Here is a 57,671-nt window from a genome sequence, read left to right on the forward strand (position 1 = left end):
GGAGAGTACGCAGCAGGGAACAGCCGCAGCTGCTCGTAGAGCGGGAACAGCCGCAGCTGCTCGTAGAGGGGGACGAAGGCGATGACGGCCGAGCTGGTCCGGGGGCAGAATCACCCCCTCACCCAGACCCGTCTGGAAATACGGGTGTCGGCCGGCAAGCCGGTCGTGGCGGGTGCCACGCTGGGCGACGAGCAGGGCAGGGTGCCGGGCGCGGAATGGGTGGTCCATCCCGGGTCACCGATTCTGCCCGGGCTCGAGGTCTCCAAGCAGGCCGCGGCCGACCACCGCCTCGCGGTGGACCTGGGCGTACTGCCGGAGTCGGTGCACCGGGTCAGTGTCCTGCTCGCGCTGCCCGTGAGCGTCGGGGGCCCAGTCCGGTTCGGAGCCCTCGCGGCCCCCTTCGTGGCGGTCACCGGACTCGACGGCAGCGAGGTCGCCAGCTACACCATCACGGGGCTGGACGCGGAGTCCGCCGTGGTCGCCCTGGAGCTCTACCGTCGGCAGGACGCCTGGAAGGTGCGCGCCATCGGACAGGGGTACGCGGGCGGCCTCGCCGCACTGCTGACCGACCAAGGACTCGGGGAAGCGGCGCAACAGCTCGCACATGCGATCAACGACGCGGTGACGCAGGGCCTCGCCCGCGCGGTTGCGACCCCACCGCCGCGCCCGTCGGGCGAGACACGGGTGCGTACGGCATCACCTGGAGCGGGTGCCACGAGTGCGCAGGCGGGTGCCCAGAACGGACCCGGCACGGCTGCGGCTCCCTCGGGCACTCCGGATGCGGCGCCGTCCACCGGGTCGCCCAGCCCCGTGGATCCGGTAACCGCACCAGCCGGCGCCCAGGCTGCACCGGCGGGCGCGCAGCCCGCACTAGGCGGCGGCAGGGCTCCCTCTTCAGGCGGCCCCATCAACTACACGCATCCGGGCCGCCAGACCGCCACGCCCCCGGCGCCGCCACCGCCCACAGCGCCTCCCCCCGGCCCCGGGCAGCCCGCCCAGCCGGTCGCGGGCGACGCCACGGGCTGGTCCATGGAAGAGCGGCTCTACAACCAGGTGTGGGGCATGTTCGAGGACCTCGCCCGCACGGCCGCGGCCTACCGCAGCGCCGTCGACTTCGCCGACTCCCGCATGGAGCAGGAACTCGACAAGGTCCTCTCCGACCCGCGCAGCCGCATCGGCGGCGCCGGTGACGCAGCGCGGGAGGCAGCCCGCGCCAGACACGCCCGACTCGTGGACCAGGCCCGGCAGGTACTCGACCGCGACCTCGCCCAGCTCCGCGCCGAGGCCGACGTCGTCGAGCCCGCCCTGCCCCCTGCCTACGCCCGCTGGGACAACCCGGTCTGGCATGCCTACCGGGCGCCGACGGAGATACCGATGGCCCTGCGCCTGGGCGATCTCCATCTGCCCGAGCGCGCCGATCTCCGGATCCCGATGCTCCTGCGGCTGCCGCTGGAGCGCGGCCTGTGGATCGACAGCGGCCGGTCCTCTTCGGGCACCGCGTCGTTCACGGACTCCGGGCAGTTGCGCCGCCTCGCCCTGGACGCGGCCGTCGCCCATGCCGCGCGTCTGCTCGCCGCCTATCCGGCGGGCGAGTTCACCGTGCACATCATCGACGCTGCCGGCTCCGGTGCCGGGCCGCTCGCGCCACTCGTGGCGGCCGGTGTGCTGGCCGGGCCGCCGGCCGTCGGTCTAACGGGCGTCTCCGGCGTGCTCGCCCAGCTCACGCAGCGTGTGGACCTCGTACAGATGGCGATACGCAACGGCGCCACGGACGCACTGCCGGCCGGCCTGGACACCGCACAGCAGCTGCTGATCGTCAACGACTTCCCGGGCGCCTTCGACGACCGCGCCGTGACACAGCTGCGCTATCTAGCGGACGAGGGCCCGGCCGTCGGTGTGCACCTGATGCTGGTGGCCGACCGCGAGGACGCCGCGGCGTACGGTCCGTTGCTCGACCCGCTGTGGCGGTCGATGCTGCGCCTGACGCCGGTCCCCGACGACCACCTGGCCGACCCCTGGGTCGGCCACGCATGGACGTACGAACCGCCGCTCGTCCCGCCCGGCAGCCAGGTCCTGCACCATGTGCTGAACCAGGTCGCCGCCGCGCGCGGCCCGTGGAATCCTTGAGGAGCCGGTGAGGGTCCCTGAGGACCCGCTGCAGGCGGCTCCCCGAGTCCGTGGTCGTCCCTGTCGGCGTCAACCCTGCAACCGATCCGACCCCCCAAACGAAGCTAAAGCGCGCCTCTGACCTGCGGATTTGGGGTGTGCTTTACCTCACCCTTTACCTTTCCTTGGTGATTCAAGTAGTGTGGTTCCCGCGGAGGGGAGTACTCCTGCTGCGGCGTTCCCGTCAATACGGACCAGGCCAGGTCCCGGGGCGTCGGCCCGAGGCGAACGCGCGTCATGCGCGACACATGCCTCCTGGGTGGAAGAGACCTCCGGCAGCGACGCGCTGAAAGATGACGTTACGTACTGCCGGAGGCGCAGTGGATGTTTCCCTGACCCTATGGGTCCTCACGATCCTGGGCCTGAGTGCCCTGATCGCGGTCGATTTCTTCATCGGCCGCAAACCCCATGACGTATCGATCAAGGAAGCCGGAATCTGGACGGTCGTCTGGATCGTCCTGGCGGCCCTGTTCGGCGTCGGCCTGTTGATCTTCGGGGGCGGTCAGCCCGCCGGAGAGTTCTTCGCGGGCTTCATCACCGAGAAGTCGCTGAGCGTCGACAACCTCTTCGTCTTCGTCCTGATCATGGCGAAGTTCGCGGTGCCGACGCAGTACCAGCAGCGCGTGCTGCTCATCGGTGTGCTGATCGCCCTGGTCCTGCGCGCGGTGTTCATCGCGGCGGGTGCCGCGATCATCGCGAGCTTCTCGTGGGTCTTCTACATATTCGGCGCCTTCCTGATCTACACCGCCTGGAAGCTGATCCAGGAGGCCAGGGCCGACGAGGAGGACGAGGAGTACGAGGAGAACCGGCTGCTCAAGGCCGCCGAGAAGCGCTTCGGGGTGGCCGACCGCTACCACGGCACCAAGCTGTGGATCCAGCAGAACGGCAAGCGCGTCATGACCCCGATGCTGGTCGTGATGCTGGCGATCGGCACCACGGACGTGCTCTTCGCGCTGGACTCCATCCCTGCGATCTTCGGTCTCACCGAGGACCCGTACATCGTCTTCACCGCCAACGCCTTTGCCCTGATGGGTCTGCGGCAGCTGTACTTCCTCATCGGCGGGCTGCTCAAGAAGCTGGTCCACCTCAGCTACGGGCTGTCGGTCATCCTCGGCTTCATCGGCGTCAAGCTGGTGCTGCACGCGCTGCACGAGTCGGGCCTGCACGTCCCGGAGATCTCCATTCCGGTCTCGCTGGGCGTCATCTGCACCGTCCTGATCGTCACGACGATCACCAGCCTGATGGCGTCCAAGAAGCAGGCCGAGGCTGAGGCGAAGGCCGCGGAGACGGCCGAGGCCGCCGAAGCGGCGGGGGAGACCTCGAAGAACAGCGTCGGCAGCTGACGGCAGCTGCGGTTGACCGCGGGTGCCGGGCGATTGCGCCCGGCACCGTCGGCGGCCGAGGAATCGGCCGCCGACGGTGCCACCGGCCGGGGAAGCGTGAGTGGCCGCGGCGCTATCGCCAGCCGCGGTTCACCGCTCATAGCGCCGTCGGTCGGCGACGGAAAGCGTCCGTTAGGCAGAAAGGCGCCCGGTAGGCAGGAAGGCGCCCGGTAGGCAGGAAGGCGCCCGGTAGGCAGAGAGGCGCTCGACAGGAGGCACTCATCAGCAGGCGCTCGTGAGCAAAGCGCCCGGGGCTCGCCGGGCATGCCTGGAATGCACCATCTGTACTCGTCTGAAAGCATCAACATCATGATCGTACGGCTCCGGGAATTGGCGGCGCACTGGACGACCGTCGTGCCTTTGTTCGCAGTGCTGTTGCTGGTCTCCACCTGGGGACGTTCCGTTCCCGGAGCCGTCGTCGTCCTCCTGACGGTGGTGCTCGCCGCCGCTGTGCTCGCCGCCGTGCACCACGCCGAGGTCGTCGCACACCGGGTCGGCGAACCCTTCGGCTCGCTCGTCCTCGCCGTGGCGGTGACGGTCATCGAAGTCGCGCTGATCGTCGCCCTCATGGCTGACGGCGGCGCCAAGAGCGCCACGCTCGCCCGGGACACCGTCTTCGCCGCCGTAATGATCACGTGCAACGGCATCGTCGGCCTGACCCTGCTGGTGGGTGCACTGCGCCATCGCGTGGCGGTGTTCAACCCGGAGGGCACGGGCGCCGCCCTCGCGACCGTGGCCACGCTGGCCACCCTCAGCCTGGCGCTGCCGACCTTCACGACGAGCAAGCCGGGTCCTGAGTTCTCCACGGCCCAGCTCGTCTTCGCAGCGGTCGCCTCGGTGGTGCTCTACGGGCTGTTCGTGGCCACGCAGACGGTCCGGCACCGCGACTACTTCCTTCCGATGACCCGGAAGGGCGAGGTGATCGACGCGGACCAGCACGCCGAAGCCCCGTCGGCCCGGATCGCCCTCATCAGCCTGCTTCTGCTGGCGTGTGCCCTGGTCGGCGTCGTCGGCCTCGCGAAGGGCGTGTCACCGACCATCGAGTCCGGCGTGGAGGCGGCCGGAATGCCGCACTCCGTGGTCGGCGTCATCATCGCGCTGCTCGTGCTGCTGCCCGAGACCATCGCCGCGTTGCGTGCCGCCCGCCGCGACCGTGTGCAGACCAGTCTGAACCTGGCCCTGGGATCGGCGATGGCCAGCATCGGGCTGACCATTCCCGCCGTGGCGCTCGCATCGATCTGGCTGTCGGGGCCGCTCGTCCTGGGTCTCGGTGCCGTCCACCTGGTGCTGCTCGCCCTCACGATCGGCGTCAGCATCCTCACCGTTGTGCCGGGCCGCGCCACCCCGCTGCAGGGCGGTGTCCACCTGGTGCTGTTCGCTGCGTACTTGGAGCTGGCGATCACTCCGTAGCAAGCGGCGCTCCATCCGAGGGCGGCGGCCTGCGGGCACCGTGATAGACCGGGTCTCGACAGCACCGAACGCAGCCGCCGTACGCAGCCGCAGGCCCCAGGCCGAATGCAGCCGCCGATCCGACAGGAGGCCCCCGTGCCCCGCACCCTCGCCAGCGCCCCCATCATGATCCTCAACGGGCCCAACCTGAACCTCCTCGGCCAGCGGCAGCCGGAGATCTACGGCTCCGACACCCTCGCCGACGTCGAGGCGCTGTGCGCCAAGGCGGCGGCCGCGCACGGCGGCACCGTCGACTTCCGTCAGTCGAACCACGAGGGCGAGTTGGTCGACTGGATCCACGAGGCCCGCCAGAACCACGTCGGCATCGTGATCAACCCGGCCGCCTACTCCCACACCTCCGTGGCGATCCTGGATGCGCTCAACACCTGTGACGGCATGCCGGTGTTGGAGGTCCACATCTCCAACATCCACCAGCGCGAGGAGTTCCGGCACCACTCGTACGTCTCACTGCGTGCGGACGGCGTCATCGCGGGATGCGGCGTCCAGGGGTACGCGTTCGCCGTCGAACGGGTGGCCGCGCTGGTCGGGCAGCGCGAGGCGTAATCACCGCCCGCCGCAGGAGCCGCCATTCCGTGAAGGCCTTGCCTTCGCCTGCGCTCCAAGTCGCAGACTCCTGTTCAAAGCCCGGGACGACGAGCCCGAACGGGAGGGGACCCCGTGAAATACCGCACCATAGGCAGCGATCCGCAGACCCGCCGCGAGGTGAGCGTGCTCGCTCTCGGCGCGATGCTCTTCGGCTCCGTGACCGACGAGAAGACCTCCTTCGCCATCCTGGACCGCTATGTCGAGGCCGGCGGGACGTTCATCGACACCTCCGACAACTACGCCTTCTGGATCGACGGCAGCCAGGGCGGGCAGAGTGAGGAGCTGCTCGGGCGCTGGCGGCGTAGCCGGGGCATCGGCGACGAGATCGTCATCGCCACGAAGCTGGGCGCGCGGCCGCTCGCGCCCGGCACCGGCTATGTCGACAATCCGGAGGGGCTGTCCCGGAAGGTGATCCGGGAGTCCGCAGAGCGTAGCCGGGAGCGGCTCGGGGTCGACCGGATCGATCTCCTCTACGCGCACATCGAGGACCGGAGCGTTCCCCTGCGCGACACGGTCGAAGGCTTCGCCGAGCTGGTGGCCGAGGGGACGGTGGGGCTGCTCGGGGTGAGCAACCACGCGATCTGGCGGGTGGAGCGGGCCCGTGCTCTCGCCGCGTCGGGCGGGTTGCCAGGCTACGAGGTTCTGCAGTACCAGCACAGCCACCTCCGGCCGCGTACCGACGTGCCCGAGCCGCTCTTCCCGGACGGCAGCCTCGGCCATGCCGGAGCGGAGTTGCTGAGCTATCTGCGGTCCGAGCCCGGCCTGACCCTGGTCGCCTACTCGCCCCTGCTCAAGGGCGCCTACACCAAGGAGGACAGGCTGCCGCCGGACTACGAGCACCCGGGGACACCCGCCCGCCTCGCGGTGCTGCGCGAGGTCGCGCAGGAGACCGGCGCGACCGTCAACCAGGTCGTGCTGGCCTGGCAGATCGGCGGCAGCCTGCCGGTGATCCCGCTGGCCGGGGCGTCGTCGGTGGCGCAGCTGGAGGAGAACCTGGCCGCGGTGGACCTGGAGCTGACGGAGGAGCAGCGGGCTCGGCTGGACGCCGTGCGCTAGCGCTTCGCTGGGAGTGCCGCGACCGCGATGTGCCGTCGGTCGTCTGCGGCGCCGTCGTGGCTGGTCGCGCAGTTCCCCGCGCCCCTTCAGGGCGCTGCCGAACCGCAGCAGGCAGGGCCGCAGCCGTACGCGCGCGGGGCAGGTGACGCCCGGTCACCAGCCCCGCGCGCGCCACTCCGACAGATGCGGGCGCTCCGCGCCGAGCGTCGTGTCGTTGCCGTGCCCCGGGTACACCCACGTCTCGTCCGGCAGCGGGTCGAAGATCTTCGTTTCCACGTCGTGGATGAGGCTGGCGAAGGCCTTCGGGTCCTTCCACGTGTTGCCGACGCCGCCCGGGAACAGGCAGTCGCCCGTGAATACGTGCGGGTGCCCGTGCGGGTCGTCGTAGATGAGGGCGATGGAGCCGGGGGTGTGCCCCACCAGGTGGCGGGCCGTGAGCTCGACGCGGCCCACGCGGATCGTGTCGCCGTCCTCGACCAGCACGTCGGTCGGGACGGGGATGCCCTCCGCGTCGTACCGCCCGGCGTAGGTGCGTGCGCCCGTGGCCTCGACCACCTGCGCCAGCGCCTGCCAGTGGTCGCCGTGGCGGTGGGTGGTGACGACGGACGCGATGCCGTCGTCACCGATCAGCGTCAGCAGCGTCTCGGGGTCGTTGGCCGCGTCGATCAGCAGCTGCTCGTCCGTGGCCCGGCAGCGCAGCAGATAGGCGTTGTTGTCCATCGGGCCGACCGCGACCTTGGAGATCATCAGGTCCTGCAACTCGTGCACGTCCGCAGGTCCGCCGACCTTCACCGCTCCGCTGTACGTCATGGCAGTCAGCCTACTCAGCGGATCACAGCGGTGGCAGTACGGGGAGCGGGCCGCCGTCCGTGGTCAGTGAGGATCCGTCGCGGCGCCCGGCCAGCCAGCCGAGCAGATCGGCACGGCGGCCGCTGACCGTGAGGTCGAACCGGGGCTCACGGCCGCGCTCGATCTCTTCCAGGCTGAGGCCCTCGACGGCCCCGGTGCCCAGCGCGCGGCCGTCGTCCTGCTTGATCAACAGCGCGGGTACGCCGGGATGGTGGCGGAACCGATGGGCGAGGAAGTTGATCTCGCGCTGCGTGAACTCCTCCGACAGATCCTCCAGCTCGTACCCGATGCCCAGATCCACGTGGTGCAGCTCGACCTCGATCCACCGCCGGAACGGGACCTGCGACGCGATATCCGTCACGCCGTTCCGCAGCTCCACCGTGCGGGACCAGTCCGCGGGCGCCGCGCACGCCTCCTGGAAGCGGGCGGCACTGTCGCGCACGTCCGTGAGCTGTTCCTCGAGCCCGCGCGGGGCGTCCCGTTCGATGTCGGCCTCACGCTGCTGGGCGTCCGCGTACATCGGACGCCCCTCGAGGACGTTCACGAGCGCGTCCGCGTTGCGGGCGAGGTGGGCGAGGACGTGGCCGCGGGTCCAGCCGGGAAGCCGTGACGGCTCGGCGACGGAAGCGTTGTCCAGTGTGGCGGCTGCGGTCAGCAGCCGGTCGGTCGCGTCACGTACAGACGCCAGGTCGCGCACATGATCGTTCATGGGGCCGACGATAGTCCTGCCACACGTTCGGGTGAAGGTGGTGGAGCGCCGACCAAAATCGAATGCACGTGCTATAGGGTCGAGTGCGTCGTCGGGCATGCTGGAAGGCCCGGGATTGTTACCAACCAGCGAAACCAGTCCGGCGCTGTCGGTGGCTCCCCCTAGTCTGTGAGAGACGGGGGCCCCGCCCCTGTCGCTTCTCTCAAGAAAGGTGCGGACCGGCGTGGCCGACCGTCTCATCGTCCGTGGAGCGCGCGAGCACAACCTGAAGAACGTCTCCCTCGACCTCCCGCGCGACTCCCTCATCGTCTTCACGGGTCTGTCCGGGTCGGGGAAGTCGTCGCTCGCCTTCGACACGATCTTCGCCGAGGGCCAGCGGCGTTACGTCGAGTCGCTCTCCTCATACGCTCGGCAGTTCCTCGGGCAGATGGACAAGCCGGACGTCGACTTCATCGAGGGCCTGTCGCCTGCGGTCTCGATCGACCAGAAGTCGACCTCGCGCAACCCGCGCTCGACGGTCGGCACGATCACCGAGGTCTACGACTACCTGCGCCTGCTCTTCGCGCGCATCGGCAAGCCGCACTGCCCCGAGTGCGGCCGCCCCATCTCCCGGCAGTCGCCGCAGGCGATCGTCGACAAGGTCCTCGAGCTGCCCGAGGGCAGCCGCTTCCAGGTCCTCTCGCCGCTGGTGCGCGAGCGCAAGGGCGAGTTCGTCGACCTGTTCAGCGACCTTCAGACGAAGGGCTACAGCCGCGCGCGCGTCGACGGCGAGACGATTCAGCTGAGCGATCCGCCGACGCTGAAGAAGCAGGAGAAGCACACCATCGAGGTGGTCGTCGACCGCCTCACCGTCAAGGACGGCGCCAAGCGCCGGCTGACCGACTCGGTCGAGACGGCCCTCGGCCTCTCCGGCGGCATGGTCGTGCTCGACTTCGTCGACCTCCCCGAGGACGACCCCGAGCGCGAGCGCATGTACTCGGAGCACCTCTATTGCCCGTACGACGACCTCTCCTTCGAAGAGCTCGAGCCCCGCTCCTTCTCCTTCAACTCGCCCTTCGGCGCCTGCCCGGACTGCACGGGCATCGGTACGCGCATGGAGGTCGACCCCGAGCTGATCGTCCCCGACGAGGAGAAGTCCCTCGACGACGGGGCCATCCACCCCTGGTCGCACGGCCACACCAAGGACTACTTCGGGCGGCTCGTCGGCGCGCTCGCCGACGCCCTCGGGTTCCGCACCGACATCCCGTGGGCAGGGCTGCCGCAGCGCGCCAAGAAGGCCCTGCTGTACGGGCACAAGACGCAGATCGAGGTGCGATACCGCAACCGCTACGGCCGCGAGCGGCGGTACACGACCCCGTTCGAGGGCGCCGTCCCCTTCGTGAAGCGGCGGCACAGCGAGGCCGAGAGCGACGCCAGCCGCGAGCGCTTCGAGGGATACATGCGCGAGGTGCCCTGCCCCACCTGTGAGGGCACGCGCCTCAAGCCGATCGTGCTCGCCGTCACGATCATGGACAAGTCCATCGCCGAGGTCTCGGCCATGTCGATCAGCGACTGCGCGGACTTCCTCGGCGAGCTGAAGCTCAGCGCCCGTGACAAGAAGATCGCCGAGCGGGTCCTGAAGGAGGTCAACGAGCGGCTGCGCTTCCTGGTCGACGTGGGCCTCGACTATCTCTCGCTGAACCGCGCGGCCGGCACGCTCTCCGGCGGCGAGGCCCAGCGCATCCGCCTCGCCACCCAGATCGGCTCCGGCCTCGTCGGCGTGCTCTACGTCCTCGACGAGCCGTCGATCGGCCTGCACCAGCGCGACAACCACCGCCTCATCGAGACCCTGGTCCGGCTGCGCGACATGGGCAACACGCTCATCGTCGTCGAGCACGACGAGGACACCATCAAGGTCGCCGACTGGGTCGTCGACATCGGCCCCGGCGCCGGTGAGCACGGCGGCAAGGTCGTGCACAGCGGCCCGCTCGCCGAGCTGCTGGCCAACAGCGAGTCGATGACCGGCCAGTACCTGTCGGGCAGGAAGTCCATCGTCCTGCCCGACATCCGCCGTCCCGTCGACCCGACCCGGCAGCTCACGGTGCACGGCGCCCGCGAGAACAACCTGCAGGACATCGACGTATCGTTCCCGCTCGGCGTCCTCACGGCCGTCACAGGCGTGTCAGGATCCGGCAAGTCCACGCTGGTCAACGACATCCTGTACACGCACCTCGCGCGTGAGCTGAACGGCGCCCGGAACGTTCCGGGGCGGCACACGCGCGTGGACGGCGACGACCTCGTCGACAAGGTGGTGCACGTCGACCAGTCGCCCATCGGCCGTACACCGCGGTCGAACCCGGCGACGTACACCGGCGTCTTCGACCACGTCCGCAAGCTGTTCGCGGAGACGACCGAGGCGAAGGTCCGCGGCTACCTGCCGGGCCGCTTCTCCTTCAACGTCAAGGGCGGCCGCTGTGAGAACTGCTCCGGCGACGGCACCATCAAGATCGAGATGAACTTCCTGCCGGACGTGTACGTGCCGTGCGAGGTCTGCCACGGCGCGCGCTACAACCGCGAGACCCTGGAGGTTCACTACAAGGGCAAGTCCATCGCCGAGGTGCTGGACATGCCGATCGAGGAGGCCCTCGGCTTCTTCGAGGCCGTGCCCGCGATCGCCCGCCATCTGAAGACGCTCAACGACGTCGGCCTCGGCTACGTCCGGCTCGGCCAGCCCGCGCCCACGCTCTCCGGCGGTGAGGCCCAGCGCGTGAAGCTCGCGAGCGAGCTGCAGAAGCGGTCCACGGGACGGACGGTCTACGTCCTGGACGAGCCGACCACCGGTCTGCACTTCGAGGACATCAGCAAGCTGATCTCGGTGCTGTCGGACCTGGTCGACAAGGGCAACACGGTCATCGTCATCGAGCACAACCTCGACGTGATCAAGACGGCCGACTGGATCGTCGACATGGGACCCGAGGGCGGCAGTGGCGGCGGCCTCGTCGTCGCGGAGGGCACGCCGGAGCAGGTCGCCGGGGTGCCGACGAGCCACACCGGCAAGTTCCTGCGCGAGATCCTCGGCGCCGACCGCATCAGCGACGCGTCGTCGACGAAGGCACCGCGCAAGACGGCGGCCAAGAAGACCGTCGCGGTCAACTCCACGCCGAGGAAGACGGCCACGGCCAAGACCGCGGCCAAGAAGGCGGCGGCGTCCCGGAAGGCCTGAGCGCCCGGAGAGCCGGCGCCGTCGGCGGACGCCCTCGATACGTGCGCTGAGCCGGACAGGCGACCCGGATACGTGCTGTGCCCCACGGGAACTCCCCGTGGGCCACAGCAGGTTGAAGGATGCGTCGCCGTCAGCGCTGGCCTACAGGCCCAGTTCGGTGGCGTACGGCGGCTGCGCTCCCGGGCGGGAGCAGGTGATCGCAGCGGCGCGGGCGGCGAAGCCGAGGATGTCGTGCCAGTCGTCCTCGCCGAGCGCCGCCACAGCCTCCACGGACAGCGCGTCGTGCGCGGCGAGCCGGTGCAGCAGCGCGGCGTTCACCGTGTCACCCGCGCCGATCGTGTCGACGACGTCGACGCGCACGCCCGGCACCGCGAACTCCCCGCCGTCCCTGGTCAGGACCGTGAGGCCGTCCCCACCGCGGGTCAGCACGACCGCGGCGGGGCCCGCCGCCAGCCACTCCTTCGGCGTGCCGCCGAGCCACTCGGCGTCCTCCGCGGACAGCTTCACCAGCCCGGTGTGCGGCAGCCAGGAGCGGAACCGTGCACGATACGCGTCCGCGTCCGGAATCAGCCCCGGCCGGATGTTCGGGTCCAGTGCCGTGAACACTCCCTGCGCGGCGGCGGCCCGCATCAGCTCCTCGTACGCGGTCGCGCCCGGCTCCAGGACCAGCGAACACGTTCCGAAGGACACCGCGCGCGTACCGGGCGGCAGCCGGTCCGGCACGGAGAACAGCCGGTCCGCCGTTCCCTCGACGTAGAAGGAGTACCCGGCCGAACCATCTGCGCCGATCGAGGCGACGGCGAGCGTCGTCGGTTCCGGGCCGCGCTGGACGTACGACACGTCCACACCGGCCGCACGCAGCCCGCCCAGCAGCGCCTCGCCGAACGCGTCGGCCGACACCCGGGAGCAGAAGGCCGTGGGGGAGCCGAGCCGGCCGAGCGCCACAGCGGTGTTGTAGGGCCCGCCGCCCAGGCGCGGGGCGAGGTCCGGCAGCCCGCCGCCGTCGGTCGGTCCCGGCTGCGGGACGAGATCGATCAGGGCCTCACCGGCGACGACGATCACGAGACGGTTCCTTTCTCAGCGCCTCTCATGAGGTGCAGTGATCACTGATCAGGGGTGGTGCGGGCGGGGTCGGTCCTCGGCAGGCACGCCCTACGCGGTTGCGGTGCCCGCGGGAACGTATCCCGTCTGCGCCCGAGCGTAAACGCCCACCTGAATCCCGTACACGCTGCATCGTCTCTTCCATGAGGGTTTGGTGCTGGTCGTTCCCCGGTCGTCCACGCCGGACCGTCCACCCCGTCCGATGGGCGGGAGCTCCGCAGGCACGCCGCGCTGTCGGTCCCCGCCAGTAGGGTGTGAGGCATGGCAGACCCCTCCAGCTACCGCCCCAAGCCGGGACAGATCCCCGACTCGCCGGGGGTCTACAGGTTCCGCGACGAGCACCGGCGTGTGATCTACGTCGGCAAGGCGAAAAGCCTGCGCCAGCGCCTGGCGAACTACTTCCAGGACCTCGCGGGCCTGCACCCGCGCACGCGCACCATGGTCACCACGGCGGCGTCCGTGGAGTGGACGGTGGTGTCGACGGAGGTCGAGGCGCTGCAGCTGGAGTACTCCTGGATCAAGGAGTTCGACCCTCGGTTCAACGTCAAGTACCGCGACGACAAGAGCTATCCGTACCTCGCGGTGACCATGAACGAGGAGTTCCCACGGGTCCAGGTCATGCGCGGACACAAGAAGAAGGGCGTGCGCTACTTCGGGCCGTACGCGCACGCGTGGGCGATCCGCGACACCGTGGACCTCCTGCTGCGCGTCTTCCCCGTACGGACCTGCTCCGCGGGCGTCTTCAAGAACGCGGCCAGGACCGGCCGCCCCTGCCTCCTCGGGTACATCGACAAGTGCTCGGCCCCCTGCGTCGGCCGCGTCTCCGCCGACGAGCACCGCGAACTCGCCGAGGAGTTCTGCGACTTCATGGCCGGACGCACGGGCACGTACATCCGTCGTCTGGAGAAGCAGATGATGGATGCCGCCGAGGAGATGGAGTATGAGAAGGCGGCACGCTTGCGTGACGACATAGGCGCCCTGAAGAAAGCGATGGAGAAGAACGCGGTCGTGCTCGCGGACGCGACCGACGCCGACCTCATGGCGGTCGCCGAGGACGAGCTCGAAGCCGCCGTCCAGATCTTCCACGTGCGCGGCGGCCGGGTGCGCGGCCAGCGGGGCTGGGTCACCGACAAGGTGGAAGCCGTCACGACAGGTGACCTGGTCGAGCACGCGCTGCAGCAGCTGTACGGCGAGGAGACCGGCGACTCTGTCCCGAAGGAAGTGCTGGTCCCGGCGCTGCCCGACCCCGCCGAGCCGGTGCAGGAGTGGCTCACCGGCCGCCGCGGGTCGAACGTCTCGCTGCGCATACCGCAGCGCGGCGACAAGAAGGCGCTCATGGAGACCGTGCAGCGCAACGCCCAGCAGGCGCTCGCCCTGCACAAGACCAAGCGCGCATCGGACCTCACCACGCGCTCGCGCGCCCTTGAAGAGATCGCCGAGGCCCTGGACCTGGACAGCGCCCCCCTGCGGATCGAGTGCTACGACATCTCGCATCTGCAGGGCGACGACGTCGTCGCGTCCATGGTCGTCTTCGAGGACGGTCTGGCCCGCAAGAGCGAGTACCGGCGGTTCCAGATCAAGGGATTCGCGGGACAGGACGACGTCCGGTCCATGCACGAGGTGATCACCCGCCGCTTCAAGCGGTACCTGGCTGAGCAGGAGAAGACGGGGGAGTGGGCCGGGGAAGGCTCGTCCGAGGAACTGCCCGGGGAGGGCTCCTTCGCGGAACTGCCTGGGGAGGGCTCCTCGGCGGGACCGGCTGAGAACGGCATCTCCGCGGGGCCGCCTGAGGACGGCATCTCCGCGGGGCCGCCTGAGGACGGCATCTCCGCGGGACCGGCCGTGGACGGCTCCTTCACGGGCGCCGAGGGCGACGATGCCCGCGCGCGCCTGGTCGACGACATCGGCCGCCCCAAGCGGTTCGCCTACCCCCCGCAGCTCGTCGTCGTCGACGGCGGGCAGCCGCAGGTCGCCGCGGCGAAGAAGGCCCTCGACGAGCTCGGCATCGACGACATCGCCGTGTGCGGCCTCGCCAAGCGACTCGAAGAGGTGTGGGTGCCGGACGAGGGCGACCCGCTGGTCCTGCCGCGCACGAGCGAGGGCCTGTACCTGCTGCAGCGCGTACGCGACGAGGCGCACCGTTTCGCGATCACCTATCAGCGCACCAAGCGGGCCAAGCGCTTCAAAGCGAGCCCCCTGGACGAGGTTCCGGGCCTGGGCGACGCCCGGAAACAGGCACTGATCAAGCACTTCGGTTCGGTGAAGAAGCTGCGGGCGGCGACCGTCGAGCAGATCTGCGAGGTTCCGGGCGTGGGGCGCAAGACGGCCGAGACGATCCTCGGCGCCCTGGCGCGTACGGCGCCTGCCGCACCGGCCGTGAACACGGCCACAGGAGAGATCATTGAGGACGAGGAGCCCGCATCCGCGGGTTCCGGGCAAAAAGCCGAGGCCGCGGGGGCCTCGGACGAAAGACGGGGGCAGGAGACATGAGCGAGCACGGCGCGTACGGACAGGGCGCACACAGTAACGACAGCGACCGTCCGGCGCAGAGCGACCAGCACGCACCGAAGGCAGGCAACGAACCGAGCGCGAGCCCCGCACCCGGCGCGAGCACCGAACCAGCCGCACCGGACCTGGGCAGCGCACCCAACGCACACAGCGCGCCCAGCGCACAACCCGAACATGGAGCACAGGTGAGTACGGGCACGACCACGGAGGGAAACGGAGTCCCCGACTCCGCGATCCCCGAGCTGGTGATCATCTCGGGAATGTCCGGCGCCGGCCGGTCCACGGCGGCCAAGTGTCTGGAGGACCTCGGCTGGTTCGTCGTCGACAACCTGCCGCCCGCGCTGATCCCCACGATGGTGGAGCTCGGCGCCCGCTCGCAGGGCAACGTCGCCAGGATCGCTGTCGTCGTCGACGTCCGCGGCCGCCGCTTCTTCGACAACCTCCGCGAGTCGCTCGCCGACCTGGAGGCCCGGCACGTGACCCGGCGGATCGTTTTCCTGGAGTCATCCGACGAGGCCCTGGTCCGCCGCTTCGAGTCCGTACGCCGGCCCCACCCGCTGCAGGGCGACGGCCGGATCGTCGACGGCATCGCCGCCGAGCGCGACCTGCTGCGTGAGCTGCGCGGCGACGCCGACCTGGTGATCGACACCTCCAGCCTCAACGTCCACGAGCTGCGCGCCAAGATGGACGCCCAGTTCGCAGGCGACGAGGAGCCGGAGCTCCGCGCCACGGTGATGTCCTTCGGCTACAAGTACGGCCTGCCGGTCGACGCCGACCTCGTCGTCGACTGCCGCTTCCTGCCGAACCCGCACTGGGTCCCGGAGCTGCGCCCGTACACCGGCCTCAACGAAGAGGTCTCCGGCTACGTCTTCAACCAACCCGGCGCCAAGGAGTTCCTCAACCAGTACTCGGAGCTGCTCCAGCTCATCGCCGCCGGGTACCGCCGCGAGGGCAAGCGCTATGTGACCATCGCGGTCGGCTGCACCGGCGGCAAGCACCGTTCCGTCGCCATGTCCGAGAAGCTCGCCAAGCGGCTCGCCTCCGAGGGAGTGGAGACCGTCGTCGTCCACCGGGACATGGGGCGCGAGTGAGCGAACCCAATCTCCGGCTGCGGAGGCTCCGCCGGATCACCGGGGGCGCCGGGAGGGTACGCCGCCGCGGCGCCCAGCCCAAGGTCGTGGCGCTCGGCGGCGGCATGGGCCTGTCCGCCTCGCTCGCCGCGCTGCGCCGCATCACGGGCGACCTCACCGCCGTCGTCACGGTCGCCGACGACGGCGGCTCCAGTGGACGGCTGCGCGACGAACTCGGCGTGCTGCCGCCCGGCGATCTGCGCAAGGCCCTCGCGGCGCTGTGCGGCGACGACGAGTGGGGCCAGACCTGGGCCCGCGTCATCCAGCACCGCTTCCAGTCCAAGGGGGACCTGCACGAGCACGCGGTCGGCAATCTGCTGATCGTCGCCCTGTGGGAGCAGCTCGGCGACCATGTCCAGGCCCTCGACCTGGTCGGCAAGCTGCTGGGCGCGCACGGCCGCGTCCTGCCGATGTCCGCGGTGCCGCTGGAACTCCAGGCACTCGTACGCGGCCATGACCCGGAGCGGCCCGACGAGGTCGAGACGGTCCGCGGCCAGGCCACCGTCGCGCTCACCCCGGGCGAGGTGCAGTCGGTGCACCTCGTGCCGAACGACCCGCCCGCCGTCCCCGAGGCCGTCGCCGCCGTCCTCGACGCGGACTGGGTGGTGCTCGGCCCCGGCTCCTGGTTCTCCTCCGTGATCCCGCATCTGCTCGTGCCCGAGCTGCTGGACGCCCTCATGGAGACCAAGGCCCGCCGGGTCCTCTCACTCAACCTGGCCCCGCAGCCCGGCGAAACCTCTGGCTTCTCCCCGCAGCGTCATTTGGAGGTTTTGGGACGACACGCCCCTAAACTCGCCCTGGACGTGGTGCTGGCCGACGAGGCCGCCGTGCCCGACCGCGAGTCGCTGACCGAGGCCGCCAGGCGGTTCGGCGCCGCGGTCGAGCTGGCGCCGGTCGCCCGGACCGACGGCAGTCCCCGGCACGACCCGGAGCTGTTGGCTGCCGCGTACGACCGTATTTTTCGGATGCATGGAAGGATCGGCCCATGGCGATGACGGCAGCGGTGAAGGACGAGATCTCCCGGCTACCCGTCACCCGGACCTGCTGCAGGAAGGCAGAGGTCTCGGCGATCCTGCGGTTCGCGGGCGGGCTGCACCTGGTGAGCGGCCGCATCGTGATCGAGGCGGAGCTGGACACGGCGATGGCGGCGCGCCGGCTGAAGCGGGACATCCTCGAGATCTTCGGGCACAGTTCCGAACTGATCGTGATGGCTCCCGGCGGGCTGCGGCGCGGCTCCCGCTATGTCGTACGCGTGGTCGCAGGCGGCGACCAGCTGGCCCGCCAGACGGGCCTTGTGGACGGCCGCGGCCGCCCCATCCGCGGACTGCCCCCGCAGGTGGTCTCGGGGGCCACCTGTGACGCGGAGGCCGCCTGGCGCGGTGCCTTCCTCGCCCACGGTTCGCTCACCGAGCCCGGCCGCTCCTCCTCGCTCGAGGTGACCTGCCCGGGCCCCGAGGCGGCGCTCGCGCTGGTCGGCGCGGCCCGCCGGCTGTCGATCGCGGCCAAGGCCCGTGAGGTACGGGGCGTGGACCGGGTCGTCGTCCGGGACGGTGACGCGATCGGCGCGCTGTTGACCCGGCTCGGCGCCCATGAGTCGGTGCTGGCCTGGGAGGAGCGGCGGATGCGCCGCGAGGTCCGTGCCACCGCCAACCGCCTCGCCAACTTCGACGACGCCAACCTGCGCCGCTCGGCCCGCGCCGCAGTGGCCGCCGGCGCCCGCGTCCAGCGCGCCCTGGAGATCCTCGGCGAGGAGGTGCCCGAACACCTCGCGGCCGCCGGCCGGCTGCGCATGGAGCACAAGCAGGCGTCCCTGGAGGAGCTCGGCGCGCTCGCCGACCCGCCGCTGACCAAGGACGCCGTCGCCGGCCGCATCCGCCGCCTGCTGGCCATGGCCGACAAGCGAGCCCAGGACCTGGGCATCCCGGGGACGGAGTCCAACCTCTCGGAGGAGATGGCGGACAACCTCGCGGGCTGAGGGCCGGCCCTCGGACGCGGAACCCAACGCCCCGGCTTCTGCCCCCACTTCGGAAGCGGGCGCCGTAGGTCACCCGTCACACGTGGGCGCCGTTGACGCGCGGCGCCGTATCCGGTAGCGCGGCCGACGGCCAGACCCAGACGCTTCGGCCGCGAGTGCCGATCAGACCCGGCGGCGGGTGCCGTCAAGGTGCTCCGGGGCGCGGTCGCCGAGGAGCCGAACCAGTGCCGGTCCCGCTCATCGGAGCGGGCCGACTCTCGGCCGTCAGCCCTTGAAACAGCGGGCAATGCCCCTACTGGCTGGTACGCGTCGTACGTGTCGCGTCGGGGCCCTCTCGATGTCACTTCGGGGCCCCTGGAGAGGTAGGGTCATAGGCGGTCGGGGACATCCCTATACAACTCGCCGGCGTCGAAAACCGGCGTACCTAACGAGGAGATCGGTTCGTGACGATCCGCGTAGGCATCAACGGCTTTGGCCGCATCGGTCGTAACTACTTCCGCGCGCTGCTGGAGCAGGGTGCAGACATCGAGATCGTGGCTGTCAACGACCTGGGTGACACCGCGACCACCGCTCACCTGCTGAAGTACGACACCATCCTGGGACGCCTCAAGGCCGAGGTGTCGCACACCGCCGACACGATCACCGTCGACGGCCACACGATCAAGGTGCTGTCCGAGCGCAACCCCGCCGACATCCCGTGGGGCGAGCTGGGCGTCGACATCGTCGTCGAGTCGACCGGCATCTTCACCAACCGCGACGACGCCGCCAAGCACCTCGCCGGCGGCGCCAAGAAGGTCCTCATCTCGGCCCCGGCCAAGAACGAGGACATCACCATCGTGATGGGCGTCAACCAGGACAAGTACGACCCGGCGAACCACCACGTCATCTCCAACGCCTCCTGCACCACCAACTGTGTGGCGCCGATGGCGAAGGTCCTCGACGAGAACTTCGGCATCGTCAAGGGTCTGATGACCACGGTGCACGCGTACACGAACGACCAGCGCATCCTGGACTTCCCGCACAAGGACCTGCGCCGCGCCCGTGCCGCCGCCGAGAACATCATCCCGACCACCACGGGTGCCGCGAAGGCCACCGCGCTGGTCCTGCCGCAGCTCAAGGGCAAGCTCGACGGCATCGCGATGCGCGTCCCGGTCCCGACCGGCTCGGTCACCGACCTGGTCGTCGAGCTCGGCCGCGAGGTCACCAAGGAAGAGGTCAACGCCGCCTTCCAGAAGGCCGCCGAGGGCGAGCTCAAGGGCCTCCTCGACTACACCGAGGACCAGATCGTGTCCTCCGACATCGTCAACGCCCCGGCGTCCTGCACCTTCGACTCCTCCCTGACCATGGTCCAGGAGGGCAAGAACGTGAAGGTCATCGGCTGGTACGACAACGAATGGGGCTACTCCAACCGCCTCGTCGACCTCACGGTCTTCGTCGGCGGCCAGCTCTGATCCGTATCTGACACGGCAGGCACTCCGATGTGAGCACCAGGGCTCGGGCAGCGCAACGCCGCGCTACCCGGGCCCTGTTGTACGAGTCCAGAGCTTTCCCTTAGGAGTCACTCCATGAAGACGATCGACGAACTTCTCGCCGAAGGCGTCGACGGCAAGCGGGTCTTCGTCCGCGCCGACCTCAACGTGCCGCTGGCCGAGGGCCGGATCACCGACGACGGCCGTATCCGCGCGGTCCTGCCGACCGTGAAGGCCCTCGCCGACGCGGGCGCCAAGGTCGTCGTCGCCTCCCACCTGGGCCGCCCCAAGGGCGCCCCGGACCCGGCGTTCTCGCTGCTGCCCGCCGCCGAGCGGCTCGGCGAACTGCTCGGCAAGCCCGTCGCCTTCGCCGAGGACACCGTCGGCCCCGCCGCGCACGACGCGGTGAACGGCCTCGAGCCCGGCCAGGTCGCGGTGATCGAGAACCTGCGCTTCAACGTCGGCGAGACCAGCAAGGACGACGCCGAGCGCGGCGAGTTCGCCGACCGGCTCGCCGCCCTCGCCGACGTCTACGTGGGCGACGGATTCGGCGCCGTGCACCGTAAGCACGCCTCGGTCTACGACCTCCCGGCGCGCCTGCCGCACTACGCGGGCTACCTCATCGCCACCGAGGTCGGTGTCCTGAAGAAGCTGACCGAGGACGTGAAGCGCCCGTACGTCGTCGTGCTCGGCGGCGCCAAGGTCTCCGACAAGCTCGCCGTCATCGACCAGCTGCTCGGCAAGGCCGACCGTCTGCTGATCGGCGGCGGCATGGTGTACACCTTCCTGAAGGCCAAGGGGTACGAGATCGGCACGTCCCTCCTCCAGGAGGACCAGATCCCGGCCGTCATCGAGTACATCGAGCGCGCGGAGAAGACCGGCGTCGAGCTGGTCCTGCCCGTCGACGCCCTGGTCGCGACGGAGTTCCCAGACCTGAAGACCAAGGCCCCGGCCAACCCCACCGCGGTCGCAGCCGACGCCATCCCCGCCGACGGGATGGGCCTCGACATCGGCCCGGAGACCTGCAACCTCTACGCCTCGAAGCTCGCCGACGCGGCCACCGTCTTCTGGAACGGCCCGATGGGCGTCTTCGAGCACCCCGACTACGCCGAGGGCACCAAGGCGGTCGCCCAGGCCCTCCTCGACTCCAAGGCCTTCACGGTCGTCGGCGGCGGTGACTCCGCTGCGGCCGTCCGCATCCTGGGATTCGACGAGAACGCATTCGGCCACATCTCGACCGGCGGCGGCGCCTCCCTCGAATACCTCGAGGGCAAGACGCTCCCCGGCCTCGCCGCACTGGAGGACTGAACACCCGTGAGCTCCCGCACCCCGCTGATGGCGGGCAACTGGAAGATGAACCTCAACCACCTCGAGGCCATCGCGCACGTCCAGAAGCTCGCCTTCGCCCTGGCCGACAAGGACTACGAGGCCTGTGAGGTCGCCGTCCTGCCCCCCTTCACCGACCTGCGCTCCGTCCAGACCCTGGTCGACGGCGACAAGCTGAAGATCAAGTACGGCGCCCAGGACATCTCGGCGCAGGACTCCGGCGCCTACACCGGCGAGATCTCCGGCTCGATGCTGGCCAAGCTGAAGTGCACATACGTGGCGATCGGCCACTCCGAGCGCCGGCAGTACCACAACGAGACCGACGAGCTCGTGAACGCCAAGGTCAAGGCCGCCTACAAGCACGGCCTGACCCCGATCCTCTGCGTCGGCGAGGGCCTGGACATCCGCAAGGCGGGCAACCAGGTCTCCTACACGCTCGCGCAGGTCGACGGCGCTTTCAAGGACGTCCCGGCCGAGCAGGCCGAGTCCATCGTGATCGCGTACGAGCCGGTCTGGGCGATCGGCACCGGCGAGGTCGCCACGCCCGAGGACGCCCAGGAGGTCTGCGGGGCGATCCGCGGCCGCCTCGCCGAGCTGTACTCGCAGGAGCTGGCCGACAAGGTCCGTATCCAGTACGGCGGCTCCGTGAAGGCCGGGAACGTCGCCGCGATCATGGCGCAGCCCGATGTCGACGGCGCCCTGGTCGGCGGCGCCTCGCTGGATGCCGACGAGTTCGTCAAGATCGTCCGCTTCCGCGACCAGTGAGCCACGCGGCGGACGGGAACCGACAGGCCGCGAGTAGGCGGTAGCGGCGATCCGTCGTACCCTTGCGGGGGCCGGGGCTGTCTCGTACGAGTGCCGCCGCGGCCCCCGCGTCGTTCATCAAGATCCGAGGGAAACCCCGGGAGAGGGAGTCCAGCTGTGGTTTTGGGGTTCTCGATCGCCCTGATCGTCTTCAGCCTGCTGCTGATGCTGCTGGTGCTGATGCACAAGGGGAAGGGCGGCGGCCTCTCCGACATGTTCGGTGGCGGCATGCAGTCGTCCGTCGGCGGCTCCTCGGTCGCCGAGCGCAACCTGGACCGGATCACCGTCGTGGTCGGTCTGCTGTGGTTCGCGTGCATTGTCGTACTCGGCCTGCTGATGAAGGTCAACAGCTGACGCCGCCACGGCGGTACGACGGCACATCGACAACTGAACACAGCTCACGTAAGGCCCCATGCTCGGTACGCGTTGTTTATGCGCGGCTTATCATGGGGCTTGCGTCTTGGACGGGGTGTAACTCCGGTCACTGGACGCGCGTTGGGCCTTACGTAGACTGAGGCGCCCGCAGCGAAGCGACAGGCCATGTGCTTCGCGGCACCATCACGCAGGGAGTTACGACCGTGGCAAGTGGCAACGCGATCCGAGGAAGCCGGGTCGGGGCGGGGCCGATGGGCGAGGCCGAGCGCGGTGAGTCCGCGCCGCGGCTGCGCGTCTCCTTCTGGTGCTCGAACGGGCACGAGACGCAGCCGAGCTTCGCAAGCGACGCGCAGGTTCCCGACACCTGGGACTGTCCCCGCTGCGGCTTCCCAGCAGGACAGGACCGGGACAACCCGCCGGACCCGCCGCGCACCGAGCCGTACAAGACGCATCTCGCGTACGTACGGGAGCGGCGCAGCGATGCGGACGGCGAGGCGATCCTCGCCGAGGCGCTCGCCAAACTCCGGGGCGAGATCTAGGAGTTGAAGTCCCCCAAGCTCTCGGCTCAGCTCGAGCAGGGGGGACCCACAGCCGGGCACGCACGTGCGGTGTCCGGCCGCAATCGTCTTCCTGCGTCGGATCCAGCCATCGCCTCGCATGCGATGCCGCCGAGTAAGCCGGGCGGGTCCTCCGATCCGCCCTCGCTCGCGGCCGATTGTCAGTGGCGGCCTCTACGGTTCTGAAGTACTGGACCGGGAGGGGACGTTGTGACGACGACCGAAGCCGTGGCTGCCTCCGTGCCCACGTGGCGCGGGGGATTCGGGCGCCTGTGGACGGCTGCCGTGCTGTCGAGATTCGGCGATGCGCTGCGGACTGCGGCCTTACCGCTGCTTGCCGCCTCGCTGACGGACGAGCCGATGCTGATCGCGTCCGTGACGGCCTGCGGCTATCTGCCATGGATCGTCTTCGGGCTGCTCGGCGGGGCCGTGGCAGACCGGATCGACCAGCGGCGCGCCATGTGGAGTGTGGACGTGGTGCGGGGTCTGCTGGTAGCCGGCTTCGCAACCGCCGTGGCGCTGGGGCACGCGACGATAGGACTGCTCATCGCCCTCGCCTTCGCGCTCACCACCCTCCAGACGCTCTTCGACAACGCCGCCACGGCGCTGCTTCCCACCCTGGTGGACGAGAAGGCACTGGGCAGCGCGAACGCACGTCTGCTCACGGGCCAGCAGATCGCAGGCGGTCTGCTCGCGGCGCCCGCGGTACCCCTGCTGATCCTCGCCGGAATGGCCGTCCCCTTCGCGGCAGACGCCCTGACCTATCTGGTGGCGGCGGTGCTCGTCGCATCGCTGCGTACGTCCGCTCCTCAGCGCGACCCCAGACCGGCGGGAAGCACCTTGCGCGGGGACATCGCCGCCGGGCTGAGGGCACTGTGGCGCGACCGTGCGCTCCGAGGGCTGTGCCTGGCGACGGCCCTGTGCAACATCGGCGTGGGGGCACTGATCGCCACGATGGTGCTCCTCGTGACGGGCTGGCTCGACGCGGGCACCGGCGGATACGCGGCCGCGATGACGGCGTACGCGGTCGGCAGCCTGACCGGGGGATGGGTCCAGGGCCGACTCGCGGCCAGGGTGGGCCGTATACGCAGCGTCGTCCTCGCGGGCTCGGCGCAGATAGTCGCCCTGGTGGCGATGGGCACCGTGCGCAGCCTGGCCGCGGTGGTCGTGAGTCTGGCGGTGTTCGGTCTCATGGGCATGGTGTGGAACGTCAGCACGACGACGCTGATGCAGCAGCGGGCGCCCGCGGAGATGCTCGGCCGCATCAGTTCGGCCTTCCGCACCCTGGCGGTCGCGGGGGCGCCGTTGGGTGCGCTGCTGGGCGGTGCCGTGGCCACGGCCTGGGGCCTGAACACGCCGGTGCTGTGTGCGGCCGCGCTGTTCGGCCTGTCCGTCACCGTCCTGTTGCCTGCTCTTCAACCCGCCAACGGCGGTCAGAGCGCTCGTGCCGATGCCTGATCAATTAGGTTGGGGAGTGCAGCGGGGCAAGGTACGCAGGACGTACGCAGGTACAAGAGAAGGCTGAAGTCCGAGATGAATGCAGCAACCCGTACCAGGCTCAACCAGATGCCGGAGTGGACCGCGCTGGCCAAGCACCGGGAGCAGTTGGGGGAGGTGCAGCTGCGCGAGCTGTTCGCGGCGAATCCGGGGCGAGGCGCGGAGTACACGCTCCAGGTCGGCGATCTGTACGTCGACTTCTCCAAGCACCTGGTCACGGACGAGACGCTGGACCTGCTGCGCGACCTGGCCGCCGCGACGGACGTGTTCGGGCTGCGGGACGCCATGTTCCGGGGCCAGAAGATCAACACCACTGAGGACCGCGCGGTGCTCCATGTCGCGCTGCGCGCCCCGGGTGACGAGATCATCGAGGTCGACGGGAAGAACGTCGTACCGGGCGTCCACGCCGTCCTCGACAAGATGAGCGCCTTCGCCGAGCGGATCCGCTCCGGCGAGTGGACCGGCCACACCGGCAAGCGCATCAAGAACGTCGTCAACGTCGGCATCGGCGGCTCCGACCTCGGCCCGGCCATGGCGTACGAGGCGCTGCGCGCCTTCACCGACCGCGACCTGACGGTGCGCTTCGTCTCGAACGTCGACGGCGCCGACCTGCACGAGGCCGTGCGGGACCTGGACGCGGCCGAGACGCTGTTCATCATCGCGTCGAAGACCTTCACCACCATCGAGACCGTCACCAACGCGACCTCCGCACGCACCTGGCTGCTGGGCGAGCTGGGGGCCGGTCAGGAGGCCGTCGCCAAGCACTTCGTGGCGCTGTCCACGAATGCCGAGAAGGTGGCCGAGTTCGGCATCGACACAGCCAACATGTTCGAGTTCTGGGACTGGGTCGGCGGCCGCTACTCGTACGATTCGGCGATCGGCCTGTCCCTGATGATCGCCATCGGCCCGGACCGCTTCCGGGAGATGCTCGACGGCTTCCACCTGGTCGACGTGCACTTCCGCGCCGCGCCGCCCGAGCACAACGTGCCGCTGCTGCTCGGCCTGCTGGGCATCTGGTACGGCAACTTCCACGGCGCGCAGTCGCATGCGGTGCTGCCCTACTCGCACTACCTGTCCAAGTTCACCGCGTATCTGCAGCAGCTGGACATGGAGTCCAACGGCAAGTACGTGGACCGCGACGGCCGGCCGGTGGACTGGCAGACCGGCCCGGTCGTCTGGGGCACTCCGGGCACCAACGGCCAGCATGCGTACTTCCAGTTGATCCACCAGGGCACGGAGCTGATCCCGGCCGACTTCATCGGCTTCGCCAACCCGGTCGCCGACCTGCAGCCGGGCCTGGTCCCCCAGCACGACCTGCTGATGGCCAACTTCTTCGCGCAGACCCAGGCGCTGGCATTCGGCAAGACGCCGGAGGAGGTGCGGGCCGAGGGCGTGCCGGAGGAGCTGGTGCCGCACAAGACGTTCAAGGGCAACCACCCGACGACCACGATCCTGGCCCGCGAGCTCACGCCCTCCGTGCTCGGTCAGCTCGTCGCGCTCTACGAGCACAAGGTGTTCGTGCAGGGCGCGATCTGGAACATCGACTCCTTCGACCAGTGGGGTGTCGAGCTCGGCAAGGTCCTCGCCAAGCGCGTCGAGCCGGCCCTCAGCGAAGGCGCAGATGTGCCGGGGCTCGACGAGTCCACCAAGGCGCTGGTCGCCAAGTACCGCGAGCTTCGCGGCCGTTAATCGGATGCGGGGGTGCCGTCCGGCGGGTGACACTGCTCCGGCTCGTCACCTGCCGGAAGGACCCCCCAATGGACCAGCTTCTAGCCGCACTCGCCGACCCGGAACGCCTCAGGCTCTACGCCCGCGTCGTGCTGGAGGACCTGACGCCGAGCGAGTCGGAGTCGCCCGAAGCGCGCAAGCACCTCGGGCGCCTGGTCGCCACGGGGCTCGTCGAGCGGTTGCCGGACGGCTCCCTGCGGGCGGATCCCGCGGTGTTCCGGCGTGCACGGCCCGAGGAACCGCGGCCCGATGTCCCGCGCCGCCTGGTGGGATTCTTCGCCGGTGGACGGCTGACCACGATTCCGGTGCGTCCGGCCGTACGCCGTGAGTTGCTCGCCCATCTGACCAGCACGCTGTTCGAGGGCGGGCGCAGCTACAGCGAGCGCGAAGTCAACGACGCCTTCCGCACCGTGCACGACGACACCTCGGCGCTGCGCCGCTACTCCATCGAGAACGGACTGCTGGTGCGGGAACGCGACGGCAGCAGTTATCGGCGCGTGGCCGCCTAAAACGTCAGCCCCAGGTCGACGACCTGGGGCTGACGTGTAGCGGTCGAACTCAGAGCACAGGGCTCAGGGCGAAGCCGGCGGATACAGGTCCCGCGGCAGGCGCGAGGCCGCCGCAGAATCCAGCAGCCACAGGGTGCGGGAGCGGCCGCGGGCGCCCGCTGCCGGGGCCTGGATCTCGCCGGCACCGGAGAGGGCGATCGCGGTGGCCTGCGCCTTGTCCTCGCCGGCCGCGAGCAGCCACACCTCACGGGCGGCCCGGATCGCCGGCAGCGTGAGGGTGATCCGGGTGGGCGGCGGCTTCGGGGCGCCGTGCACGCCGACCACCGTGCGCTCCGTCTCGCGGACCGCCGGCAGCTCGGGGAAGAGCGACGCGACGTGCGTGTCCGGGCCGACGCCGAGCATCAGGACATCGAAGGACGGGACCGGACCGTGGTCCTCCGGGCCGGCCGCGGCGGCGAGTTCGGCCGCGTAGGCCGCCGCTGCCGCATCCGCGTCGTTGCCGTACGGCCCGTCCGAGGCCGGCATAGCGTGGACGCGCTTGGGGTTCAGCGGGACCGCGTCGAGGAGAGCCTCGCGGGCCTGGGTGACGTTGCGGTCCGGGTCGCCCTCGGTCAGGAACCGCTCGTCGCCCCACCACAGGTCGAGGCGGCCCCAGTCGACGGCGTCCCGGGCGGGCGCGGCGGCCAGAGCGGCCAGCAGGCCGTTGCCGTTGCGCCCGCCGGTGAGGACCACCGAGGCGGAGCCGCGGGCGGCCTGGGCGTCCACGATCTTCGTGATCAGCCGGGCCGCCGCGGCCTGTGCCATCAGCTCCTTGTCGCGGTGCACGACGAGCTGCGGTGCCATGGTCACTTCGCGGCCGCCTTCTTCGCCGGGGCCTTGCCCGCTGTCTTCTTGGCCGGGCCCTTGGCGGGCGCCTCGGGCTCGGCGGGTGCCTCCGCGGTGGCGTCCGACTCGGCGGACCCGTTCCCGGCGGCGGCCGGCTCAGGGGCCCCGTTCGCGGCCGACGGGCCGTCCTCGCCCTCCGCGGGCGCCGACGCGGGACCGGCCAGCCGGTCGACGCCGTACTTCAGGGCCGACGCGTACGTGTCGTCCGGGTCCAGCCGGCGCAGCTCCTCCGCGATGAGCTCCGCCGTGTCGCGCCGCTGGAGCGCCACCGCACGGTCGGGCTGACCCTCGATGGACAGCGTCGCGAGCGCGCCGTCCGCGCGGTCAAGGACGATCGGGCCGCAGCTCGTGCCCATCCGCACGGCCGTCAGGCCCGGGCCCGACGACACCGACCGCCGGACCGGGACGTCCAGCCGGTCCGCGAGCCACATGGCGAGCAGCTCGCAGCTCGGATTGAACTCCTCGCCCTCGACCTCGACCGACGTGACCTCGCAGGTCACCTGGTCCAGGGCCGCGGCCAGCATCGAGCGCCAGGGCGTGATGCGGGTCCACGAGAGGTCCGTGTCGCCCGGTGTGTAGGCCGCGGCACGCGCGCTCAGCTCCCTCACGGGCTGCTCCGCGGCGTAGGTGTCGGTGACGCGGCGCTGGGCGAGCGCACCGAGCGGGTCGTTCGCGGGGTCGAGCGGCGCGTTGACCGGCCACCAGACGACCACCGGGGCGTCCGGCAGCAGCAGCGGCAGCACCACGGACTGGGCGTGGTTCACGATCTCGCCGTACAGCCGCAGCACCACCGTCTCGCCGGTGCCCGCGTCCGCGCCGACGCGCACCTCGGCGTCCAGCCGCGAACTCGTGCGGTCGCGGGGCGAGCGCGAGACACGCTTGATCACGACCAGGGTGCGCGAGGGGTGCTCGCGGGAGGCGTCGCTGGCCGCCTTGAGCGCGTCGTAGGCGTTCTCCTCGTCGGTGACGATGACGAGCGTGAGGACCATGCCGACGGCAGGGGTGCCGATCGCGCGGCGGCCCTCGATGAGCGCCTTGTTGATCTTGCTGGCGGTGGTGTTCGTGAGGTCGATGTTCATGGCCGACGCCAGCTCCGTCCGTCTCGTTCGAGCATTTCGTCCGCCTCGACGGGCCCCCACGTGCCCGCCGGGTACTGCGCGGGCTTGCCGTTGTCGTCCCAGTACTCCTCGATCGGATCGAGAATCTTCCAAGACAGCTCGACCTCCTCCGTGCGCGGGAAGAGGTTGGCGTCGCCGAGCAGGACGTCGAGGATCAGCCGCTCGTACGCCTCCGGGCTGGACTCCGTGAAGGACTCGCCGTACGCGAAGTCCATCGACACATCCCGGATCTCCATGGAGGTGCCGGGCACCTTGGAGCCGAAGCGGACCGTGACGCCCTCGTCGGGCTGGACCCGGATGACGACCGCGTTCTGCCCGAGCTCCTCCGTCGCCGTGTGGTCGAACGGGGAGTGCGGCGCGCGCTGGAAGACGACCGCGATCTCGGTGACGCGGCGGCCCAGGCGCTTGCCCGTCCGGAGATAGAAGGGGACGCCCGCCCAGCGGCGGTTGTCGATCCCGAGCTTGATCGCCGCGTACGTGTCGGTCTTCGACTGCGGGTCGATGCCGTCTTCCTGCAGATAGCCGATGACCTTCTCGCCGCCCTGCCAGCCGGCCGAGTACTGGGCGCGCACCGTGTCCTTGCCCAGGTCCTTCGGCAGCCGCACGGCCCCCAGCACCTTCGTCTTCTCGGCCGCGAGCGCGTCCGCGTCGAAGGAGGCGGGCTCCTCCATCGCGGTCAGCGCGAGGAGCTGGAGCAGGTGGTTCTGGATGACGTCACGGGCGGCGCCGATGCCGTCGTAGTAGCCGGCGCGGCCGCCGATGCCGATGTCCTCGGCCATCGTGATCTGCACATGGTCGACGTACGACCGGTTCCAGATCGGCTCGAACAGGGTGTTGGCGAACCGCAGCGCCAGGATGTTCTGGACGGTCTCCTTGCCCAGGTAGTGGTCGATCCGGAAGACCTGCTCCGGGGCGAAGACCTCGTGGACGATCGAGTTGAGCTCCTTGGCGGAGGCCAGATCGTGCCCGAAGGGCTTCTCGATGACCGCGCGGCGCCAGGAGCCGTTCTGCTGGTCGGCCAGTCCGTGCTTCTTCAGCTGCTGGACGACGTTGGGGAAGAACTTGGGGGGTACGGAGAGGTAGAAGGCGAAGTTCCCGCCGGTGCCCTGCGCCTTGTCCAGCTCCTGGATCGTGGCGCGCAGCTGCTCGAAGGCGGCGTCGTCGTCGAAGTCGCCCTGGACGAAGCGCATCCCTTGTATGAGCTGCTGCCACACCTCCTCGCGGAACGGGGTGCGGGAGTGCTGCTTGACCGCGTCGTGGACGACCTGGGCGAAGTCCTCGTCCTGCCACTCGCGGCGGGCGAACCCGACGAGCGAGAACCCCGGCGGCAGCAGACCTCGGTTCGCGAGGTCGTAGACGGCAGGCATCAGTTTTTTGCGTGACAAATCGCCCGTGACACCGAAGATGACCAGGCCCGACGGCCCCGCGATACGCGGGAGCCGTCGGTCTGCGGGGTCACGAAGCGGATTCGCTCCGTGTGCGGTCAAGGCGTCAGCCCTCCGAGGGGGCGAGGCGCTGAAGCTCCGCCTCGGTCGACTTGAGCAGGTCGTTCCAGGACGACTCGAACTTCTCGACGCCCTCGTCCTCGAGGACCTGCACCACGTCGTCGTAGGAGATGCCGAGCCGCTCGACGGCGTCGAGGTCGGCGCGGGCCTGCTCGTAGGTGCCGGCGATGGTGTTGCCGGTGATCTGCCCATGGTCGGCGACCGCCTCGAGCGTGGCCTCCGGCATGGTGTTGACCGTGCCCGGGGCGACCAGGTCGTCGACGTACAGGGTGTCCTTGTACGCCGGGTCCTTCACGCCGGTGGAGGCCCACAGCGGGCGCTGCTTGTTGGCGCCGGCCTTGTCCAGCGCCGCCCAGCGGTCCGAGGAGAAGACCTCCTCGTACGCCTGGAAGGCCAGGCGGGCGTTGGCGAGCGCCGCCTTGCCGCGGGCCTCCTTGGCCTCCGGGGAGCCCAGGGCGTCCAGGCGCTTGTCGATCTCGGTGTCCACGCGGGACACGAAGAACGACGCGACCGAGCGGATCTTGGAGAGGTCGAGGCCCGCGGCCTTGGCCTTCTCCAGGCCCGCCAGGTAGGCGTCCATGACCTCGCGGTAGCGCTCCAGCGAGAAGATCAGCGTGACGTTGACGCTGATGCCCAGGCCGATCACCTCGGTGATGGCCGGGAGGCCCGCCCTGGTGGCCGGGATCTTGATCAGGGTGTTCGGGCGGTCCACCAGCCACGCGAGCTGCTTGGCCTCGGCGATGGTCGCCGCGGTGTTGTGCGCCAGGCGCGGGTCCACCTCGATCGAGACCCGGCCATCCTGGCCGCCGGTCTCCTCGAAGACCGGACGCAGGACGTCGGCGGCGTCCCGCACATCCGCGGTCGTGATCATGCGGATGGCCTCTTCGACGGTGACCTTGCGGGCGGCGAGGTCCGCGAGCTGCTGCTCGTAGCCGTCACCCGACGAGATCGCCTTCTGGAAGATCGACGGGTTGGTCGTCACGCCCACGACGTGCTGCTGGTCGATGAGCTCCGAAAGGTTCCCGGACGTGATCCGCTTGCGGGACAGGTCGTCCAGCCAGATCGCGACGCCTTCGTCGGAGAGGCGCTTGAGTGCGTCTGTCATGGAAAATGCATCTCCTACTTGGTCGTATGTAAGCGTCAGCGCTGGGCGGCGTCGATGGATTCCCGCGCGGCGGCCGCCACGTTCTCGGGAGTGAAGCCGAACTCGCGGAAGAGGACCTTGCCGTCGGCCGACGCGCCGAAGTGCTCCAGCGAAACGATGCGTCCGGCGTCCCCGACGTACTTGTGCCAGGTCAGGCCGATGCCGGCCTCCACGGCGACGCGGGCCTTCAGCGAAGGCGGCAGGACGCTGTCCCGGTACCCCTGGTCCTGCTGCTCGAACCACTCCACGCACGGCATCGACACCACACGGGTCGGGACGCCGGCGGCCTGCAGCTGCTCGCGGGCCTCGACGGCCACGTGCACCTCGGAGCCGGTGGCGATCAGCACGACCTGCGCCGCAGCGCTCTGCCCGTCGGGCCCTTCCGCGTCGAACAGCACGTAACCGCCGCGCGCCGCATCCTCGTTGGGCTCGTATGCCGGCACGCCCTGACGGGTCAGCGCCAGTCCGTGCGGGGCGCCCTTGCCGAACTCCTTCGTCCAGCGGCGCAGGATCTCGCGCCACGCGATGGCGGTCTCGTTGGCGTCGGCGGGACGGACGACGTTCAGGCCCGGGATGGCGCGCAGCGAGGCCAGGTGCTCGACCGGCTGGTGCGTCGGGCCGTCCTCACCGAGGCCGATGGAGTCGTGCGTCCACACGTACGTCACCGGCAGGTGCATCAGCGCGGACAGGCGGACGGCATTGCGCATGTAATCGGAGAACACCAGGAAGGTGCCGCCGTAGATACGGGTGTTGCCGTGCAGCGCGATGCCGTTCATCTCCGCGGCCATGGAGTGCTCGCGGATGCCGAAGTGGATGGTGCGGCCGTACGGATCGGCCTCCGGCAGCGGGTTGTCCGCGGGAAGGAACGAGGAGTTCTTGTCGATGGTGGTGTTGTTGGAGCCGGCGAGGTCGGCCGAGCCGCCCCACAGCTCCGGGATCACCCCGCCGAGTGCCTGCAGCACCTTGCCGGACGCGGCACGGGTGGCGACGGCCTTGCCCTCCTCGAAGACCGGGAGCTTCTCCTCCCAGCCGTCGGGCAGCTCGCCCGCGGCGATGCGGTCGAACTCCGCGGCCCGCGCCGGGTTGGCGCTGCGCCACTCCTGGAACGACTTCTCCCACTTCGCCCGGGCCTCGCGGCCGCGGTCGAGCGCCTGGCGGGTGTGGGCCAGGACCTCGTCGGTGACCTCGAAGGACTTCTCCGGGTCGAAGCCGAGGACGCGCTTGGTGGCGGCGACCTCGTCGTCGCCCAGCGCCGAGCCGTGCGCGGCCTCGGTGTTCTGAGCGTTCGGGGCGGGCCAGGCGATGATCGAGCGCATCGCGATGAAGGACGGCCTGTCCGTCACCTTCTTCGCGGCCTCGATGGCGTTGTAGATGGCGTGCGGGTCGAGGTCGCCGTCCGGCTTCGGGGCGATGCGCTGCACGTGCCAGCCGTACGCCTCGTAGCGCTTGACGGTGTCCTCGGAGACGGCGGTCTCGGTGTCGCCCTCGATCGAGATGTGGTTGTCGTCCCACAGCAGGATCAGGTTGCCGAGCTTCTGGTGCCCGGCCATCGAGGACGCCTCCGCGGCGATGCCCTCCTGAAGGCAGCCGTCACCGGCGATGCAGTAGATGAAGTGGTCGAACGGCGAGGTGCCGGGGGCCGCGTCGGGGTCGAACAGGCCGCGTTCGTAGCGGGCGGCCATCGCCATGCCCACCGCGTTGGCGACACCCTGGCCGAGCGGTCCTGTCGTCGTCTCGACGCCCTTGGTGTGGCCGTACTCGGGGTGGCCGGGGGTCTTGGAGCCCCAGGTGCGGAACGCCTTCAGATCGTCCAGCTCCAGGCCGAAGCCTCCGAGGTACAGCTGGGTGTAGAGGGTCAGGGACGAGTGACCCGCGGACAGCACGAACCGGTCACGGCCCGTCCAGTCGGTGTCCGCCGGGTCGTGCCGCATCACCTTCTGAAAGAGGGTGTACGCGGCGGGGGCCAGGCTCATCGCCGTACCGGGATGGCCGTTGCCGACCTTCTGTACGGCGTCGGCGGCCAGGATGCGGGCGGTGTCGACGGCCCGCTGATCCAACTCGGTCCACTCGAGGTCTGTAGTGGTCGGCTCGGTACTCACCCTGGGTCAGGGCTCCTCTCCACATGTCGAATGCCGGCGTTCTCTGGGCACGCCGGACGGTGTCGAGACTACCGCTGTGAGTAGGCCCTTTTTATCGGGCCTTTCCAGACTGCCGGGCCTCGACGGTATACGCATCGCCAGGGCCGTTTTCCCAATTCAGCAGGTGAATACGGAGCCGCTCATTTGAATGCTCATTCGAGAACATCCGTGCACGTTGCAGCACCCGTGACCAACACGGCCGACCCCCCGCGAAGGCCTGAGACGGGCAACGTCTAAAGTGGCGTGGTACGCGCGAGCCTTTACCCGGCCTTCATGCCGGGGCTCGCTGGGATGTCTCTGTCAGGGGTGTGCGTGACGGCCGTTGAATCCCGTCCTGCGGGAGTAACCGGGACGAGCCCGACTCACCGGCCGTTCGGGGCCCGTGTCAAGGGGTTCGTGGCGCTGACCAAGCCACGGATCATCGAGCTTCTGCTCATCACCACGGTCCCGGTGATGTTCCTCGCCGAGCAGGGTGTGCCGGACCTGTGGCTGGTGCTCGCGACCTGCATCGGCGGCTATCTGTCCGCGGGCGGCGCCAACGCGCTGAACATGTACATCGACCGCGACATCGACGCGCTCATGGACCGCACCGCGCAGCGGCCGCTGGTCACCGGCATGGTCTCCCCGCGCGAGGGCCTCGTCTTCGGCATCACCCTCGCCGTCGTGTCCACGCTCTGGTTCGGCCTGCTCGTCAACTGGCTGTCCGCGTGGCTGTCGCTGGGCGCCCTGCTGTTCTACGTCGTCGTCTACACGATGATCCTGAAGCGGCGTACGGCGCAGAACATCGTGTGGGGCGGCATCGCCGGCTGCATGCCGGTCCTCATCGGCTGGTCGTCGGTCACGAACTCCCTGTCGTACGCCGCCGTCATCCTCTTCCTCGTCATCTTCTTCTGGACGCCGCCGCACTACTGGCCGCTGTCGATGAAGGTGAAGGAGGACTACGCGCGCGTGGGCGTGCCGATGCTTCCGGTCATCGCCTCGAACAAGGTGGTCGCCCGGCAGATCGTCCTCTACAGCTGGGTGATGGTCGGCGCATCGCTGCTGCTGCAGCCGCTCGGCTACACCGGCTGGTTCTACACGGTGGTGGCCCTGGTGACGGGCGGCTGGTGGCTGTGGGAGGCCCACGCGCTGCAGGCGCGCGCCCAGGCCGAGGTCACGGGCGCCAAGCTCAAGGAGATGCGCCTGTTCCACTGGTCCATCACCTATGTGTCGCTGCTGTTCGTGGCGGTCGCGGTGGATCCCTTCCTGAGGTAGCAGGGTCCTCGAAGCTGTTCGTCTGGCGGGCGGGGTGCGTGGTCAAGGCCACGCGCCCCGCCCGTCGCCAGTTGATCTACCCGTGGGTAGCATCGGGCCATGGCAGAGACCCAGCAGGTTGACGAGAGCAGCGAGACCGCCGGCGGCGACCGCAAGAAGGCCGCCCGGGCCGAGCGCAGGACGGCGAAGCTCGCCAAGGAGATCGGCGCCTTCGCCAAGGCGCACGGCGGCGCCGAGGGGCAGATCGCCTACGTCGGGCAGAGGGGCGCCCGTATCGTCCTCGTCGGCGAGGACGGCGGCTGGGGCGACCTCATGGCCCCCACGTACGAGATCGCGGAGCGGGCCGTCGAGAAGTCCGGAATCAGCCGCCACGAGGCCTTCGACGGCGAGTTCGCGGCGAAGGTGAAGACCGGGCCGTACGAGTGGAAGCGCATGGCGGGCATCCAGATCGGCGGCGCGAGCAAGGGCTGACGCGCAGGTCCCGGGGGCGTCCCGGTGTCACGGCGGCGGCCCCGCCGTGATCCTTGACCGCCCGCAGGCCCAAGTCGTCGAGCCGAGGGCAACACCTGACGGCCGGTTCACCCGTTAGGACCGTGTAGGCGCGGTCTATTTCTGGGGGGATCCGGATGATCGAAACGCCGTCGCTGGTGGACCAGTACTGCCATGGCGTGCTGCGTACGGAGCTGGGCCTCGGCACCTTCGAGGCCCAGCTGGGCCGGGGCGAGGGGCCGCCCGCCGCCGGGACCACCTTCTTCGACACCCAGACGGGGTTCGCCGTACGCCGCTGGTGTCCGCCGCTGCTCGGCCTGGAACCGCACTGCGATCCGGCCCGCTATCTCGCGCGGCGGCGCGAGCTGGGCGTGCTCGAGGCGGGGCGCAGGCTGCTGCGGGGCAGCGGCATCACGACGTACCTCGTCGACACGGGGCTGCCGGGCGATCTGAGCGGCCCGCCCGAGATGGCCGCGGCCGGGAACGCCGAGGCGCACGAGATCATTCGTCTGGAGCTGCTCGCCGAGCAGGTCGCGGACACCTCCGGCAGCGTGGCCTCTTTCCTCGCCAATCTCGCCGAGTCGGTGCACGCGGCCGCCGCGCACGCCGTCGCCTTCACCTCGGTCGCGGGCGTACGCGACGGCCTGGCGCTCGCGCCCGAACCGCCCGGCCCGGGAGAGGTGCGGGGCGCCGCCGGCCGCTGGCTCGCCGGCCGCCGGGCGGGCGGCACCCTCACCGACCAAGTACTGCTGCGGCACCTGCTGTGGATAGCCGTCGCCTCGGGCCGTCCGCTGCAGCTGCACGCCGGGCTCGCCGAGCCGGGCCTGCGCGTCGACCGCAGCGACCCGGCCCTGCTGACCGACTTCGTACGGGCCACGGCCGGGCTCGGCAACGACCTGGTGCTGCTGCACGGCTACCCGTACCACCGGCACACGGCCCACCTCGCCGCGGTCTTCCCGCACGTCTACGCCGACCTGGGCGCGGCGCTCGTCCGCACCGGGGCGCGGGCCGCGACCGTCCTCGCCGAGATCCTGGAACTCGCGCCCTTCGGCAAGCTCCTGTTCTCCAGCGGCGCACATGCCCTGCCCGAACTCCATGTGGTGGGAGCACGCCTCTTCCGGGAGGCGCTGAGCAGGGTGCTCGGCGGGTGGGTCGCGGACGGAGCGTGGTCCCTGGCGGATGCGCAGCGCGTGGCGGGGCTCATCGCGGCGGGCAATGCGCGGAGGGTGTACGGGGTGGGGTGAGTTCCGTCGGCCCGGTGATCGAGGACGTGGCCACAACAGCGCAGGGCGGTCGGGGTCAGTCCGGCGGCCTTGTCAGGAGGCGGGCGACCCCACCGCCTGCCGCGGCGCCGGGGCCACCGCCGCCGGCTCCTCGACAGGCCGCTCCCGCAGCGACAGCAGGACACGCAGGACCGCGATCCACGTGACCGCCGAGCCCAGCATGTGCAGCGCCACGAGGACCTCGGGGAGGTCCGTGAAGTACTGGACGTAGCCGATCAGGCCCTGGGCCAGCAGGATCAGGAACAGGTCGCGGGTGCGGGCCAACGGTCCCCGGGGGGCGTCGACCGCCTTGAGGACGAACCACAGGGCGAAGGTGAGGGTCACCACGATCCAGGCCAGCACGGCATGCAGCTTGGTGACGGCCTCCCAGTCGACCGGCATGCGCGGCACGTCGCTCGAGTCGCCCGCGTGCGGGCCCGCGCCGGTGACCACCGTGCCGACCATGATCAGCAGTACGGAGGCGGCGACCAGGATCCACACCATCTGCCGGACCGGCTTGCCCACCAGAGGACGGGGCGCGGCGTCTCCCTCGCGGGTGCGCTGCCACATCACCGTGGCGACCGCGATCAGCGCGGAGGAGAGCAGGAAGTGCGCCGCGACCGTGTACGGGTTGAGGCCCACCAGGACGACGATGCCGCCGAGGATCGCATTGCCCATGACCAGCCAGAACTGCGCCCAGCCGAGCCGCGTGAGACTCCGCCGCCACGGCTTCTGCGAGCGTGCGGCGATGATCGCCCAGCCCACCGCGGCACACAGGACGTACGTCAGCATGCGGTTGCCGAACTCGATGGCGCCGTGCATGCCCATTTCGCTGGTCGCGGTGAGCGAGTCGTCGGTGCACTTGGGCCAGGTCGGGCAGCCGAGGCCCGAACCGGTCAGCCGGACGGCACCGCCGGTGACCACGATGACGACCATCATGATGACGGTGGACAGGGCCGCGCGCTGAACGGTCCGGGGCCCCGGAGTCCAGCGGTCGGCGATGAAGGCCAGCGGGTTGCGCAGGGCCTGGGCGGCGTCGGCTCGGGTCACTTTTGGCACGCGCACCATGCTAGAGCGGAGCTTGTGCATGAATTCACGCGGGTCCAACGCGGGTGGGCATGTCGGGACAGACCGCCTGCGGGCAGCACGAAGCGGGGCCCGGCGCACACCGGACCCCGCCCCGCGCGGAATTCACGCTGCTCGACGGCCCCACAGCCACTCTGCGTAGCTGAGATCGTCCTCGGCGCGATTGCGGAACACCTCGTCACGCAGCAGCGCGGCGACGCCCTCGACGTGCCACATCTCACCCCAGACACGGGCGGTGGACTGCACGCGGGCGGTGCGCGGCGCGCGCTCGGCGGCGTACTCCTCCAGGGCGGACGGCCAGGCGACCGTGCCGTCGGAGGCGGTGTGCCGGGTGGCGGCGGAGGCCAGCGTGGCCGCGTCCTCCAGGGCCTGGCAGGCGCCCTGCGCCAGGTACTGGAGCATGGGGTGGGCGGAGTCGCCGAGCAGGGCGATCCGGTCCTTCGTCCAGCAGGAGATCGGCTCGCGGTCGGCCATCGGCCACCAGCGCTGCCGGCCCAGGCCCGGCAGCGCGCGGCGCACCGGCTCGCACGCGGCCGTGAAGACCTGCTCCATCTCCTCCGGGCCGCCCCACTTCTCCTCGCCGCGGTCGAAGCCGGGGCTGCGGAAGACGGCGACCTGGTTGTAGAGGGCGCCGGAGCGCAGCGGGTACTGCACGAGGTGCAGCTTCGGGCCCATCCACACCAGTACGTCGCGCAGGTTCTCGCCGCCCTGGACGTCCTCGATCGGGATCGTGCCGCGGTACGCGACGTAGCCGGACTGGATCGGCTCGTCGTCGCTGAAGAGGGCGCGGGTGCGCGAGTGCAGACCGTCGGCGGCGACGACCGCGGCGCCTGCGTACTCCGTACCGTCGGCCGTGCGGACCGTGACCGAAGCCGGATGCTGGTCGATGTCCTCGACGCGCTGTCCGGTCAGCAGCTCCACGCCGGCCTCGCCGGCGGCCCGGACCAGGATGTCGAGCAGGTCGCTGCGGTGGACGACGACGTACGGTCCGCCGAAGTGCTCCTCGTACGCGGCGTCCAGGCGGACCCGCGTCAGCTCCTTGCCGTCGACCGCGTTGTGGAAGACCAGGTGCTCGGGCAGCACGCCCGCCTCGATGACCTGGTCGAGTACGCCGAGGTCCCGCAGGACGCGGGTCGCGTTCGGCGCCATCTGCAGGCCCGCTCCGACCTCCGTGAAGGCGGGTGCCTGCTCGAGCACGGTCACCTCGTGGCCCGCGCGACGCGCGGCGAGGGCCGTCGCCACGCCGCCGATGCCGCCGCCGATGACGATGAGCCTGTCTTGGCTGCTCATTGCTTGCTCCTTCTGCAAGATCATGCGAGGGCCCGTCCGCGAGCGTGACGCTCGCCGGCTCTTGGGGGGTGCGGGCCCTCGCTCTTCGGCTCGTTCGCGCGCTCGTTCAGAGCCAGCGGGGCAGTACCGCCTGAGCGGAGCCGCGTGCCGCGCGGGCGCCCGCCGTGTCGCGGCCCAGCAGCCAGGCGCACAGCCCGGCCGCGGGCGCGGTCACGACCTCCGGCTCCGTGCCGTCCGGGCCGAGCCGGTACTCGGCGCCGTCCCGGTCGGTCGGCCGCAGCAGCACCGCCGGGCAGTCGTCCTTGGCGCCGACCGTCGCCGACACCTCGGCGAGCAGCGCGTCGACCAGGTCGGCCGGGAACGCGTCGGTGTCGTCGCCCGCGCCCAGGTCCACCAGGTGCACCCAGATCTCGCGCGTGCGCATCCACGGCACCTCGCTCGCGGGGATGGTGCGGCCCAGCGCGCTGCGGACGATGGACTCCCAGGACTCGGCGGGCAGCGCGTCGATGGTGGCGAGCAGCCGGGCGTCGGCGTCCCGGAAGTCTATGAGGACCACCGAGGCCGGGCGGCGGGCGCCCTGCTCGATGTCGTCCAGACGCGACTCGGGGTTCGGGTACATCGGCGTCTCGACGCCGGTACGGGCCCAGGTGAGCAGGTTGACCAGGGCGTCCGCGTTGCGCGCGAGATGCGTCAGGACGTGGGCCCGGGACCAGCCGGGCAGCAGCGACGGCCCTGCGGCCGCCGCGTCGCCCAGCTCGTCCAGGCGCTTGTGGAAGAGCGCCGAGCCCTCCTGCACCCAGCCGAGCGTGCGCGCGAAACCGCGCTCAGCCATTGATCTTCTCCGCGCGGCACACATTGCGCAGCTCGCCGATGCCGGACACCGAGGTGGTCAGGGTCTGGCCGTCGGCGAGGTACCGCTGCGGCTTGCGGGCGTGGCCCACACCGCCCGGCGTACCGGTGGCGATCACGTCGCCCGGCTTGAGGGTGAGGATCGTCGAGATATACGAGACGAGGGTCGCCGCGTCGAAGACCAGGTCGGAGGTGTCGGCCTGCTGCACGGTCTCGCCGTCGACCGCGCCGGTGAGCGTGAGGCCCGAGGCGGGCTCGGCCTCGTCGGGCGTGACCAGGACCGGGCCGAAGGGCGTGGTGGCCTCGAAGGTCTTGCCCTGCAGCCACATCGGGGAGCGGTACTGCCAGTCGCGGGCGGTCACGTCGTTGAGGACCGAGTAGCCCGCGATCGCGGCGGCCGCGGTCTCCTTGTCGGCGTGGCGGACCGTGGCGCCGATGACGACGGCGAGCTCGGCCTCCCAGTCGATCGCGTCGGACGCGGCAGGCAGCACGACCTCGTCGTACGGGCCGATGAGCGCCTCGGGGTACTTGGCGAACAGCGTCGGGTACTGCGGCAGCTCGCGGCCCATCTCGAGGATGTGATTCCGGTAGTTGAGGCCGACGCAGATGATCTTGCCCGGGTTGGGGACGACCGGCGCGTAGTCGAGCGAGTCGACGGCGTGCGTGGCGCCGGAGGCCGCGGCGGCGGTCTGCTTCCAGTTCGGGTCGGCGAGCAGGGCGCCCAGGTCGGCGTGGCCGGTCTCGACGGCGGCGTCCCCGTCGATGCGTACGGCGGCGGTGGTTCCGGCGGTGCGGATGGTGGCGAGCTTCATCAGTGGGTGGTCCTTTCGGCGACCGAGGCGGGCAGGGTGTGGAAGTGGAGGCGCTCCATGACGGGGGCGTCGCTGAAGCGGAAGAGGTCGAGCTGCTCGCCCGCACCGGCCTCGATGGACACCTCGGCCCAGGACGGGACGGTGACCAGGTCGCCGTGCGTGACGTCGAACCGCTCGCCGTTCACGACGAACGCGCCCTCGCCCTCGAAGACCTGCCACACCGAGGAGGAGACCTCGCGGGACGCGGGGACGGTCGCCCCGGCGCGCAGCCGGTGCATCTCCGTACGGATGGTGGGCAGCGCGTCGGCGCCGGTGGTCGGGTTGGAGAAGCGGATCGCCGCGTGGCCCGGGTGCGCGGTGACGCCCTGGTGGCCCTCGGCCTCCAGCTCCAGCTGGCCGGTCAGCGCGGCGTCGGTGTGCTCCCAGCGGTAGGCGGCGAGCGGCGACTTGGGGATGTCGGCGAGTCCGGAGAGGGGGCGCAGACCCGGGTGGCCCCAGATCCGCTCGGCCTTGGAGCGCTCGGGCGTCGAGCGGTCCTCCAGCGTGTTCGGGCCGAACTCGAAGAACTCGGTGTTCAGCGCGGAGGACAGCGGGATGTCCAGGCCGTCGAGCCACGCCATGGGCTGGTCGGTGGTGTTGTGGTGGCCGTGCCAGGCCCAGCCCGGCGTCAGGAGCAGGTCGCCGCGGCGCATCGCGACCGGGTCGCCGTCGACGATCGTCCACACGCCCTCGCCCTCCAGGACGAAGCGGAACGCGTTCTGCGCGTGGCGGTGGACCGGTGCGACCTCGTTCGGGCCGAGGTACTGGATCGCCGCCCACAGGGTGGGGGTCGCGTGCGGAAGGCCGTGCAGCCCCGGGTTGGAGAGGGAGATCGCACGGCGCTCGCCGCCCCGGCCGACCGGCACCAGCTCGCCCGCCTTGACGGCGGTGGCGTACAGCTCGGCCCAGCGCCAGCGGTGGGGGACCGCGGCCGGCTTGGGGTGCAGCGGCATCAGGTCCTCGCGCTCGGTCCACAGCGGGATCAGCCCGAGCGCGTCGAACTCCTTGTAGAGCTCGGTGAGTCTGGGGTCCTGCGGCTCGGCGGCCGCTTCCTGTCCGGACATGAGGAGCACGTTCCTTTCCCCTACGGGCGCCGCCGATGGCGGACGGCGCTGTCTCGCATGGCGATGACCATAGGGCGAGTTTTCTTCTGCGGAACACGCGGCGGTCTAGAATTCCTCTGTGAGGAACTCTCGGACATCAGCCGACACGACGAACGGCACAAAAGCGGACACAGTCGCAGAGGCGGCAACCGGAGCCGACACCGCCGCGCCCACCCCTTCCGGTGCAGGCCACACCCCCGGCCTGGAATCCGTCGAGAACGCCCTGACGCTGCTGCTCCTGCTTCGCAAGGACGGCCGCCTCCGGCTCAGCGACGCCGCCGACCACCTCGGCGTCGCTCGCTCCACCGCCCACCGGCTGCTCGCCACGCTGCGCGGCCGCGGCTTCGCGGTGCAGGGCGCCGACAAGGCGTACCGGCCGGGGCCCGCGCTCTACCGCCTCGGCATGTCGCAGCGCTCGGACTACGAACTCGTCGAAACCGCGCGGCCACACATGCTGTGGCTCAACAGCAAACTGGGCGAAACCGTGCACCTCGTGGTGCGCTCCGGGGCCGAGGCGCGTTTCCTGCACAGCATCGAAGGCACGCACGCTCTGCGCGTCGGCAGCCGCGCGGGCGCCGTCCTGCCCGCGCATCTCGCCTCGGGCGGCAAGGTGCTGCTGGCCGATCTGAGCGTGGCCGAACTCGCCGAGATCTACGGGGCGAGGGGCGACCACGGCGAGGAGACGGACCCCGAGACGCTGCACCGCCGCCTCTCCGCGGTGCGCCGCCGCGGCTACGCCATCAACATCGGCGACACCGAGCGCGGGGTCTCCGCCGTCGGTGCCGCCGTCCGCGAGCCCGGCGGGCGCGCCGTCGCCGCGCTCACCGTGTCGGCGCCGTCGCTGCGCTTCACCCGTGCGCACCTGGACGAGGCGGCGGCGGTGCTGCTGGAGGCGGTACGGCGGATGGAGGCTGCCCTGTGACGTCTGGTGACGGGGGCGTCTGGTAACGGGCGGCGTGGCGTGCGGGGTGTAGTTCCGCTCTGCGGAACCTATTGACGCAACTGGTTGCTCTCTGCGTAACAGCGCTGATTCCATCCCGGTCACCGACAGGTCGCCCGCGCGCCGCCGGAGGGACACCGGCGCATGCGCACCCGCGGCCTGCCGTGATCCCTGCTTTCCCGCGACAGGACGTGGCCGCATGACCATCGACGCTCAGGCACCCGCCACCAACGCCCCCACCGCTGCGCGCTCACCGGCACTGACCTGGGCGGTCGTCGCCCTGTGCACGGCGGCGATCACCGTGGAGGGGTTCGACCTCATCGTCTACGGCGTGGCGCTGCCCGCGATGCTCGGCGACGACGCACTGGGGCTCGACACATCCCTCGCCGGGACGCTCGGCAGCCTCGCCTACGCGGGCATGCTGATCGGCGCCCTGGTGTGCGGACCGCTCGCCGACCGGCTCGGCAGGCGCCGGCTCCTGCTGGCCGCGGGCACCGTCTTCACCGTATTCACGGTGGCCTGCGCACTCGCCGCGGAGCCCTGGCAGTTCGGCCTGTTCCGGCTGCTCGCGGGGATCGGCATGGGCGGTGTGATGCCGTCGTGCGTGGCGCTGAGCAAGGAGTACGCGCCACGCGGCCGTTCCGCGCTGGTGGCGACCGTGGTGCTGGCCGGCATCCCCGTCGGCGGGGTCCTGGCCGCGCTGACCGCCACGATCTGGGGCGAATCTCTGGGCTGGCGCGGTCTCTTCGGCGTCGGCGGTGTCCTGTCGGTGATCGTGTTCGCCGTCGCGTACTTCCTGCTGCCCGACTCCCGGCCCCTGCCCGCCGCCGCGGCTGCCCGCGAGCCCGAGCGCGAAGCCGCCGACGAGGCGGTCAACGGGGCTGCCCGCGACAGTGAGAAGGCCGGTGTCCGGACAGTGCTCTCCCGCACGTACGCCCGGCACACCATCCTGTTCACACTCGCCAACTTCGCGGTGCTGCTCGCCTGGTACGGCCTGAACACCTGGCTCACCCAGCTGATGCGCGAGATGGACTACCCGCTCGGCTCGGCTCTGCGCTTCACGCTGGTCCTCAACCTCGGTGCCGTCGTCGGATCGTTCGCGCTCGCCGTCCTCGCCGACCGGTTCGGACCGCGACTGGTCACCGCGGGCAGCGCCGTCCTCGCAGCGCTCGCTGTCCTCGCCCTGTCGCAGGGCGGCAGCACGGCCGTGATCCTCGGGGTCACCGCGCTTGCGGGCGTCGGCGCGCAGTCGGCGCTGACGATGCTCAACGATTGGGTCGCGTCCAGCTATCCGGCCTCGGCCCGGGCCACCGCGCTGGGATGCGTGTCCGGGTTCGGGCGGGGTGGCGCGATCGTGGCACCGCTGCTCGGCGGGTGGATCCTGGACGCCGCGATGGGGCCGACCACCGTGTTCTACGTGTTCGCGGCGGCCGCGCTGGTGTGTGCCGTGGCGTTGCTGGCGGTTCCGGGGCGCCGGGGCTGACGGGTTCAACGAACTGCGGATCCCGGGACGGAATCGGAGCCTTTACGCGGTGTTCACCAGCTGATGCCGGCCGCCACCGGCAGGTGGTCGCTGCCGGTGGCGGGCAGCACCCAGGAGCTCTCCGGCTTCACGCCGCGGACCAGGATCTGGTCGATCCGCGCCACCGGGAACTTCGCCGGCCAGGTGAAGCCGAAGCCGTTCCCGGCCTCGCCCTGGGCCGAGCGCAGCTGCGAGGTGATGCCGTCCAACGCGCGGTCGTCCGTGGTGCCGTTCAGGTCGCCGAGCAGCACCACCCGCTCGTTCGGGTCGGCGGCGATGGCCTCGCCCAGCGCCTGCGCGCCGCGGTCCCGGCTGACCGTCCAGAAGCCCCCTCTGGGCATCAGCCGTACGGATCCCAGGTGGGCCACATACACCGCCAGCGGGCCCTGGTCCGTGGCCACCGTGGTGCGCAGCGCCCGGTTGTAGGTCATCTTGACGTCGGCCGGCTTGGTGTCCGCCAGCGGCCCGGCGTCCTGCTTGATGTCGACCGGCCGGGTGTCCGACAGCGGCAGCTTGCTCCACAGCCCGACCGTGCCCTGCACCGTGTGGTACGGGTACGCCTTCGCCAGCCCCTTCTCGTACGTGCCCCGGGCCTGCGGGGTCAGCTCGACCAGGGCCAGCACGTCCGCGCCGGAGGCGGCCAGGTCGCGGGCGGTGCCGGCCGGGTCGGGGTTCCCCGCGCCGACGTTGTGGCTGGCCACGGTGAGGTCGAAGTCGCCGCCCGGGTGGGACTTGTCGCTGAGTAGCCCGCCGAAGAGGTTCAGCCACACCACGACCGGGAGCAGCAGAGCGACCACCGCGGAGGCGGAACGACGCCACAGCGCCCCGATCAGCATTACGGGGATGAACAGGCCGAACCACGGCAGGAAGGTCTCCACCAGGCTGCCGAGGCCCCCGCGGTCCGTGATCTGCGCGTGCAGCAGCAGGATCAGGCCGAGCAGCAGTGCCAGCGCCGCGAGCACCCAGCCGCGCTTCCAGGGGCCCGGCCGGGAGGCGGCGCGTATCGCCCGGCGGATGCGCGCGCGCCAGGTCCCGGCGCCGGTATCCCGGCGGAGGCCCGCGCGTCCGGTGATGGAACCGGTGTCCCGGTGGCCGGCGCCGTCCTGTCCGGTCTCCGCCGCGTCCACCTGCGTCGTCGTCTGTCCTCGCTCACTGCCGGTCACTGCTGGGTCCTCGGGGCCTGGGTGGGGTCGGCGTACATGGTCGGGCAGCCGTCGTGGGCGGCCTCGTCTTCGGGCCCGTACGCGGAGACCGCCGAGGACGGCGGGGCTGGCGAGGAGGCTGCTGATGGTGCGGGGTGATGCATGCCGCCAGTCAAGGCAGCGTGGTGTTGCCAGCGCGTATGTGTTTTTCGATACGCCGACGATATGCGCCGGCTCGTAGCATCACCTGCATGCGTGTGTTGATCGTCGAGGATGAACCCTTTATGGCGGAAGCCATCCGCGATGGCCTGCGCCTGGAAGCGATCGCGGCCGACATCGCAGGTGACGGCGACACCGCGCTGGAACTGCTGAGCAGCAACACCTACGACATCGCCGTCCTCGACCGCGACATCCCCGGACCGTCCGGTGACGAGATCGCCAAACGCATCGTCGCCTCCGGCAGCGGCATGCCGATCCTCATGCTCACCGCAGCCGACCGTCTCGACGACAAGGCCTCCGGGTTCGGACTCGGCGCCGACGACTACCTCACCAAACCTTTCGAACTCCAGGAACTCGCGCTCAGGCTCAGGGCACTCGACCGCAGACGTGCCCACAGCAGGCCGCCCGTGCGGGAGATCGCAGGCCTGCGGCTGGACCCGTTCCGCCGAGAGGTCTACCGGGACGGCCGCTACGTCGCGCTGACCAGGAAGCAGTTCGCCGTGCTCGAAGTCCTCGTTGCTGCCGAAGGCGGTGTCGTCAGCGCCGAAGAACTCCTGGAACGCGCGTGGGACGAGAACGCCGACCCGTTCACCAACGCCGTGCGCATCACCGTCTCGGCACTGCGCAAACGGCTCGGCGAACCCTGGATCATCGCCACCGTGCCAGGCGCTGGCTACCGCATCGACACGCACCCGGATGCCGTACATGAGGGACGACACCGTGGATAGGCAGCCGGGTGTGAGCGTTCGCTTCAAACTCACCCTCAGCTACGCCGGGTTCCTCATGCTGGCCGGCGTCCTGCTGCTCGTGGCGATGTGGGGGACCCTGCTGCGTTACGTGCCCGAGCGTGTGACCAGAACCCCCGACGGGCTGTCTCCCAACCGCGACTTTGTCGTGCACACCTTCGTGCAGGCCGCGGGCCAGGTGCTGCCCTTCCTGCTGGTGTTCGGTCTCCTGGGAGGGTGGATCCTCGCCGGCCGCATGCTCGCCCCCCTGACCCGCATCACGGACGCCACACGCATGGCCACGAACGGATCGCTCTCCCACCGCATCCGGCTACCGGGCCGCAAAGACGAGTTCCGCGAACTCGCCGACGCCTTCGACGCGATGCTCGCACGGCTCGAAACGCACGTCGCCGAACAGCAGAGATTCGCAGCCAACGCCTCTCACGAGCTGCGCACCCCGCTGGCGATCTCGAAGACACTTCTCGACGTGGCCCGCACCGATCCGAACCACGACGCCGGCGAAATCATCGACCGCCTCCACACCGTCAACACCCGGGCGATCGACCTCACGGAGGCACTGCTCCTGCTCAGCCGCGCCGAGCAGCGGTCCTTCACCCGAGAACACGTCGACCTGTCCCTCATAGCGGAAGAAGCCACCGAAACACTCCTCCCCCTCGCGGAAAAGCACGGCGTCACCATCGAGACCGGCGGCGGCATCGCCCCCACGAGCGGGTCGCAGGCGCTCCTGCTGCAGCTGACCATGAACCTCGTACACAACGCGATCGTCCACAACCTGCCTGAACAAGGCGCTGTGTGGGTCAATACCAGCGTCCGCCCCAAGACTGTGGTGCTCACTGTCGAAAACACCGGCGAGAAGCTCACCCCAGAGCTGGTCTCGACACTCACCGAACCATTCCAGCGCGGCACCGAACGCATCCGCACGGACCACGCAGGCGTCGGCCTCGGCCTGGCCATCGTCAAAACCATCGCCCACGCACACGACGGAACCCTCACCCTCACCCCGCGCTCTGCCGGCGGGCTCCGCATCACTGTGGAACTACCCGCGACAGACCCGCACACCGACAGGTGACGCATCAGGGAATTGATGCGCGGAAAGCGCCGGCGCCATGCATGAGGCGGCGGACAACTCCCCCCCTTCAGGGAGGGGAGCGGTCAATCCTGGAGCGGTCAATCCCAGCGGAAGAACTTCCCCGCCGCCCCCAGCCCCACGACCGCCCACACCGCCAGAATCCCGAGGTCGCCCCAGGGCATCCCGGCCCCGTGCTGGAGCACGTCCCGCAGGCCGTCCGACAGGGCCGAGATCGGCAGCAGGCCGAGCACCGACTGCGCCGCCTCCGGGAACTTGTCGAGCGGGACGATCACGCCGCCGCCGACCAGCAGCAGCAGGAAGACCAGGTTGGCGGCGGCCAGGGTCGCCTCCGCCTTCAATGTGCCCGCCATCAGCAGGCCGAGGCCGGAGAAGGCGGCCGTGCCCAGGATCAGCAGGAGGAGTACGGCGAGGGGGTTGCCCTGCGGCGACCAGCCCAGGGCGAAGGCGATCACGGTGAGCAGGACCACCTGCAGCACCTCGGTGACCAGTACGGACAGCGTCTTCGCGGTCATCAGGCCCCAGCGGGGCAGCGGCGACGTGCCGAGCCGCTTCAGGACGCCGTACCGCCGCTCGAAACCGGTCGCGATCGCCTGGCCGGTGAACGCCGTCGACATCACCGCGAGCGCGAGGACGCCGGGGGCCAGGAAGTCCACGGCCTGTCCGCTGCCGGTGTCGACGATGTCGACCGTGCTGAAGAGCACCAGCAGCAGGGTCGGAATGACGACGGTGAGCAGCAACTGCTCACCGTTGCGCAGCAGCATCTTCGTCTCGAGAGCGGCCTGGGCCGCGATCATGCGCGGCAGCGGGGCCGCGCCGGGCCTCGGGGTGTACGTGCCGGCGCTCGTCGGCCGCACTTCCGTTCCGGCGCTCATCCGCGCAGCTCCTTACCGGTCAGCTCCAGAAAAACGTCTTCGAGGGTGTGCCGCTCCACCGAGATCTTCTCCGGCATCACGCCGTGCTGGGCGCACCAGGACGTGACGGTGGCCAGCAGCTGCGGGTCGACCTTGCCGGACACGCGGTACGCACCCGGCGTCAGCTCGGCCGCGGCGCAGTCCGACGGGAGGGCTTTGAGCAGCGAGGCGATGTCGAGGCCGGGGCGCCCGGTGAACCGCAGGGTGTTCTCGGCCCCGCCGCGGCAGAGCTCCTCCGGCGAGCCCTGCGCGATGACCTTCCCGGCGTCGATGATCGCGACGTCGTCGGCGAGCTGCTCGGCCTCGTCCATGTAGTGGGTGGTCAGGATCACCGAGACGCCGTCCGCGCGCAGATCGCGTACGAGGTCCCAGGTGGCCCGGCGGGCCTGCGGGTCGAGGCCCGCGGTCGGCTCATCCAGGAAGACCAGTTCGGGGCGGCCGACGACGGCCATGGCGAGCGCGAGCCGCTGCTGCTGTCCGCCGGACAGCCTCCGGTACGTCGTACGGCCGCAGCTGCCGAGCCCGAGCCGCTCGATGAGCGCGTCCACGTCGAGCGGCTGCCGGTGCAGCTTCGCGACATGGCGCAGCATCTCGTCGGCACGGGCGCCCGAGTACACGCCGCCGGACTGGAGCATCACGCCTATCCGGGGCCGCAGCTCGGCGGCCTGCCGCACGGGGTCGAGGCCGAGCACACGCACGGTGCCGGAGTCCGGCTTCCGGTACCCCTCACATGTTTCGACGGTGGTGGTCTTGCCAGCACCGTTGGGACCGAGGACGGCGGTGATGCCCGGCCGGGCCGCCAGGTCGAGTCCGTCGACCGCGGTCTTCGTGCCGTACCGCTTGATCAGGCCGTGAACCTGGACGACGGGCTCGTTTCGCATGAGGGCCAAGTCTAGGGGCGGCCGGAGACCCCGGATGGGCCGGGCCCCGATGAGGGCGGGCTACCTGCCATTGCCGGCCGGCGGCTCAGGAGCGGGGGGACTCTTTCTTGATCCACTGGTCCCCGGCCGATGCTCGGCCAGCCACACCTCGGCATGCGCGACTGCATCGGCGAGCGAGAACAGCCGGACATCGGCCGCACCGATCCTGCCGCACACGACGGGCCCGGGTCCCCGCTCCTCGAAGTCCGCCCCGAGCTCCTCGAACCGATCCGAGGTGATCGAGACCTCGCGGACCGTCTCCCAGCGGCGGCCCGCGGGCGTCAGCACGGCCCGGGCCGAGTCGACCACCGGCGACGGAATCCGGTACTCGGCCAGATGGAAGGCCGTGCAGGATGCGAAGCCCACACCGAGCAGCAGTACCCGCGCGCCCTGCTCCTCCAGCCGCGCCAGCGGGCTCTGCTCACCGAGCCTGCAGTCGGTGGCGTGCCCATCGGTGACGGCGGCTGCCCGTGACTCGACGGCCGCGAAGGACGTCTGAGGATGAGCGCTGCGCAGCGAACCGGGCCAGGTGCGCACTGTTTCCGCGATCATGCCCATCCCACGCGACGGGGTGGTGCGGGGGTCATATGCGGGTGTGGAATCACGGATCTCGGGCCACCATTCCTCGGGCACCGGCGGATATCGCCACTCCGCCGGATCCGAGTTGTCCGGGGTCTGTGTCGGGACCACCAGCGTCCCTGTCGCGCCCAGGACGTCGAGGAGCGCCTGGACGACCGCGACCGGGCCGCCGCAGACCCAGCCCAGCGAGCTGAGCGACGAGTGCAGCAGCAGGGTCTCGCCGGAGAGCACGCCGAGCTCGCGCAGCTCGGCGGCGAGGGACGCCCGCGTACAGAGTGGGCCGGTCGGAAGTCCTTTTGTCATGCGCAGGAGTGTGCGGAAAAGGCCACTCGAGTACCAGCGATTTGATCGATCAATGATCATTTCCGCAGGTCAGTTTAGGTATGCCTAAGTGATGCACGGCACCGCGAGCGTTCCGGACGCGGCTTGTCAGGCTCTCGGGAATTACGCAACAATGGCGTTGTGAAAAACGGCGCGCGATCGACTGGGCCTCTTCAGGAGGAACTCGCGACCGGGGAGCGGTCCACCCGCAACCGGGTCGCGCGGTCCATCCTGGACCACGGGCCCTCGACCGTCGCCGACCTCGCCGGGCGACTCGGCCTCACCCAGGCGGCGGTGCGCCGCCACCTCGACGCACTCGTTGCGGACGACGTCGTCGAGGCACGCGAGCAGCGGGTCTACGGCACGCGTACGCGCGGCCGGCCGGCCAAGGTGTTCGCACTGACGGACTGCGGCCGGGACGCCTTCGACCAGTCGTACGACAAGCTCGCGGTGGACGCGCTGCGCTGGATCGAGCGGAACGCGGGAGGCAAGGCGGCGGTCGCGGCCTTCGCCCGGGCCAGGCTCGCGGCGCAGGCCGAGACCTACCGCAAGGCGATCGACGCCGCGGCCCCGGAGGAGCGCACCGAGGCTCTGGCCAAGGCCTTGAGCGTCGACGGGTACGCTGCTACGGCGCGGAGCGCACCCGGTCGGGCCAACGGCGAGCAGCTGTGCCAGCACCACTGCCCGGTGGCCCACGTCGCGGAGCAGTACCCGCAGCTGTGCGAGGCGGAGACCGAGGTCTTCTCCCAGCTGCTCGGGACGCACGTCCAGCGGCTGGCCACCATCGCCCACGGTGACGGCGTCTGCACGACGTTCATCCCGCGGAGCGAACCACCAGGACCGCCTACGGCGCAGAGCCCGGGCACCCCACAGACCACGAACAACCCATCTGCAAGCACGGCCGGGAGGAACCCCGCATGACTCTCCCCACGGAGACTGCTCACCCTGAGCTCGAGGGCCTGGGCAATTACGAATTCGGCTGGGCCGACTCCGACGAGGCCGGTGCCTCTGCCAAGCGCGGCCTGAACGAGGACGTCGTCAGGGACATCTCCGCGAAGAAGTCGGAGCCGGAGTGGATGACCAAGCTCCGTCTCAAGGGCCTGCGGCTCTTCGAGAAGAAGCCCATGCCGACCTGGGGCTCGGACCTGTCGGGCATCGACTTCGACAACATCAAGTACTTCGTGCGCTCCACGGAGAAGCAGGCGGAGTCCTGGGAGGACCTGCCCGAGGACATCAAGAACACGTACGACAAGCTCGGCATCCCCGAGGCGGAGAAGCAGCGCCTCGTCGCCGGTGTCGCCGCCCAGTACGAGTCGGAGGTCGTCTACCACCAGATCCGCGAGGACCTGGAGGAGCAGGGCGTCATCTTCCTCGACACCGACACGGCGCTGAAGGAGCACCCGGAGCTCTTCAAGGAGTACTTCGGCACGGTCATCCCGGTCGGCGACAACAAGTTCGCCTCGCTGAACTCGGCCGTGTGGTCCGGTGGCTCGTTCATCTACGTCCCGCCGGGCGTGCACGTGGAGATCCCGCTCCAGGCCTACTTCCGGATCAACACGGAGAACATGGGCCAGTTCGAGCGGACCCTGATCATCGTCGACGAGGGCGCCTACGTGCACTACGTCGAGGGTTGTACGGCCCCGATCTACAAGTCGGACTCGCTGCACTCAGCGGTCGTCGAGATCATCGTCAAGAAGAACGCCCGCTGCCGTTACACGACCATCCAGAACTGGTCGAACAACGTCTACAACCTGGTCACCAAGCGCGCCGTGGCGTACGAGGGCGCGACCATGGAGTGGATCGACGGCAACATCGGCTCCAAGGTCACGATGAAGTACCCGGCCGTCTACCTGATGGGCGAGCACGCCAAGGGCGAGACCCTGTCCATCGCCTTCGCGGGCGAGGGCCAGCATCAGGACGCCGGCTCCAAGATGGTCCACATGGCGCCGAACACCTCGTCCAACATCGTCTCCAAGTCGGTGGCGCGCGGCGGTGGCCGTACCTCGTACCGCGGCCTGGTCGAGATCGGCGAGGGCGCCGCGGGCTCGAAGTCCAACGTGCTGTGTGACGCGCTGCTGGTCGACACGATCTCGCGCTCCGACACCTACCCGTACGTCGACGTCCGCGAGGACGACGTGTCCATGGGCCACGAGGCAACCGTCTCCAAGGTCTCCGAGGACCAGCTCTTCTACCTGATGAGCCGCGGTCTCTCCGAGTTCGAGGCGATGGCGATGATCGTGCGCGGCTTCGTCGAGCCGATCGCCAAGGAGCTGCCCATGGAGTACGCGCTGGAGCTCAACCGGCTGATCGAGCTGCAGATGGAGGGCGCGGTCGGCTGACCCGGCCCCGCTCCCGAAACAGCAGCCTGAAGACTCATTGACGTAGGAAGAGAGCACAACGACAGCCATGGCTGAGGCTCAGAACATTCCGGTGGGGTCCACCACCGCCGGGTCCATCGCGGTGGCCGCCGAGTCGACCGTCGCCACGCGCATGAGCGCGCCGCCGTCCTTCGACGTGGCGGACTTCCCCGTGCCGCACGGCCGCGAGGAGGAGTGGCGCTTCACGCCGCTGGAGCGGCTGCGCGGGCTGCATGACGGCACCGCGGTCGCCACCGGGTCCGGCCTGAAGGTCGAGGTCGAGGCCCCCGAGGGCGTCACCGTCGAGACCGTCGGGCGCGACGACGCCCGGCTCGGCAAGGCGGGCACCCCGGTGGACCGCATCGCCGCCCAGGCGTACTCGGCCTTCGAGAAGGCCTCGGTCGTGACCGTCCCCAAGGAGAAGGTCCTCGAGACCCCGATCCGTATCGCCGTGCACGGCGAGGGCGGGGTCGCCTTCGGCCACCAGGTGATCGAGCTGGGCGCCTTCGCCGAGGCCGTCGTCGTTATCGACCACACCGGTGACGCCGTGCTCGCCGCCAACGTCGACTACATCCTGGGCGACGGCGCCAAGCTGACCGTCGTCTCCATCCAGGACTGGGACGAGAAGTCCGTGCACGTCGCCCAGCACAACGCGCTGGTGGGCCGTGACGCGAGCTTCAAGTCCGTGGTCGTGACCTTCGGCGGCGACCTCGTCCGCCTCCACCCGCGCGTGCAGTACGCGGGCACCGGCGGCGAGGCCGAGCTGTTCGGCCTGTACTTCACCGACAAGGGCCAGCACCAGGAGCACCGCCTCCTGGTCGACCACAACACGCCGCACTGCAAGTCCAACGTCGCCTACAAGGGCGCGCTCCAGGGCGACGACGCGCACGCGGTGTGGATCGGCGACGTCCTCATCGAGGCCAAGGCCGAGGGCACGGACACGTACGAGATGAACCGCAACCTGGTTCTGACCGACGGCGCCCGCGTCGATTCCGTGCCGAACCTGGAGATCGAGACCGGCGAGATCGTCGGCGCCGGCCACGCGAGCGCCACCGGCCGCTTCGACGACGAGCAGCTCTTCTACCTGATGGCCCGCGGCATCCCGGAGCACGAGGCCCGCCGTCTCGTCGTCCGCGGCTTCTTCGCCGAGCTGGTCCAGCAGATCGGTGTCGCCGACATCGAGGAGCGCCTCATCGCGAAGATCGAGGAAGAGCTGGAGGCGGCGGTCGCATGAGCGACGCATTTGTACGCGTCTGCGGACTGAGCGAGCTGGAGGAGGACACCCCGAAGCGGGTGGACATCGACGGCACGCCGGTCTCGGTCGTCCGTACCGAGGGCGAGGTGTTCGCGATCTACGACATCTGCTCGCACGCGAACGTGTCGCTCTCCGAGGGCGAGGTGGAGGACTGCCAGATCGAGTGCTGGCTGCACGGCTCCAGCTTCGACCTCCGTACCGGCAAGCCGTCCGGACTGCCCGCGACGCGCCCTGTCCCCGTATACCCCGTAAAGATCGAAGGGGACGATGTTCTCGTCTCCCTCACCCAGGAGTCCTGAGGCACCCATGGCAACGCTTGAAATCCGAGACCTGCACGTCACCGTCGAGGCCGACAACTCCACCAAGGAGATCCTCAAGGGCGTCGACCTGACCGTGAAGCAGGGCGAGACGCACGCCATCATGGGCCCCAACGGCTCGGGCAAGTCGACCCTCGCCTACTCGCTCGCCGGTCACCCGAAGTACACGATCACCGAGGGCACCGTCACCCTCGACGGCGAGGACGTCCTGGAGATGTCCGTCGACGAGCGCGCCCGCGCCGGCCTGTTCCTCGCCATGCAGTACCCGGTCGAGGTCCCCGGCGTCTCGGTCTCCAACTTCCTGCGCACCTCCGCCACCGCGATCCGCGGCGAGGCCCCCAAGCTGCGCACCTGGGTGAAGGAGGTCAAGGAGGCCATGGAGCGCCTCAACATGGACCCGTCCTTCGCCGAGCGCAACGTCAACGAGGGCTTCTCCGGCGGTGAGAAGAAGCGCCACGAGATCCTTCAGCTCGAGCTGCTCAAGCCGAAGATCGCGATCCTCGACGAGACCGACTCCGGCCTCGACGTCGACGCCCTGCGCGTCGTCTCCGAGGGCGTCAACCGCGTCCGCGAGACCGGCGAGGTCGGCACGCTGCTGATCACGCACTACACGCGGATCCTCCGCTACATCAAGCCCGACCACGTCCACGTCTTCTCCGGCGGCCGCATCGTCGAGTCCGGCGGTGCCGAGCTCGCCGACAAGCTGGAGGAAGAGGGCTACGAGGCATACACGAAGGGTGGCGCATCCGCGTGACACAGCTGCCGGGCCTCCTCGACACCGAGGCGATCCGCAAGGACTTCCCCGTCCTGGACCGCCTGGTCCACGACGGCAAGAAGCTCGTGTACCTGGACAACGCGGCGACCTCGCAGAAGCCGCGCCAGGTGCTGGACGCTCTCAGCGAGTACTACGAGCGCTACAACGCCAACGTCCACCGCGGTGTGCATGTGCTCGCCGAGGAGGCCACGGCGCTGTACGAGGGCGCGCGCGACAAGGTCGCGGAGTTCATCAACGCGCCGAGCCGCGACGAGGTGATCTTCACGAAGAACGCCTCCGAGTCGCTCAACCTCGTGGCGAACATGCTGGGCTGGGCCGACGAGCCCTACCGGGTGGACCGCGAGACCGAGATCGTCATCACCGAGATGGAGCACCACTCCAACATCGTTCCGTGGCAGCTGCTGTCGCAGCGCACCGGCGCGAAGCTGAAGTGGTTCGGCCTCACGGACGACGGCCGTCTCGACCTGTCGAACATCGAAGAGGTCATCACGGAGAAGACGAAGATCGTCTCGTTCGTGCTGGTCTCCAACATCCTGGGCACGGTCAACCCGGTCGAGACGATCATCCGCCGCGCGCAGGAGGTCGGCGCCCTGGTGCTGATCGACGCCTCGCAGGCGGCACCCCACATGCCGCTGGACGTCCAGGCCCTCCAGGCCGACTTCGTGGCCTTCACCGGCCACAAGATGTGCGGCCCGACGGGCATCGGCGTCCTGTGGGGACGGCAGGAGCTCCTGGAGGACCTGCCCCCGTTCCTCGGCGGCGGCGAGATGATCGAGACCGTCTCGATGCACTCGTCGACGTACGCCCCGGCGCCGCACAAGTTCGAGGCGGGCACCCCGCCGATCGCGCAGGCGGTCGGTCTGGGCGCGGCCATCGACTACCTGACCTCCATCGGCATGGAGAACATCGCCGCCCATGAGCACGCGCTCACGGAGTACGCGGTGAAGCGCCTGGGCGAGGTCCCGGACCTCAGGATCATCGGCCCGACCACGGCCGAGGACCGGGGCGCCGCGATCTCCTTCACGCTCGGCGACATACACCCGCACGACGTGGGCCAGGTCCTCGACGAGCAGGGCATCGCGGTCCGGGTCGGCCACCACTGCGCCCGCCCCGTCTGCCTGCGGTACGGAATTCCTGCGACCACGCGAGCGTCGTTCTATCTGTACTCCACGCCGGCCGAGATCGACGCTCTGGTGGACGGCCTGGAGCACGTACGGAACTTCTTCGGCTGAGGGGCTGCTGCCAGTGAAGCTGGATTCGATGTACCAGGACGTCATCCTGGACCACTACAAGCACCCGCACGGGCGGGGCTTGCGGGATGGCGACGCCGAGGTGCACCACGTCAACCCGACCTGCGGCGACGAGATCACGCTGCGCGTCAAGTACGACGGGGAGCGGATCGAGGACATCAGTTACGAGGGCCAGGGCTGCTCGATCAGCCAGGCCTCGGCCTCCGTGCTGAACGACCTGCTCGTCGGCAAGGAGCTGGCCGAGGCGCAGAAGATCCAGGGCGTCTTCCTCGAACTGATGCAGTCCAAGGGCCGCATCGAGCCGGACGACGCGATGGAGGAGATCCTGGAGGACGCCGTCGCGTTCGCCGGAGTCTCGAAGTACCCGGCCCGAGTGAAGTGCGCGCTGCTGAGCTGGATGGCGTGGAAGGACGCGACGGCCCAGGCCTTCGCGGAGGAGGCGAAGACCGCATGAGCGAGACCGTTGAGATGAAGCCCGCCTCGGAGGAGGAGCTCCGCGAGGCCCTGATGGACGTCGTCGACCCCGAGCTGGGCATCGACGTCGTCAACCTCGGCCTGATCTACGGCATCCACATCGACGACGCGAACATCGCCACCGTCGACATGACGCTGACGTCCGCGGCCTGCCCGCTGACCGACGTCATCGAGGACCAGGCGAAGTCGGCGACGGACGGCCTGGTCAGCGAGCTCCGGATCAACTGGGTCTGGATGCCGCCGTGGGGCCCGGACAAGATCACGGACGACGGCCGGGAGCAGCTTCGGGCGCTGGGCTTCAACGTCTGAGGACCCCGCCTGGACATGCTTGCCGAACGGCCCCTGTGCGCACTGCACAGGGGCCGTTCGGCTGCACGGGTCCGCGCGATGGTGGCGGGCGGGGCAGCCGGGGAAGACTGCCGGACATGGCTGTTTCTCTGTACCACCTGGTGGTCGACACGCACGATCTGCCGTCGCTGGCCCGCTTCTGGTGCCAGGTGCTGGACTGGCGCGTGCTCTTCGAGGACGAGGACGAGATCGTCATCGGGGCCGACGAGCACGCGATGCCCGGGATGTGCTTCCTGCCCGTCCCGGAGAGGAAGACCGTCAAGAACCGGCTGCACATCGACCTCACCCCCGACGACCAGGCTGCCGAGGTCGAGCGCATTCTCGCGCTCGGGGCGCGGCGCGTCGACGTCGGCCAGGGTGAGGACGCCACCTGGGTGGTGCTGGCCGACCCCGAGGGCAACGAGTTCTGCGTGCTGCGGCCGAAGAAGTCGCTGATCGACTAGGGCCCGGGTGTGCCGTGCGAGCTACGCCGGCGGGCGTGCGGCCGCGGCGGCCAGTGCGGTGGCCAGGCCCTCCTTGCGGATGCGCTGGTCGACGTAGAGCAGGGTGGTGACCAGCGGGAGGAAGACCGCCGTGAGCAGCTGCACCAGAAGGTTCACCAGCATGGACAGCACCAGATAGACGTCCATGTGAGGCAGAAAGTCCGAGAGTTGCGGTGACGGATCGGCGGGCGAGTACGGGGCGGACGCTGGGGCGGCGAACATCAGGGGCATCTGCACCACGAGCGACGCGACCAGCACCATCAGTACGCCGAGCAGGGTGATCCCGAATATCCGCCACCACGCGCCCCGCACGAGCCGTGCCGAGCGGCGCAGCGCCGTCAGCGGGCCCGCCGACTCCAGTACGGCCGCGGCGGGTGCGAAGCCGAACAGGACGTACAGCCAGATCGCCAGCGGCACGGTCAGCAGGAAGAGCAGGAAGAGGGGGCCGGCCCAGAGGGCCGGGCCGGAGTCCATCGACAGCGCGGCGACGAACAGGCCGATGGTGGCCGCGGCGATCAGGGCCGTCGGCACCAGCACGATCAGGGCCATCAGCAGCATGATGCCGAGGACGGCCGGGGTGCGGGACAGCGCGTGCCGGGCGACGGCGCTGACGGTCGTACGGCGGCCGAGCACCGCCTCGCGGAGCGTGGC

General features: G+C 70.1%; 53 protein-coding genes (1 of these 53 only partly in view). 34 read left to right on the forward strand and 19 right to left on the reverse strand.

The annotated features are described in order from the left end of the window. Positions 1-81: 81 nt before the first annotated feature. The 5 genes from STSP_RS02755 to STSP_RS02775 all read left to right on the forward strand — a co-directional run bounded on the left by STSP_RS02755 (position 82) and on the right by STSP_RS02775 (position 6,659). Positions 82-2,127: a TerD family protein gene (locus STSP_RS02755; RefSeq protein WP_067271449.1), complete on the forward strand. Its 2,046-nt coding sequence runs from the start codon at positions 82-84 to the stop codon at positions 2,125-2,127. A 359-nt stretch (positions 2,128-2,486) separates the two neighbouring features. Beyond that, a complete protein-coding gene (locus STSP_RS02760) occupies positions 2,487-3,509 on the forward strand; it encodes a TerC family protein (RefSeq protein ID WP_067271452.1) in 1,023 nt (340 codons plus the stop codon). Positions 3,510-3,857: 348 nt separating this feature from the next. Beyond that, the gene (locus STSP_RS02765) at positions 3,858-4,958 is read left to right on the forward strand and encodes a calcium:proton antiporter (RefSeq protein ID WP_067271624.1); all 1,101 of its coding nucleotides are present in this window, start codon (positions 3,858-3,860) and stop codon (positions 4,956-4,958) included. Positions 4,959-5,093: 135 nt separating this feature from the next. After that, the gene (gene aroQ, locus STSP_RS02770; protein ID WP_067271453.1) at positions 5,094-5,561 is read left to right on the forward strand and encodes a type II 3-dehydroquinate dehydratase; all 468 of its coding nucleotides are present in this window, start codon (positions 5,094-5,096) and stop codon (positions 5,559-5,561) included. 114 nt (positions 5,562-5,675) lie between these two features. Then, positions 5,676-6,659, forward strand: a complete 984-nt coding sequence (locus STSP_RS02775; RefSeq protein ID WP_067271456.1) for an aldo/keto reductase — start codon at positions 5,676-5,678, stop codon at positions 6,657-6,659. A gap of 153 nt (positions 6,660-6,812) precedes the next feature. Here the strand turns inward: STSP_RS02775 and STSP_RS02780 are convergent, their stop codons facing one another. Both STSP_RS02780 and STSP_RS02785 read right to left on the reverse strand, forming a co-directional pair. Beyond that, positions 6,813-7,469 carry an MBL fold metallo-hydrolase gene (locus tag STSP_RS02780; RefSeq protein WP_067271458.1) on the reverse strand — a complete coding sequence of 219 codons (657 nt, stop codon included), beginning with the start codon at positions 7,467-7,469 and terminating at the stop codon, positions 6,813-6,815. Positions 7,470-7,491: 22 nt separating this feature from the next. After that, positions 7,492-8,217, reverse strand: coding sequence for a maleylpyruvate isomerase family mycothiol-dependent enzyme (locus tag STSP_RS02785; protein WP_067271461.1), 726 nt, complete (start codon positions 8,215-8,217; stop codon positions 7,492-7,494). Between the two features lie 223 nt (positions 8,218-8,440). Between STSP_RS02785 and uvrA the strand changes: the two genes are divergently transcribed. Then, entirely contained in the window at positions 8,441-11,419 is a 2,979-nt protein-coding gene (uvrA, locus tag STSP_RS02790) for an excinuclease ABC subunit UvrA (protein ID WP_067271464.1), read from the forward strand. A gap of 141 nt (positions 11,420-11,560) precedes the next feature. Here uvrA and STSP_RS02795 read toward each other — a convergent pair whose 3' ends face one another. Continuing rightward, positions 11,561-12,481 (reverse strand): carbohydrate kinase family protein, encoded by a 921-nt coding sequence (locus STSP_RS02795; protein ID WP_067271467.1) that lies wholly within the window; start codon positions 12,479-12,481, stop codon positions 11,561-11,563. 300 nt (positions 12,482-12,781) lie between these two features. Between STSP_RS02795 and uvrC the strand changes: the two genes are divergently transcribed. The 12 genes from uvrC (at position 12,782) to STSP_RS39940 (ending at position 26,398) form a co-directional block, all read left to right on the forward strand. After that, a complete protein-coding gene (gene uvrC, locus STSP_RS02800; RefSeq protein WP_067271470.1) occupies positions 12,782-15,010 on the forward strand; it encodes an excinuclease ABC subunit UvrC in 2,229 nt (742 codons plus the stop codon). After that, entirely contained in the window at positions 15,007-16,119 is a 1,113-nt protein-coding gene (gene rapZ, locus STSP_RS02805) for an RNase adapter RapZ (RefSeq protein ID WP_232789502.1), read from the forward strand. Before uvrC ends, rapZ begins: the two co-directional genes overlap by 4 nt. Then, positions 16,116-17,153 carry a gluconeogenesis factor YvcK family protein gene (locus STSP_RS02810; RefSeq protein ID WP_067271472.1) on the forward strand — a complete coding sequence of 346 codons (1,038 nt, stop codon included), beginning with the start codon at positions 16,116-16,118 and terminating at the stop codon, positions 17,151-17,153. Before rapZ ends, STSP_RS02810 begins: the two co-directional genes overlap by 4 nt. Beyond that, a complete protein-coding gene (gene whiA / locus STSP_RS02815; protein ID WP_067271475.1) occupies positions 17,144-18,133 on the forward strand; it encodes a DNA-binding protein WhiA in 990 nt (329 codons plus the stop codon). The genes STSP_RS02810 and whiA overlap by 10 nt, the downstream gene beginning before the upstream one ends. A gap of 443 nt (positions 18,134-18,576) precedes the next feature. Continuing rightward, entirely contained in the window at positions 18,577-19,584 is a 1,008-nt protein-coding gene (gene gap, locus STSP_RS02820; protein ID WP_067271479.1) for a type I glyceraldehyde-3-phosphate dehydrogenase, read from the forward strand. Positions 19,585-19,698: 114 nt separating this feature from the next. After that, the gene (locus tag STSP_RS02825; protein ID WP_067271482.1) at positions 19,699-20,910 is read left to right on the forward strand and encodes a phosphoglycerate kinase; all 1,212 of its coding nucleotides are present in this window, start codon (positions 19,699-19,701) and stop codon (positions 20,908-20,910) included. A 6-nt stretch (positions 20,911-20,916) separates the two neighbouring features. After that, the gene (gene tpiA / locus STSP_RS02830; protein ID WP_067271484.1) at positions 20,917-21,693 is read left to right on the forward strand and encodes a triose-phosphate isomerase; all 777 of its coding nucleotides are present in this window, start codon (positions 20,917-20,919) and stop codon (positions 21,691-21,693) included. A gap of 156 nt (positions 21,694-21,849) precedes the next feature. Beyond that, a complete protein-coding gene (secG, locus tag STSP_RS02835) occupies positions 21,850-22,086 on the forward strand; it encodes a preprotein translocase subunit SecG (protein WP_078066842.1) in 237 nt (78 codons plus the stop codon). Between the two features lie 224 nt (positions 22,087-22,310). Beyond that, a complete protein-coding gene (locus STSP_RS02840) occupies positions 22,311-22,646 on the forward strand; it encodes an RNA polymerase-binding protein RbpA (RefSeq protein ID WP_078066843.1) in 336 nt (111 codons plus the stop codon). 228 nt (positions 22,647-22,874) lie between these two features. After that, positions 22,875-24,122, forward strand: coding sequence for an MFS transporter (locus tag STSP_RS02845; protein WP_067271490.1), 1,248 nt, complete (start codon positions 22,875-22,877; stop codon positions 24,120-24,122). Between the two features lie 75 nt (positions 24,123-24,197). Continuing rightward, the gene (pgi, locus tag STSP_RS02850; protein WP_067271492.1) at positions 24,198-25,850 is read left to right on the forward strand and encodes a glucose-6-phosphate isomerase; all 1,653 of its coding nucleotides are present in this window, start codon (positions 24,198-24,200) and stop codon (positions 25,848-25,850) included. Between the two features lie 302 nt (positions 25,851-26,152). After that, positions 26,153-26,398: a DUF2087 domain-containing protein gene (locus STSP_RS39940; protein ID WP_067271629.1), complete on the forward strand. Its 246-nt coding sequence runs from the start codon at positions 26,153-26,155 to the stop codon at positions 26,396-26,398. A gap of 63 nt (positions 26,399-26,461) precedes the next feature. On the opposite strand, the gene pgl is transcribed toward STSP_RS39940, so the two are convergent. The 5 genes from pgl to tkt are packed head-to-tail and all read right to left on the reverse strand — an operon-like array spanning position 26,462 to position 33,149. Continuing rightward, a complete protein-coding gene (pgl, locus tag STSP_RS02860; RefSeq protein ID WP_067271495.1) occupies positions 26,462-27,241 on the reverse strand; it encodes a 6-phosphogluconolactonase in 780 nt (259 codons plus the stop codon). Positions 27,242-27,243: 2 nt separating this feature from the next. Further along, positions 27,244-28,362 carry a glucose-6-phosphate dehydrogenase assembly protein OpcA gene (gene opcA, locus STSP_RS02865; protein WP_067271497.1) on the reverse strand — a complete coding sequence of 373 codons (1,119 nt, stop codon included), beginning with the start codon at positions 28,360-28,362 and terminating at the stop codon, positions 27,244-27,246. Beyond that, positions 28,359-29,888 (reverse strand): glucose-6-phosphate dehydrogenase, encoded by a 1,530-nt coding sequence (gene zwf / locus STSP_RS02870; RefSeq protein WP_067271500.1) that lies wholly within the window; start codon positions 29,886-29,888, stop codon positions 28,359-28,361. The genes opcA and zwf overlap by 4 nt, the downstream gene beginning before the upstream one ends. A 4-nt stretch (positions 29,889-29,892) precedes the next feature. After that, positions 29,893-31,011 carry a transaldolase gene (gene tal, locus STSP_RS02875; protein ID WP_067271502.1) on the reverse strand — a complete coding sequence of 373 codons (1,119 nt, stop codon included), beginning with the start codon at positions 31,009-31,011 and terminating at the stop codon, positions 29,893-29,895. 35 nt (positions 31,012-31,046) lie between these two features. After that, on the reverse strand, positions 31,047-33,149 hold the full coding sequence (gene tkt / locus STSP_RS02880) for a transketolase (RefSeq protein ID WP_067271510.1): 2,103 nt from the start codon (positions 33,147-33,149) through the stop codon (positions 31,047-31,049). Between the two features lie 330 nt (positions 33,150-33,479). Here tkt and STSP_RS02885 point away from each other — a divergent pair, with 330 nt between their 5' ends. From STSP_RS02885 to STSP_RS02895, 3 genes are all read left to right on the forward strand, one after another. Then, positions 33,480-34,442: a heme o synthase gene (locus STSP_RS02885; RefSeq protein WP_107441174.1), complete on the forward strand. Its 963-nt coding sequence runs from the start codon at positions 33,480-33,482 to the stop codon at positions 34,440-34,442. A gap of 99 nt (positions 34,443-34,541) precedes the next feature. Next, positions 34,542-34,913: a hypothetical protein gene (locus tag STSP_RS02890; protein ID WP_067271513.1), complete on the forward strand. Its 372-nt coding sequence runs from the start codon at positions 34,542-34,544 to the stop codon at positions 34,911-34,913. Between the two features lie 155 nt (positions 34,914-35,068). Further along, positions 35,069-36,175, forward strand: a complete 1,107-nt coding sequence (locus tag STSP_RS02895) for an amidohydrolase family protein (protein ID WP_067271516.1) — start codon at positions 35,069-35,071, stop codon at positions 36,173-36,175. Between the two features lie 72 nt (positions 36,176-36,247). Here STSP_RS02895 and STSP_RS02900 read toward each other — a convergent pair whose 3' ends face one another. From STSP_RS02900 to STSP_RS02920, 5 genes are all read right to left on the reverse strand, one after another. Next, positions 36,248-37,261 carry a COX15/CtaA family protein gene (locus tag STSP_RS02900; RefSeq protein ID WP_078066845.1) on the reverse strand — a complete coding sequence of 338 codons (1,014 nt, stop codon included), beginning with the start codon at positions 37,259-37,261 and terminating at the stop codon, positions 36,248-36,250. A gap of 123 nt (positions 37,262-37,384) precedes the next feature. Continuing rightward, positions 37,385-38,569 carry an FAD-dependent oxidoreductase gene (locus tag STSP_RS02905; protein WP_067271521.1) on the reverse strand — a complete coding sequence of 395 codons (1,185 nt, stop codon included), beginning with the start codon at positions 38,567-38,569 and terminating at the stop codon, positions 37,385-37,387. Positions 38,570-38,675: 106 nt separating this feature from the next. After that, positions 38,676-39,401 carry a maleylpyruvate isomerase family mycothiol-dependent enzyme gene (locus STSP_RS02910; RefSeq protein WP_067271524.1) on the reverse strand — a complete coding sequence of 242 codons (726 nt, stop codon included), beginning with the start codon at positions 39,399-39,401 and terminating at the stop codon, positions 38,676-38,678. Then, positions 39,394-40,230, reverse strand: coding sequence for a fumarylacetoacetate hydrolase family protein (locus STSP_RS02915; RefSeq protein WP_067271526.1), 837 nt, complete (start codon positions 40,228-40,230; stop codon positions 39,394-39,396). Before STSP_RS02915 ends, STSP_RS02910 begins: the two co-directional genes overlap by 8 nt. Further along, positions 40,230-41,333 (reverse strand): cupin domain-containing protein, encoded by a 1,104-nt coding sequence (locus STSP_RS02920; RefSeq protein ID WP_067271528.1) that lies wholly within the window; start codon positions 41,331-41,333, stop codon positions 40,230-40,232. Before STSP_RS02920 ends, STSP_RS02915 begins: the two co-directional genes overlap by 1 nt. A gap of 118 nt (positions 41,334-41,451) precedes the next feature. Between STSP_RS02920 and STSP_RS02925 the strand changes: the two genes are divergently transcribed. Then, on the forward strand, positions 41,452-42,294 hold the full coding sequence (locus STSP_RS02925) for an IclR family transcriptional regulator (protein WP_232789503.1): 843 nt from the start codon (positions 41,452-41,454) through the stop codon (positions 42,292-42,294). Positions 42,295-42,511: 217 nt separating this feature from the next. Beyond that, positions 42,512-43,795, forward strand: a complete 1,284-nt coding sequence (locus STSP_RS02930; RefSeq protein ID WP_067271530.1) for an MFS transporter — start codon at positions 42,512-42,514, stop codon at positions 43,793-43,795. A gap of 53 nt (positions 43,796-43,848) precedes the next feature. On the opposite strand, the gene STSP_RS02935 is transcribed toward STSP_RS02930, so the two are convergent. Next, complete coding sequence (locus STSP_RS02935) at positions 43,849-44,838, reverse strand: endonuclease/exonuclease/phosphatase family protein (protein WP_067271637.1); 990 nt, start codon at positions 44,836-44,838, stop codon at positions 43,849-43,851. 155 nt (positions 44,839-44,993) lie between these two features. Continuing rightward, complete coding sequence (locus STSP_RS39005; RefSeq protein WP_157902766.1) at positions 44,994-45,140, reverse strand: hypothetical protein; 147 nt, start codon at positions 45,138-45,140, stop codon at positions 44,994-44,996. Positions 45,141-45,227: 87 nt separating this feature from the next. Between STSP_RS39005 and STSP_RS02945 the strand changes: the two genes are divergently transcribed. After that, on the forward strand, positions 45,228-45,923 hold the full coding sequence (locus STSP_RS02945) for a response regulator transcription factor (protein ID WP_067271533.1): 696 nt from the start codon (positions 45,228-45,230) through the stop codon (positions 45,921-45,923). Continuing rightward, the gene (locus STSP_RS02950) at positions 45,916-47,010 is read left to right on the forward strand and encodes a sensor histidine kinase (RefSeq protein ID WP_198547244.1); all 1,095 of its coding nucleotides are present in this window, start codon (positions 45,916-45,918) and stop codon (positions 47,008-47,010) included. The genes STSP_RS02945 and STSP_RS02950 overlap by 8 nt, the downstream gene beginning before the upstream one ends. A 98-nt stretch (positions 47,011-47,108) precedes the next feature. Here STSP_RS02950 and STSP_RS02955 read toward each other — a convergent pair whose 3' ends face one another. Genes STSP_RS02955 through STSP_RS02965 form a run of 3 tightly spaced genes read right to left on the reverse strand, consistent with a single transcriptional unit; the run spans position 47,109 to position 49,744 of the window. Then, positions 47,109-47,903 carry an ABC transporter permease gene (locus tag STSP_RS02955; RefSeq protein ID WP_067271537.1) on the reverse strand — a complete coding sequence of 265 codons (795 nt, stop codon included), beginning with the start codon at positions 47,901-47,903 and terminating at the stop codon, positions 47,109-47,111. Beyond that, positions 47,900-48,823: an ABC transporter ATP-binding protein gene (locus STSP_RS02960; RefSeq protein WP_067271539.1), complete on the reverse strand. Its 924-nt coding sequence runs from the start codon at positions 48,821-48,823 to the stop codon at positions 47,900-47,902. The genes STSP_RS02955 and STSP_RS02960 overlap by 4 nt, the downstream gene beginning before the upstream one ends. Before the next feature lie 60 nt (positions 48,824-48,883). Next, on the reverse strand, positions 48,884-49,744 hold the full coding sequence (locus STSP_RS02965; RefSeq protein WP_067271542.1) for an aminoglycoside N(3)-acetyltransferase: 861 nt from the start codon (positions 49,742-49,744) through the stop codon (positions 48,884-48,886). Positions 49,745-49,903: 159 nt separating this feature from the next. Between STSP_RS02965 and STSP_RS02970 the strand changes: the two genes are divergently transcribed. The 9 genes from STSP_RS02970 (at position 49,904) to STSP_RS03010 (ending at position 56,981) form a co-directional block, all read left to right on the forward strand. Further along, positions 49,904-50,683: a helix-turn-helix transcriptional regulator gene (locus STSP_RS02970; protein ID WP_067271544.1), complete on the forward strand. Its 780-nt coding sequence runs from the start codon at positions 49,904-49,906 to the stop codon at positions 50,681-50,683. Further along, a complete protein-coding gene (gene sufB / locus STSP_RS02975; protein WP_067271546.1) occupies positions 50,680-52,101 on the forward strand; it encodes a Fe-S cluster assembly protein SufB in 1,422 nt (473 codons plus the stop codon). The genes STSP_RS02970 and sufB overlap by 4 nt, the downstream gene beginning before the upstream one ends. Before the next feature lie 67 nt (positions 52,102-52,168). Further along, positions 52,169-53,353 (forward strand): Fe-S cluster assembly protein SufD, encoded by a 1,185-nt coding sequence (gene sufD / locus STSP_RS02980; RefSeq protein WP_067271548.1) that lies wholly within the window; start codon positions 52,169-52,171, stop codon positions 53,351-53,353. Then, positions 53,350-53,673 (forward strand): non-heme iron oxygenase ferredoxin subunit, encoded by a 324-nt coding sequence (locus STSP_RS02985; protein ID WP_067271550.1) that lies wholly within the window; start codon positions 53,350-53,352, stop codon positions 53,671-53,673. The genes sufD and STSP_RS02985 overlap by 4 nt, the downstream gene beginning before the upstream one ends. A 7-nt stretch (positions 53,674-53,680) precedes the next feature. Beyond that, on the forward strand, positions 53,681-54,445 hold the full coding sequence (gene sufC, locus STSP_RS02990; RefSeq protein WP_067271552.1) for a Fe-S cluster assembly ATPase SufC: 765 nt from the start codon (positions 53,681-53,683) through the stop codon (positions 54,443-54,445). Beyond that, positions 54,442-55,698 carry a cysteine desulfurase gene (locus STSP_RS02995; RefSeq protein ID WP_067271554.1) on the forward strand — a complete coding sequence of 419 codons (1,257 nt, stop codon included), beginning with the start codon at positions 54,442-54,444 and terminating at the stop codon, positions 55,696-55,698. Before sufC ends, STSP_RS02995 begins: the two co-directional genes overlap by 4 nt. A gap of 13 nt (positions 55,699-55,711) precedes the next feature. Then, positions 55,712-56,170, forward strand: a complete 459-nt coding sequence (gene sufU / locus STSP_RS03000) for a Fe-S cluster assembly sulfur transfer protein SufU (RefSeq protein WP_067271556.1) — start codon at positions 55,712-55,714, stop codon at positions 56,168-56,170. Next, a complete protein-coding gene (locus tag STSP_RS03005) occupies positions 56,167-56,499 on the forward strand; it encodes a metal-sulfur cluster assembly factor (protein ID WP_067271562.1) in 333 nt (110 codons plus the stop codon). The genes sufU and STSP_RS03005 overlap by 4 nt, the downstream gene beginning before the upstream one ends. A gap of 116 nt (positions 56,500-56,615) precedes the next feature. After that, positions 56,616-56,981 (forward strand): VOC family protein, encoded by a 366-nt coding sequence (locus STSP_RS03010; RefSeq protein ID WP_067271564.1) that lies wholly within the window; start codon positions 56,616-56,618, stop codon positions 56,979-56,981. A 21-nt stretch (positions 56,982-57,002) separates the two neighbouring features. On the opposite strand, the gene STSP_RS03015 is transcribed toward STSP_RS03010, so the two are convergent. Then, positions 57,003-57,671: the 3' portion of a DUF7847 domain-containing protein gene (locus STSP_RS03015; RefSeq protein ID WP_157902767.1), read on the reverse strand. 297 nt of this gene lie beyond the right edge of the window; 669 of the gene's 966 nt are visible here — the last part of the coding sequence; the start codon falls outside the window, past its right edge; it ends in the stop codon at positions 57,003-57,005.

Source organism: Streptomyces jeddahensis, assembly GCF_001642995.1.
GTDB classification, from domain to species: domain Bacteria; phylum Actinomycetota; class Actinomycetes; order Streptomycetales; family Streptomycetaceae; genus Streptomyces; species Streptomyces jeddahensis.

Bases quoted from the DNA above. Each gene is read 5' to 3' on its own strand.
- STSP_RS02755 (WP_067271449.1), top strand. From the start codon at position 82: ATGACGGCCGAGCTGGTCCGGGGGCAGAATCACCCCCTCACCCAGACC.
- STSP_RS02765 (WP_067271624.1), top strand. From the start codon at position 3,858: ATGATCGTACGGCTCCGGGAATTGGCGGCGCACTGGACGACCGTCGTG.
- STSP_RS02780 (WP_067271458.1), bottom strand. From the start codon at position 7,469: ATGACGTACAGCGGAGCGGTGAAGGTCGGCGGACCTGCGGACGTGCAC.
- STSP_RS02785 (WP_067271461.1), bottom strand. From the start codon at position 8,217: ATGAACGATCATGTGCGCGACCTGGCGTCTGTACGTGACGCGACCGAC.
- uvrC (WP_067271470.1), top strand. From the start codon at position 12,782: ATGGCAGACCCCTCCAGCTACCGCCCCAAGCCGGGACAGATCCCCGAC.
- rapZ (WP_232789502.1), top strand. From the start codon at position 15,007: ATGAGCGAGCACGGCGCGTACGGACAGGGCGCACACAGTAACGACAGC.
- whiA (WP_067271475.1), top strand. From the start codon at position 17,144: ATGGCGATGACGGCAGCGGTGAAGGACGAGATCTCCCGGCTACCCGTC.
- STSP_RS02825 (WP_067271482.1), top strand. From the start codon at position 19,699: ATGAAGACGATCGACGAACTTCTCGCCGAAGGCGTCGACGGCAAGCGG.
- pgi (WP_067271492.1), top strand. From the start codon at position 24,198: ATGAATGCAGCAACCCGTACCAGGCTCAACCAGATGCCGGAGTGGACC.
- pgl (WP_067271495.1), bottom strand. From the start codon at position 27,241: ATGGCACCGCAGCTCGTCGTGCACCGCGACAAGGAGCTGATGGCACAG.
- opcA (WP_067271497.1), bottom strand. From the start codon at position 28,362: ATGAACATCGACCTCACGAACACCACCGCCAGCAAGATCAACAAGGCG.
- tal (WP_067271502.1), bottom strand. From the start codon at position 31,011: ATGACAGACGCACTCAAGCGCCTCTCCGACGAAGGCGTCGCGATCTGG.
- STSP_RS02885 (WP_107441174.1), top strand. From the start codon at position 33,480: ATGTCTCTGTCAGGGGTGTGCGTGACGGCCGTTGAATCCCGTCCTGCG.
- STSP_RS02890 (WP_067271513.1), top strand. From the start codon at position 34,542: ATGGCAGAGACCCAGCAGGTTGACGAGAGCAGCGAGACCGCCGGCGGC.
- STSP_RS02895 (WP_067271516.1), top strand. From the start codon at position 35,069: ATGATCGAAACGCCGTCGCTGGTGGACCAGTACTGCCATGGCGTGCTG.
- STSP_RS02900 (WP_078066845.1), bottom strand. From the start codon at position 37,261: ATGGTGCGCGTGCCAAAAGTGACCCGAGCCGACGCCGCCCAGGCCCTG.
- STSP_RS02905 (WP_067271521.1), bottom strand. From the start codon at position 38,569: ATGAGCAGCCAAGACAGGCTCATCGTCATCGGCGGCGGCATCGGCGGC.
- STSP_RS02910 (WP_067271524.1), bottom strand. From the start codon at position 39,401: ATGGCTGAGCGCGGTTTCGCGCGCACGCTCGGCTGGGTGCAGGAGGGC.
- STSP_RS02915 (WP_067271526.1), bottom strand. From the start codon at position 40,230: ATGAAGCTCGCCACCATCCGCACCGCCGGAACCACCGCCGCCGTACGC.
- STSP_RS02920 (WP_067271528.1), bottom strand. From the start codon at position 41,333: ATGTCCGGACAGGAAGCGGCCGCCGAGCCGCAGGACCCCAGACTCACC.
- STSP_RS02930 (WP_067271530.1), top strand. From the start codon at position 42,512: ATGACCATCGACGCTCAGGCACCCGCCACCAACGCCCCCACCGCTGCG.
- STSP_RS39005 (WP_157902766.1), bottom strand. From the start codon at position 45,140: ATGCATCACCCCGCACCATCAGCAGCCTCCTCGCCAGCCCCGCCGTCC.
- STSP_RS02945 (WP_067271533.1), top strand. From the start codon at position 45,228: ATGCGTGTGTTGATCGTCGAGGATGAACCCTTTATGGCGGAAGCCATC.
- STSP_RS02955 (WP_067271537.1), bottom strand. From the start codon at position 47,903: ATGAGCGCCGGAACGGAAGTGCGGCCGACGAGCGCCGGCACGTACACC.
- STSP_RS02960 (WP_067271539.1), bottom strand. From the start codon at position 48,823: ATGCGAAACGAGCCCGTCGTCCAGGTTCACGGCCTGATCAAGCGGTAC.
- STSP_RS02965 (WP_067271542.1), bottom strand. From the start codon at position 49,744: ATGACAAAAGGACTTCCGACCGGCCCACTCTGTACGCGGGCGTCCCTC.
- sufB (WP_067271546.1), top strand. From the start codon at position 50,680: ATGACTCTCCCCACGGAGACTGCTCACCCTGAGCTCGAGGGCCTGGGC.
- sufD (WP_067271548.1), top strand. From the start codon at position 52,169: ATGGCTGAGGCTCAGAACATTCCGGTGGGGTCCACCACCGCCGGGTCC.
- STSP_RS02985 (WP_067271550.1), top strand. From the start codon at position 53,350: ATGAGCGACGCATTTGTACGCGTCTGCGGACTGAGCGAGCTGGAGGAG.
- sufC (WP_067271552.1), top strand. From the start codon at position 53,681: ATGGCAACGCTTGAAATCCGAGACCTGCACGTCACCGTCGAGGCCGAC.
- STSP_RS03005 (WP_067271562.1), top strand. From the start codon at position 56,167: ATGAGCGAGACCGTTGAGATGAAGCCCGCCTCGGAGGAGGAGCTCCGC.
- STSP_RS03010 (WP_067271564.1), top strand. From the start codon at position 56,616: ATGGCTGTTTCTCTGTACCACCTGGTGGTCGACACGCACGATCTGCCG.